Consider the following 57671-nt stretch of genomic DNA (forward strand, 5'->3'; position numbering starts at 1 on the left):
TTCGAAGCGGTGAATTCCGGCAAGGCCGATTATACGTACGGGCAATCCTACACCACGCCCTACTACCTCAACATCGACAACCTCAACAACCTGCTGTACCTGCCCATGTCCACGAAAACGGTGGACATCTGCTTCGGCATCGTGCAACCGATCGATCCCGACCTGCTGGTGATCTTCAACAAATCGCTGCGCGATCTGAGCGCCACCGATCTCGACTCCATCATCTACGACAACTCGCTGATCGACCAGAGCGAGCAGATCAGCTCGTTCATCAGCGATCACCTGCTCGAGTTCGCGCTGGGCTGCATATCGCTGCTGCTTATCATCATCGTGCTGCTCATGCTGTACCTGCGCTCCCGCATGGCTGCCGCGCGCGCCGTGCGCGAGGAGAACCTGCGCTTCCAAGAGCTGTACCGCCTGGCCAACGAGCAGTTCTTCGAGTACTCCATCAAGACGGACACCCTGCGCATATCGAAGTCGAAGAAGCTTATCGACGGGCTGCCCGAGGGAGACGCAACCGATCGGAACGACAACTCCTCGTACCTCGCGCTCGACAACGCCCGCGAGCGCATCAAGACCGGCGGCAGCGCCGAGCTGCTCGACGCCTTCACGGCTCCGTCGCATGCCGTGACGGAAGTGCTGTGCAACACGGGCGAAGACTCCAAAAACGCACGTCAATGGATACGCGTCACCTCGCACTTCGTCGAGGACGACGACGGCAAGCCCATCTCGGTCATCGGGAAGATCGCCAACATCGACGAGGAGATGCGCGAGAAGATGGACCTGTCCGAGCGCGCTCATCACGACGGCCTGACCGGGCTGCTGAATTGGAAGACGTTCCAGGAAAAGGCGGGCGCGTTGCTGGTCACCGGGAAAGCCGGCGCGCTACTGGTGGTGGACACCGACGACTTCAAGAGCGTGAACGACACCTTCGGCCACCTCGCGGGCGACCGCGCGCTGCAGCAGACGGCCACGGCGCTGGCGAAGGCGTTCCGCCCGCAGGACCTGGTCGGGCGCTTGGGCGGCGACGAGTTCGCCATCTGCATCGACGGGGAGATCGACTACGACCGCCTCGCGCAGGCCTGCGCCTCAATCGTGGGCGACGGCGTGTCGTTCCCCGACCAGCAGGGCGATCCGCACGCCGTGACGCTCAGCATCGGCGGCGTGGAGCTGCACGGCAAGGCCGACTCGTACCAGAGCGCGTACCGCCAAGCCGACAAGGCACTCTACCGCGCCAAGGCCGACGGCAAGAACCGCTACGTCATCGAGCACTACCGACCCGAATAGGCTCCTCGCAACCGCGCCCCTCGCTCCTCGCTGCCGTGCTCCTCGCTGCCGTGCTACTTGGCGGCCTTCTCCACGAGGCCGCTGGTGTTCGTGGCGCCGTTCGTCGTCTCGAGATACGTCACGCTGAGCGTCGCGTTCACGCTGCTGACGCTACCGTCGGCCAGCAGCTCGCCGGTCATCGTGAAGTCGGTGATCTGGCAGCGATACGTGCCGTTCTCCAGCTGGCGCACCACCTCGAGCGCCGACGCGTAGCTGGGAGTCGTGAACGACACCGTCACCGTGCGGCGCACAAGCTGACCCTCCACCGTCGGCTGGCCGAACGACAGGTTGTACGTGGTCGCGCTGCCCAGCAGCGTGTTCAGCTCGTTCAGCTCGTTGCGTATGTTGTCGTAGACGGCCACCTCCGGCAGCGTTTCGTCGTCGCCCAGCTCGTCGAGTTCGGCTTTCATGCGCGCGCGGTCGGCGGCCAGCGACTCCTGCGCGCCGATGTTCATCTCGATGCCCGCAAGCTGCTCGTTGTTCGCCGCCACCGTATCGGACACGTTCTTCACCACGAGGAAGTAATAGCACGCCACGACGAGCAGCAGCACCAGAACCAGAATGAGCACCGTCTCGCGCGTGGAAAACGAGCGGTTCAAAATGCTACGCCGCGCCATTGTCGGCCCCCTCTCCCTCGTCCGAGGCTTCCGCTTCGATATCCAGCGGACCCTTGAACACGATCTGGATCGTGGCCGACGTGCCGCTGTCGTTTTCGCCCTGCGCCGTCGACACCGTCACGTGCGACACGCGCTCGTCGCTCTCCAGGCTTTCCACCAGCGCAGACACTCGGCTCAAGTCGACGCCCAAACAGGTGGCCGTCACCGTGTTCGACGCAACGCGCAGGGAGTCCAGGTAACCCACGTTCATGACCTTCTGCTGCAGCAGGTCGAGCACCGTGTCGCGGTCGACGAGGTTCTGCTCCTGGTCGCTGAGCCCCGGAACCACGTAACGGTCGTACTGCGCGTTCAGCTCTTCGTAATCGGCGTTCTCGGCAACGAGCGCATCGAGGCGCGCCTGGGCGGCGGACACCTCGTTGCTGCTGGCCATGCTGGCCGACAGCGGATCGACGACCGCGAACTTCGCGAAGATGCCGATCAGCACGAGCGCGATGGCGAACAGCGCGAGCTGCACCGCCAGATTGCCGCGCGCCTGCTCGGTATCGACCAGGTTGATGGACGTTTTGGTCGGGTACGTCGGCGCCTTGCTGCGCTTCAGCGAGCCGAGCGACACTTCCTGCTTCAGATCCATGGCTATCGCCCCGCCTTCATGGTGGCGCCGATGGCGGCCGGGCAGCGGAGCGCCTCTTCGACGGGCACGCGCGCAGGCGGCAGCACGTCGGCGATGGAGGCGACGCGGATGTCGGCGTGCTCGGCAACCGCTTCGACCAGCGGGTTGAGCAGCGACCCGCCGCCGCAGCAGTACGCCACCTCGATGGAGGTGTTCGGGTTGTTGAAGCCGTAGAAGTTCAGTGCACGGCCGATTTCCACCGCGATGGATTGGTACACGCCGCGCGCCCCTTCCGAGCTTTGCGCGTGCTCGTAATCGGCGCGCTTGTACTGGTTGGCCACGTGCTCGTCCACGCCGAACTCGCGCGCGATGGCGCGGTCGATGTCGATGCCGCCGATCTCGATGACGCGGGCCACGTCGTAGGCCCCCTCGAGGAAGAAGTGCAGCTTCGTGACATGGTGCGAGAAGTCGATCACGCAGCAGTTCGCCAGCGCGCGGGAGTTGCCGCCAACGAGGTTCTGGTACGCCGCCTGCTCGGGCAGCGCCATTTTCAGCTTGAGGCCGGCGCGGCGGAACATCTCGGTGTAGTCGGCAATCGCCTGTTTCGGCGCGGCGACCGCGAGCAGTTCCATGCCCTCGGGCGTGCCGTCGGGACCGTTTTGCATGCCGAGCATCGCGTAATCGTAGAGGTAGCGGTCCTTGCCCTGCGAGATGTAGTCGCGGAACTCGTAGGGCAGGTTCAGCTGCAGCTCTTTCTCGGTCATGGCGGGCAGCGACAGGCGGCGGAACAGGCTGTCGGCCGCCGGCACGACGAACGCCACGTCCTTCGGCACGCCGCCCGTGTTTTTCACCACGCTCTTGATGAAGTCGGCCATTGCATCATGGCTGACCACGCGGCTGTCGACCACCAGGCCGTCGGGCAGCGTTTCTATTGCGACTTTGGTCACCGTCTCGCCGTCGCAGACCGCCAGCTTGACGCTGCTGTCTCCGATATCGACGCCCGTGTACGTTTTGCCCATGCGGCGCGTTTCCTTTCAGCCCGCTGCATACCCTGTCAGAACAACCCCGCATACCACGTGAGGATGGTCGGCCCCGCCAGCAACGTGAACACCGTCGCCGCCGCGATGGCCGGCCCGAAGGGGATCGCCCTTGTTCGGATGCTTTCGTCCTCGTCTTGCGAGGACGGAGCGGAAAGCCCCCGAACAACCGCGAACGCCAATCCCACCACGCACGCAACCAGCAGGTTGAGCATCGACCCTGCCAGCCCCAAGAACAAGCCCACCATGAACAGCAGCTTCACATCGCCGCCGCCCAGCGACGAGCGCTTCGTCACCATGTCGAACACGAGCGACAGCAGCAGCACCCCGCCGGCCACGCCCACGGCGCCCACGATGCCGTCGAGCGCCACCGAGCCGCCCGGATGCACCCAGCCGGCGAACAGGCTGCCCACCGAGAACGCGTCGGCGCGCGGCGCGGGCATGAACCAGATGGTGACGAGCCAGAGCACGCAACCGGCCAGCACGAATCCGTTCGGGATGGTGAAGGTGTCCAGGTCGACAAGCGCCACCGCCATGAGGATGCAGACGAGCACGAGATACGCCGCCGTCTGCACCGACACCCCGTAGCGCACGACCACCGCCGCGAACAGCACGGCCATGAGCGCTTCGACGATCACGTAGCGCGGGCTCACCCGCTGCCCGCAGTGTCGGCAGCGGCCACGCAGGGCGAGCCACGAGACGACGGGGATCAGGTCGAGCACGCCCAGCACGTGACCGCACGAGGTGCAATGGCTGCGGCCGGCCAACACGCTTTCGCCGTTGGCCTGCCGCCACGCCAAGCAGTTCACGAAGCTCCCCAAGCAAGCACCGAGTACGGCGGCGATCCCCAAAAGGATCGCCGCCTGCACCGGAGAGAAAATTGCTAAAGGGATGGTCACTTACTCGGTAGGAGTGTCGCCACCGCTGGAAGCAGACACATCAGACTGCACGACGGCGATCACAGGATTGTCGCCATCTACACCCGTCACGGAAACCGTATACTTGTACTTCGCGTCACTCGGCGCCGTCGTCGTCGGACCCGTAACGTCGCCCTTTTCATTAGCCCAATAGATCGACCCATTTACTGCATTACGTTCAGCATCGGTCGTTGCAGTAATGTACTGCGTAGTCGCTTCTGCTTTAACCGATCGCTCGTTAGCGTCCTTTACGGCATCGTCTGCTTTTCCAAGTGCGCCAGAAAACACGGGCACCGCAATCGCCACGAGCACGGCTACGATCGCCACGACGATCAGCAGCTCGGCTAGGGTGAAGCCGCTGCGATCCTCGCGCACCTTCTTTATCATTTCTTTCACTACGATTCCTTTCTCCGTGTTCGTGTCATCCAGGCATCGAACAAATCCCACTTTTCTCCTGTACAATGTGACATTTTCGATACCCCGGGGTGTCGAAAGAGTTACATCGCAGCATACAACGAAAACATAGGCAAATACAGCGCGATAACGATGAAACCTGCAAACAGCGCCATCAGCACCAGCAAGGCCGGCTCCATGAGCGCGAGCGCTTTGTCGGTCACGCGCTGCGTCTCGTCGTCGTAGAACACGCCCATGGTTTCCAGCGTGCCCTCAAGCTCGCCGGTCTGCTCGCCCACGATGGTCATCTCGATGAGCGTGCGTGGCAGATAGGTGCTCGCCTCCAGCCCCTCTCCCAGCGTGCGGCCCTCCTCCAGGCCGGCTTCCATGCGCCCCACCTCGCGCGATAGCACATGATTGCTCATCACGCGCGACGTGATGGCAACCGCGCGCGTGATGGGCAGCCCCGCCGCAACCAACATCGACATCGTGTTCGCGAACTGGGCAGCGCCAGAATACACGCCCACGACGCCCAGCACGGGCAGCTTCAGCTTCAAAACGGCGAACGTCGTTTTGCCTTGCTCCGTGTTGCTGAACAGCTTCACGCCCACGATAACGAGCGCGATGACCACGATAATGACCAGAATGTTGTTCGTGACGAAGTCCGATGCATCAATTAAAAATTGAGTCATGGCGGGCGTGTCCGCGCCCAGCGATGAGATCATCCCCGTCATCGAGGGGATCACCATCACCATCATGACCGCGATCACCACCACGGCTATGATCGCCACGAAGATGGGGTACGTCATCGCGCCCTGCACCTTCGCCTGCACCTTCGCGCGCTTGTCGTAGTAATCGTGCAGGCGCTCGAAGCTTTCGGGCAGATGGCCGCTTTCCTCGCCGGCGCGCACCGTCTCGATGAACACGCGCGGAAGGTTCTCGCCCTTGTTCTGAAAGCTTTCGGCCAGGCCATGACCTGCCGACACGTCTTCGGCCACCTCGGACAGCACGCGCTTCAGGTACTTGTCGTTGGTCTGCTCGGCCACCAACGACGTCGCCCGCGAAATGGCGAGGCCCGCATTCAGGATGGTGGCGAATTGCGCGCACATGATGGCGAGGTTCTTCTGCTTGGCCTTCGGCTTCGTGATGTCCATGGTCAGCAGGTTCTTGCCTTCGCGCACGGGCTTGACGCTCTGCACGATGCGGCACTGCTCGCGCGCGCGTTCCATGGCCTCGATCTCGTCGAATGCTTCGACGACGCCGTCCACGCGCTCGCCGGCGGCCGTCATTCCGGTGTAGGTAAAGGTGGGCATCAGCGGAGGTTCTTTCTCACGTAGTCGACGTCGTGGGCGGCGGCGACGGCGGTATCGGACGCGATCTCGCGGTTGCGGGCCAGCGCGATCAGCGCGTTGTCCATGGTCACGCTGCCGGCCGCGGCCGACGTTCCCAGCGCGCTCGCGATCTGCGGCGTCTTGCCCTCGCGGATGAGGTTGCGGATGGCGGGCGTCACCATCATGAGCTCGCATGCCAGCGAGCGCCCCACGCCGTCGCGACGCGGCAGCAGCTGCTGCGACAGAACCGCCACGAGCGTCGTGGACAGCTGCATGCGCACCTGGCGCTGCAGACCTTCGGGAAACACGTCCACCATGCGGTCGATGGAGTCGGCGGCCGACTTGGTGTGCAGCGTCGCCAGCACGAAGTGGCCCGTCTCGGCCGCGGTCAGCGCTGTCTGGATGGTGTCGAGGTCGCGCATCTCGCCGATGAGGATGATGTCGGGATCCTCGCGCAGCACGGCGCGCAGGGCGTTGTGATAGCTTTCGGTGTCCTGGCCCACCTCGCGCTGCGAGATGATGGATTGATCGGGCGTGTAGATGTACTCGATGGGGTCTTCCATCGTGATGATGTTCTCGGCGCGCGTGTGGTTGATGCTGTCGATGAGCGCGGCGAGCGTCGTCGATTTGCCGCTGCCGGTTTCGCCCGTGACCACCACGATGCCGCGTTGGATGCCGGGGAAGTCCATGACCGCCGGCGGCAAGCCGAGTGTTTCGAGCGCCGGGATGCGGTCGGACAGCAGGCGCAGGGCCGCGCTCACGTGGCCTTGCTGGCGGAACAGGTTGATGCGCACGCGCACGCCCGCAAGCGTCTCGGCACGGTCGAGCTCGCCGATGCGCTTGATGCGGTCGAAATCGTCGCCGGCCAGCTCGCGCGCAAGCTGCTCGCAGTCTTCGTGCGACAGCGGCGCATCGCCGTCGACGCCCGCATCCATGAGGCGACCGCCCACGCGAAACTTCACGGGCAAGCCGCACACGATGTGCACGTCGGATGCGTTCACTTGATGCGCGAGGTCGATGATCTGTTCAACGTTCATGAAGGGGTCCTTCGCTCGGAGGTGAGGGTCGCTATTCCAGCGCCGTGATGGTCTTGCGGGCTTCTTCGACGGTGGTGACGCCGGACAGCACCAACTCGCGGCAGCTGTCTTCCATCGTCTTGAACGAACCCGTGCGGTCGATGGCGTCCTTCAGCTCTTCGCGTGTGGCGCCACCTGTGATATGGCTGCGCAGCGCGCGGTCGATGACGAGGATCTCGAACACTCCCGTGCGTCCGCGGTACCCCGTGCCGAAGCACATAGGGCAACCGGTTCCGCGGAAGAACTTGACGGAGGGGTCGTGCGGCAGGCCGAGCGCGTCGAATTCTTCGGCGTCGGGGCGGTACTCCTCGCGGCAATGCGGGCACACCTTGCGAACGAGGCGCTGCGAGATGACGCCGCGCACGCCGCTGGCGATGAGGTACGGCTCCACGCCGATGTCGATAAGGCGGTCGATGGTGGACGCGGCGTCGTAGGTGTGCACAGTCGACAGCACGAGGTGGCCGGTGATGGCGGCGCGCATGGCGATCTCGGCCGTCTCGCCGTCGCGGATTTCGCCCACCGCCACGATGTCGGGGTCCTGGCGCAGGATGGCGCGCAGACCGCTGGCGAACGTCATGCCCGTCTTCTCGTTGATCTGCACCTGGTTGACGGCGTCGATGTTGTACTCGACGGGGTCTTCCAACGTGACGAGGTTCACCGAGTCGGTGTTCAACTGGCGGATCATCGTGTACATGGTGGAGCTCTTGCCCGAGCCCGTGGGGCCGACGATCAGCACCATGCCGTTGTTCGCGCCGATGAGGCGTTGGTATTTGTCGAGGTTGTCGCCCTCGAGGCCGATGCCTGCCGGGTCGAACAGCGCCTCGCTCTTGTCGAGCAGGCGGATGACCACCGTCTCGCCGTGGATGGTGGGCAGCGTGTTGATGCGCAGGTCGATGTCCTGCTTTTTGAGGCGGATGTTGGCGCGGCCGTCCTGGGGGACGCGGCGCTCCGAGGTGTTCATGCCGCCCATGATCTTGAGGCGCGAGATAACCGACGCTTGCAGCTCTTTCGGCACGGTGAGGATCGTGCGCAGCACGCCGTCGATGCGCATCCGCACGTGCAGGTCGGCTTCGCGCGGCTCGAGGTGGATGTCGCTGGCGCGCTCGGTTGCAGCGCGCTCGATAATGCTGTTCACGAGGCGCACCGTGGGTGCGGATTGCGCGTCGGCGTCGTCGCCCAGCGTGGAAGTCTGGAACGAGCCGGCCGCCGCGTCGTCGGAACCCGTGGCGCGCGCGTCGCGCTTCATCTCCTCGATGGCGCGGGCGGCACCCTCGTTGCCGTACAGCGTCATGATGGCGCGCATGAGCGAGTCTTGCGTGGCCACCATGGGAACGACGCGTTTGCGCGTGGCGTTCTTCACCGCCTCGATGGCCATGAAGTTCAGCGGGTCGCTCATGGCGAGGTACACTTCTTCCGGCGTGGTGCGCACGGGCACCACGTTGTACTGGCGCGCGACGTTCTTCGAGATCACGCGGCTCATATCGGGATCGAGGTCGATCGCCGACAGGTCGATGAACTCCACGCCCAGCTGCATCTGCAGCGCCTCGATGAGGCCCGCTTCCGTGATGACGTCCTCAGCGATGAGCTCGTCGCCCAGACGCCGCTTCGTCTCCTTCTGCTGCTTCAGGGCATGCCCCAGCTGGTCCTCGGTGATGAGGCCCGCATCGATCAGCACGTCTCCCAAACGTTTATAGGCCATCTACGATCCTATCCTCTTCACGGTCATGGTAGTGTCGGCAAGCGTGGAGCCGCCCGATTGTATGGTTATGCGGAACGACCAGGTGCCGGCATAGGCATCGTACGAAAGATCGCTGAGCGTAGGACTGAGCCCGTTTTCAGTCGGCGCGAGGTTGTATTGCGTCCCGTCGGCTTCAAGCCAGATGCCTTGCTCGCCGGATCGCAGCGTCGCGCTCTCGTGGCGCGTCGCGCTCACGAACGTGACGTTGTCGGCCTCGACGCTGAGCGCGTACACCAGCTCGTCGCTCACCACCTCGACCGCCTGCGACAACATCGAATCGGCCTGCGTCTGCGTGGTGATGCGGCCATACGAGTTCATCGCCGCCTGCAACCCCGCGGTCACCGCAATGCACAACAACCCGATGAAGATGATGCTGATCAGCTGCTCAGCAATCATAAACCCGCGCGTGTCGCGCAGGCGGGCAAGAAGACTTGTCTTGTGGAAATGGAAGATCATTTTGATTGACCTTCGCGATAGTAGTTGTATCCACCTGAGCTGTACAACATCACTTTGATGCTTTGAGAAGTCGTTGTTCCATCTTCTCCATCGGGCATCACAACCGTAACGCTACCGATGTTGGGAGATGACGACAGCAGAGAAGACTCCGCTGCATAGGATGCGTGCAAAACGCGCTCGCTTCTGGATGTCACGCTTACGGACGCCATCACCATAGTTGCAAGCATAGTGGCGCCTAGCACAGCAATCAAGATGGCCGCCAACGCTTCGACCATCGAATCGCCCCGCTGATCGGCCAGCTTGCTATAAACTTTATCGAGCAAGCGCATCATGGCTGGCCTCCTTGCGTTTTCACTATTGACGTGTTGTCGCCATACGTGAACTCGACCAGTTGGCCTGACGCGTTAAACGTTGGGGTACATTGTATAAGCACGGTCATGTTGTACTTCGAATCCGCAGAAAGAGATGGATCCAACGACAGATCGACTTTCATGTTGAGATCGGCATCTATTGTAATTTTTCCATATACAGTTTTGAAGTTCCACTCGTCGCTAGGTTTTATTTGAAGCCGGTTCGTATCGGAACCTCCAACGACATACGTTTCTTTGTTAGCACGCTTTTCGAGTATCGTGTTTGCTTGTTTTTGCGTCCAAAAGCTTTGGCCTAATACCGACGTCACACCATCGACGTTAGCTGTTACCTTCGTACCCGCGGTGACGACCTTTACCGTGACCGACCTTTGATTCCAAGTTAAATCATCGCCGCCTAGCTGTTGAGCGACCAGTTCCGCCGCCGATTGCATCGTGTATTCGTCCTGTTGCAGGTCAATATGCGTCTGCGCCGCCTTTGCCTGCACCGATGCCGCCGTGACCACCACCGACCCAATGATCCCGCAGATCAGGAAGAACACCAACGCGATAACGATAGAAGCTCCGGAGGTGTCGCTGAGCAGAGGCATTCTCGTACGCGCGCGGGTCATTGCTGCGCACCAACTTCTTGCGTGATAGATTCGCGATCTTCGCCATCACCAATGTATAAGAACGCTTGATTTTGCCATGTATTAAGGTCAAATAGACTCCCCGAAGAAAATCCTGCAACTCCACCGATTCGCATATTGTCGCGACTCTGTGAAATTACCACACGTAAACGAGCATCCTCTACCATGCAGCTAGACTCATTACAGCCTTCAAACTGCCCCGCTATGCCACCATACGACAGCGTCGCCTTTGCATTATCTTGTACAGGCTGCATAAGCTCTAACTCTGTTTTGCTCGTATTACATGCGCTTATGTTGCATTGAAGAGCTTTACCCATAAGCGAACCGAGAGCAATCGAACCCCTCCAAGAGTCATCGGTTGTGTTAACGGAAAGATGAATACCCGATGCGCTTAACTGCGTCATGAAAACTTCGCTTGCTCTACCGGCCAAAACACCAACGGAGTTTCCTATGTCAACACCGTTTGAACCGGTTTTCTCGATCAAAAAATATGCGTCTCCATTGTCCTTGACAGTAACGGAGCAATTTTCGATATTCGATCCTGTACCCGATATATTACCAACTAACAAACCAAAGGCCATCTTGCTATTATGGGTCGATATTACGGTATACGGTTTATCTGCAGTATTGGAATCGACTTCAATCTTCACGTTCTTGATCGTTGAGCTAACCGCATTTACAAACAGGCCGCTATTGCCTGAATCCTCCCCTGTTATCCCGTCGATTCCTAACCTATATTGGATTCCACGCACCGTAAAATTATTACCATCATAGGTTGATTGGGAGAATACTTTTGTAAACTTCGTTATCGCGGTTACAGCAGCGTCCGCCATGTCTATATCGTGCATTTGTTTGAAAGAATTATTCGTTGCATAGGTTTGCTGGATGTTGGGATTGCCGTTTGCAGGCAAAGCTCCGATGAACTGCGTAGCATGACGAACAATCCAAGGGCTATCACTTTGTCCCCAGTTAGCACCCTTTTCAACCTTGGCAACCGCACCGGCAAAATTGAAGTTTACCTCATAGGTTCCAGAATATGTTTCTCCGGAAGAAGGATCAGAATACGAATACGTCAATTTGTGCCGAGGATCGCGTTTTGCCGTCTCCAACTTGTATTGCCAATTCCCCACGATTTCGTAGGCAAAGTATTCTTTTCCATCAGATTCGAATTTGACCGATTGAGCAGACCCAACAACAAGGGCGCCTTCGCCTAACGTCAACTTAATATCGACAGGTGTGACAACGTAGTACCCCCATGAGACTATTTCGTTGTTCGTCTCTTCGGTTATGTTTTGAATAGGCTCTGCCTGGTCTTCGCTTAAATAGCCGTAGTAACCGGAAACCTGATTGTTGCTATCAAATTCCAAGTACATCATCCCAACGCCTACGGTAACGTAATTGGCGTACAAGCGAGTTTTAATTGGTTTGTCTCCGGAAAGAGAAGCGAAGGCTCCTTCGCAATCCACAACACGACTGCCGGAATAGATCTTCGTGCCCTGACCATTAGGCTCGGTAGTCCAGTAAGTAAATGCTTTCTTTTCGGAGGGGATATCTTCCCCGCGAGGGATCACGTAGCTCCACGCTTCCGAAGCATCCGTCGCTTTGTCTCCCTCAGCGTCAGAATACGGTACGTACATTTTTCCGGGGCTATCGAGCAGATCGGCACCATCTTCAGAGAAAAACACGATGCAGCGATAAAAAAGGTAATCTTGCACGTGAGATATTTCAAAATCAACCGTGGATCCAGAGCCACTATCTAAGTTGCGCACCATACTTTGAGTTTGGCCGGACACCGTTTCCGCAGGCTCCCAAAGCATCGCCACAGGAGTGGTTGTGTCGAAATTTGAACCCGTTTTTTGAAAATACCAGAGACCGGTATTGGTCAAATTGAATCTTGCATCTTGCGACACGGTAGCCCAGTCGTCCGCGGCCCCTAAAGAGGAAAAGCCGTACGCGGGAGTAATGTCATAATAGATGCGAAGATCAACGGAGTTACCAGGGAACTCCCAATTGTTGACAGACACCCCTGACCACCTCGTACGAGCGACGGCCCATGATGCGACCGACGAGGCAGCTCCAAATTCGTTTTCAAACGTTTTACGAATCTCGGTAGCCAGATTTCCCCCACGAGAACCTGTACCCACCTCGCCATTAAAGTTGTTCATCGAATCAGGATTGGACCTCAGGTACTTATCCACATCGTCGAATCTCGGTGCTGTACGGATATAGATTGTGCAGTTGACACCATCGGGGTTCGATTCCGAATAATTCGCATCTAAATAGGCTTTTACGTTGTTGGCGTCAATCTGAAGGCTTTCTGTATTCGCGCCAATCGCAGGATTGGTGAAGAACGCGCTGAACGCACTGTTACCATTAGCGTCGATATCAGCCCATTTCCACTGATTGTTTTGCAAATAACCCAATTTAATGCGCTGGGAAACACTCTTGTCGGTACTTTCAAACCAACCCCATATCTCGTAGATCTGGTACTGATGAACAGTACCTCCAGCGTTGGCGTATGATCCAACTGAAGCGTTTACAAGCAACGAATTGGATGCTGCTACATCGAGATTGAGCGAACCACCCGTGTAGCTCTGATGAACTGCTTCCTCGTTTTGTGTAGCTATACCTTTATCCGCAGCGTCGTAATAATTGTTTTGCAAACTGGAAGCATTAAATCTTAGCGAATAGTCTTCGGTGACGTCACTGGTTTTCCAGCCATTATTCCCCAACACCGAAGGGTCGCCATCTGTAGCAACCACCGGCGAAGCGTACGCTCCCTTTATATGGTCGGCTTGGTCGACATTCTCGGTCCGCGGATTCGTCACCAACACGGATAAGTTCACCGGTGTGAGAGGCCATTGAATATTTGCTTGCGCCGTCGCCGAGATGCTGGGTCCTGTGACATCGACCGTCGCGGTCACCTCAACAGAATCGAGAACATCGAACGCGGCGATGGCGTTTTTAATATCCCCATCGATTTCCGATTGATCAATCGAGAGCTGGAGCTTGTTCAAATCGATCACGTAGGTATTCCCAGAAACGGAATCGAACGAATACACCCCTTTGTTCGCAATGCCTTCGGTTTTCTTATCGGAAGCTTGTACCGAGAATAATGATCCATCCTTGCTTAATCCCGATAGACTGAACGAAATCGCAGTGCCATCGGCATCCTTCTTCTCAAACTTTATATCCACAGCTGTCTCTCGTACGGGACTACCCGTCAGATTTTCATCGCGGACACAAAGTTTACCTAAAGTTTTACCATTATCGCTCACCCAGATCACGGGGTTTCTGAGGGCTACTTCGGGGGTGGCGCCGGACGGGGTGCCTTCGTAGTAGCCGATCATGGGGTCGTTCGCCATGCGGGCTGTCTGGTCGGAACTTCCGCTGCCATCCGCATAGTAGGTCTGCGCGGCATTCGTGGTGGCGGGGGCTTGGCCGAAGAAGCCGGTTTTGCCGTCGGTGTAGAAAACCGCCGTCACCGAGGCGGTGTCCTGGTCGAACACGATGACGTAATCGCCGTCGTATACGGTGGAGTCGACCGAAAGCGATGTGAGTATATTGGACGCGCGCGCCTCGTCGCGGAGGAGATACGTTCCCGATCCTTCGGCGCGGTCATCGAGAAACGCCATCCACGTGCCCGACACCTTCATGGCGGTCATTTGGGTTTGAGCGGCGTTTGCTATGGACTGGGCGGCGTTGTTGAGCTCGACCATGCGCATGTTGCTCTGCGCGTTGAAAATGGAAGGGATGGCGATGGCCGCAAGGATGAGAATGATGGCGATGCTCATCATCAGCTCAGCGAGCGTGAAACCCGCCGTATGCTTTACCCGATCGGTCATAGCTGTGCCGCTTCCTTCTCCTATCAGGCAATAGAGCATAAAAAAGCCTTAGCCATGCATCATAACACTTACAGCACGGGGGGATATCGAAACGGTAGCCCATACACCAGAAACGCCCGCGCCGAGGCGCGGGCGTTTCAACTTTTAATTGAGGATAGCGAACGGTTATTTGCCGTCGCCGAAGATCAGCTCGCGCTCCTCGCCCACGAGGGCGGCGCGCGCCTGGTCGCGCAGGTTGTTCACGCCGATGAAGAACTGGCGCATCATCACCACCATGAGGTAGCGGCCCTTCGGCGTGAGCGTCAGCTCGTCGGCGTTGTCGCGATCGAACGCGCCCGACGCTTTCATGAACGTCATCTCCACCGGCAGACCGCGCTCCACGGACACGCCGAAATCCTTCTCGAACTGGCGCTTGTCCAGGCGCAAGCCGAACAGCTGCATCATGAAACGGTAGCGCATCTGGTCGTGCTTCGAGAACGTGGCCTTGCCCATGAGCGACATGCGGTCGTGCTCGATGGCATCGTTGTAGTCGTTCACCGAGAACGTGTTCACGTACAGGTTGTTGCCCAGGTAGGTGATGCCGCCGCTGCCGATGGCCGGGTACTCCTCGTAATCGACCACGTACTCGTCGATCATCGCGTCCTCGCCCGCCGCGCCCGTGCCGCGCTTGTTGAACGTCCAGGCGCTGCCGTGCTCGAACAGCGGGTTCTCGCCGCCGGCCAGCACCTCGGAGATGATCTCGTAGAAGCGCTGCTCGCGCGCATAATCCACCTTGCCCACGGTGCGCGCCAGCGAGCGCGACACGCTGGGGCTGGCCATCAGCGGGTAGAACGTCGTCTGGCTCGTGCCGCTTTCCACCACGCGCTCGATGTCGGAGAACAGCACTTCCTCGGTCTGCGCCGGGAAGTTGAAGATCATGTCCACGTTGAGCGACGTGAAGTAGGGGCTCGCCTCGCCGATGCGCTCGAGGATCTCCTCGCCGCTGCCGTACTTGTCGAAACGATCCATCTGCTTGAGCAGGTCGTTGTCGAAGCTCTGCACGCCCACGCTCAGGCGCTGGACGCGACCCTGCAGCTTGTCCAGGTAGCTGGGGATCAGGTGGTTCGGGTTCGTCTCGCTCGACACCTCGCCGATGGAGAACGTCTCGCGCGCCAGGTCGATGGTGTCGCACAGCTCGTCGATCATGATGGTGGGCGTGCCGCCGCCCACGTACAGGCTGTCGAAATCGTAACCCAGCTCCTTCAACATGAGCATTTCCTTGCGCATGTTGGCGAAGTAGGGCACGGCGCGGTCTTCCGCGAACGGGAAGCGGTTGAACGAGCAGTAAGGGCACAGCCGCTCGCAGAACGGCACGTGCATGTACAGCATGTACTTCTGACCGGGAACCGGGCCGGGCACACGCCGTTCCTGCGTCGGCTCGAGGCGCAGGTAGTTCTTCGTGCATTGACGCACGACGGAGGTGAGCAAACGTTCTGAAAGCATTAGTTCTCCCACGCGGCACGCCCGGCGGCGGCGCGTTTTCCGATATCGCTGCGGTATTGTTTGCCCTCGAAGTTGATGAGGTCGCACGCTTCGTACGCCTTCTCGCGAGCATCGTCGAACGAATCGCCCAGCGCCACCACGTTCAGCACGCGACCGCCGGCGGTGACCAGTTCGTCGTCGAAATTCTTGGCGGTGCCGGCATGGAACACCGTCACGCCCTCGATCTCCTCGGCGTCGTCGATGCCGAGGATGACCTTGCCCTTCTCGTACGCGCCCGGATAGCCCTCGCTCGCCAGCACCACGCACACGGCCCACTGCTCGGACCAGCGCAGGTCGATGTCGTCGGGACGGCCCTCGGCAACGGCCAGCATGATGTCCACAAGGTCGGACTCGAGACGCGGAAGGACCACCTGCGTCTCGGGATCGCCGAAGCGCGCGTTGAACTCGAGTACCTTCGGGCCCTGGGGCGTCAGCATGAAGCCGCCGTACAGCACGCCGCGGTAATCGTTCGCGAACGGGTCGCGCGCCGTGGCGGCGGCGGAACGTTCCATGATCTCGCGCATGGCCACGAGCTCGTCGGGCTCCACGATGGGCACCGGCGAGTACACGCCCATGCCGCCCGTGTTGGGGCCGCGGTCGCCATCGAACGCGCGCTTGTGATCCTGCGCCGTCACCATGCAGTGCGCCTTGCCGCCCGTGACGAACGCGAGCAGCGAGCACTCGGGGCCGGTGAGGAACTCCTCGACCAGCACCACGTTGCCGGCGTCGCCGAACGCACCGTCGAAGCAGGAGCGCACGGCGTCTTCCGCGTCCTCCAGCTCCTCGGCCACGATGACGCCCTTGCCCGCAGCCAGGCCGTCGGCCTTCACCACGATGGGAGCGCCCAGCTCGCGCACGTAGGCCAGCGCCGGCTCGAGCTCGGTGAAGCTCGCATAGCGCGCCGTGGGGATGCCGTTGGCGTCCATGAATTCCTTGCTGTACGTCTTGCTGCCCTCGAGCTGCGCGCCCTGCGCGTCGGGGCCGAACACGGCGACGCCCTCGGCGCGCAGCACGTCGGCCACGCCCGCCACGAGCGGCGCTTCCGGACCGATGACCACGAGGTCGATGGCATGCTCGCGCACGAACGCGAGCACGTCCTGACCATCTTCGGCGTTCAGGCCCGCAACGTTCTGGGCGATGCCGTCCGTGCCGCCGTTGCCCGGCGCCACGTACAGGTTGTCGGTACGCGGGGACTTCGCCAGCGCCCACGCGATGGCATGTTCGCGACCGCCGCCACCCAATACCAAGATGTTCATGTCAGGTCCTTTCAAACCCAAAAGCATTTCGATGGTCCGATGTTTCACGTGAAACATTTGTTCCCTTATCGCACGCTTTTGCGACGATTTGTTTCACGTGAAACATCGCGATGTCCTACAGGTCGTCGCAGTGTTACCGATCCCAGCCGCGCATGATGGTTTGGTCGCGATCGGGACCGACGGCGATGATGCTGACCGGCACGCCGGTGATCTTCTCCAGGTACTCGACGTAGCGCTGGGCGTTCTCGGGAAGCTCCTCGAACGTGCGGCACTCGGTGATGTCGATGCCCTTCCAACCCGGAAGCTCCTCGTACACGGGCTTCGCGTGGAACAGCACGCTCTGCTGCATCGGGAAGTAATCGTACACCTTGCCGTCGCACTCGTAGGCCGTGCACACCTTGATGGTGTCGAAGGCCGACAGCACGTCGAGCTTCGTCAGCGCCACGTCGGTGAGGCCGTTGACCTCGGCCGCGTAGCGCGCGATGACCGCGTCGAACCAGCCGCAACGGCGCTTGCGCCCCGTGGTCACGCCGAACTCGTGGCCCACCTTGCACAGCAGTTCGCCGACCTCGGCCTCCTCGCCCGTGCCGCCGTCCTCGGGGAAGCGCTGCTCCGTGGGGAAGGGGCCCTCGCCCACGCGCGTGATGTAGGCTTTCTGGATGCCCAGCACGCGGTCGATGACCGTGGGGCCCACGCCCGTGCCCGTGGCGGCGCCGCCGGCGCAGCACGACGAGGACGTGACGTAAGGGTACGTGCCGTGATCGATGTCGAGCAGCGTGCCCTGCGCGCCCTCGAACAGGATGGACTTGCCGTTGCGCACGGCCTCGTTCAGCAGCTGGGCCGTTTCGGCCATGTACGGCTTGAGGATGCGCGCATAGGGGAGGTACTCGTCGCAGATCTCTTCGACCGTGTAGGTGTGCAGGCCGTAGATCTTCTCGAGGATGGGGTTCTTCTGCGAAAGCACCGCTTCAAGCTTGAGGCGGAATATCTTCTCGTCCAGCAGGTCCTGGATGCGGATGCCCTTGCGGGCCACCTTGTCCTGGTAGCAGGGGCCGATTCCGCGCTTCGTGGTACCGATCTTGTTGTCGCCCAGGCGCTTCTCGTCGGCGCCGTCGAAATCCTTGTGGTACGGCATGATCACATGCGCGTCGCACGAGATCTTGAGGTTCTTGCAGGAGATGCCCTCGGCTTCCAACATGGCCATCTCTTTGATGAGCACGCCCGGATCGACCACCACGCCGTTGCCGATGACCGGAACCGCATGCTCGTACATGACGCCGGAGGGCATGAGGTGCAGCGCGAGTTTCTTATCACCGTGGATGACCGTGTGGCCCGCGTTGTTTCCGCCCTGGTAGCGCACCACGTAATCGTATTCGCGCGCGATCAGGTCGGTGACTTTGCCCTTGCCTTCGTCGCCCCACTGGGCGCCAATCAGAACCGTGCTCGGCATGTCTGTTTGTCCTTTCGGTGTTTGAATCGCAGACTCACAGTATATTACAGTTCGACTTCATTCAGGGTCGGATCGGCTTCCCTCATCGTCTCGACGATTTCTTCATGGCAGGTGAACAGGATCACCTGGCGCATGCGGGCGAGCTCGGCCAGCGCGCGAGCGGCGCCGACGCGCCGGGACGAGTCGAAGTTCACGAGGATGTCGTCGGCCAGGATGGGCACGGCGCGACCCACGTTGTCGGCGGTCATGAGCAGCGCGATGCGCAGTGCGAGGTACAGCTGCTGGCACGTGCCCAGCGACAGATGGCCGGGGTCGCGCGTCGTCTTCACCGCATCCGTCACCTGCAGGCGACCCTCCGCGGTGAGGCTCACCTTCGTCCAACGACCGTCGGTCATAAGCGACAGCAGACGGCTGGCCTGGCGATACACTTCCGGCTGGCTCTTGCTCTCCCAGGTGGCGATGGCCGATTCCAGCATGCGGCGCGCCAGCAGCAGGCGCGCGTAATCCTGCGCGCTCTCGTCCTGGCGCGTGCGAATCTGCTGGTAGAGCAGCTTGTACTCGTCGAAGTCGCGCAGGTGCTCGGCATGGGAAAGCTCCTGCTTCAGCTCGCCGTAGCGACGGTTGAGCCCTTCGCTCGTCTCCAGGAGGCCCATGCGCTGCTGCGACTTCTGCGCGATGGCGTCGTCGATGGCGTCGATGGTGCGCTCGGCGCGCAGGTCGATGCGCTCGTACAGCCGCCGGCGCTGGCGTTTCGCGGATGCGAGGTTTTCCTCGAGCGCGCTGCGGCGCGACACGAGCGCCTGCAACCGCTGCTGGAACAGGTTGTTCTCGACGCGCAGATCCTTCGCCTCGTCAAGCAGGGTGCGCGAGCGGCGCAACGACCCCTGCGCCTCGCCCAAGCCGGCGGCGTCGAGCTGGACGCGGGCGCGATCCCTGAAGGCGGCTTGGCTCTCGAGGCACGCTTCCAGCTTCTTCTTATCCTGCAGCATGACCCACTGGGCATCCTGCTTGCGCGCCTCCTTCGCCTCCTCTTCCTTGTTGGGGCGGAACAGCATCACCATCGCGGCGAGGGCCAGCATGATGGCGAACACCACGAGGCCGATGCCGAGGGCCGTGAACGACAGGCTGGTGATCTCGCGACCGTGGACGAACAGCGGCAGACCCGTGCATACGAACATGAGGGGGAGCACGATGGACAACCCCACCTGCACGCTGCGCTGACGGCGCGCGCGGTCGCGCTGGGCGCGTTCATCGGCGGTTTCCAGCAGCGCTTCGTACGCCGCCTTCGACGTGGCGAAGTTGTCCTGCGCCAGATCGACGGCGTGCTCGCATTTCGCCTCGTCGACGGCGAGCGAGTCGATTTGGTCGCGCAGGGCGCGCTCCTCCGACGTGCCCAGGTTCGCCAGCTCGGATGCGCCGCGAGCCTGCGCACGATGAGTCGCGACGAGCGCGTCCTCCTCGTCGTGCAGCGATGCCACCTGATCGGTCAGCGAGTCTATCTCGCGATCGAGCTTCTCGATGTTCGCGCGCTGGGCGGCCAGCGTCTCGATGGCGGTGTTCAGCGCGTCGAGGCGCGAAAGCAGCTCGTTGCGCTGCGGCTCCAGCTCGCGGAACTCCTTGTCCTGCCGCTTGAAGCGCTCGGCTTCGTCGGCGGCGGCCGTCATCTTGGCGCGCAGCTCGTTCTGCTGCGTCGTGAGATTGGCGATGGAATGCTCGATGCCGGCGGCGCGCGAGGTGTATTCCGCGAGCTTGTCCTGCACGGTCGCCAGCGCGTGGGCGGGCGAGGCGCCCGTGCCCGAGCCGGCGGTGAGCAGCTTCGCCGTGACGTCGGTGGTGTTGCGCAGCGTCCGCAGCTCGTCGCTGGTCAGGGAGAACATCGTCTGGAAGGTTTCCTTGTCGATGTCGGCCACCAGCGATGCGTCGCCCTGGAGCCCCTCGCTGTTGCGGACGCGAGAAAGCTCGAGCTCGTCGGAGGACGGGCCGTCGGCCTCGGCGAAGAACAGCGACCCGGCGCGATCGGCGTTCGACGGCTTATAGGTGTTGCGGCTACCGCGCGCCTCTTCCCACCCGAACAGCACGCCACCCACGAACGACGCGAGCGTGGTCTTGCCCGCCTCGTTCGGCCCGTACACCACGTTGAGGTGCGGGGCGAACGGGCCCACCACCTTGTTGGAGAACGCCCCGAAGCTGACGATCTTGATGCGCTCGAGATAGGACGGCCTCATTGGTCATCATCCTGAGCGAGCAGGTCGAGCACGAGATTCTCGGCGGCCTCGGCGAACTTGTCGATGTTGCGCGTGTAGGCGCTGGGCAGCTGGATGTTCTTCCTGATGAACTCGTCCTGCAAGAAGGCGATGGCCTCGTCGGGATTGCGGCGCTGCGCGTCGGCCACCTGCAGGAACACGGCGGGGAACAGCCCTTCGCGCCGCAGCGCCTCCTTGTCGCGCGGCGGCACGGTAAGGTTTTCCAGCGCGTCGCAGAAGAACGCGGGGTACGCGTCGTTCACGTGCTTGCGCAGGCCGGCCAGCACGTCCGCGCGGTCGAGCATGGCGTGGAGCGGCGTATCGCCCTCGAGGGCGATACGCACCACCATCTCCTCGCAATGAGCCTTGCCGTTCTCGCGGAACAGCTCGCGCATGATCTTGTCGGTGATGGCCGGCAGGTTCGCGCAATCGGCCACGTCGATGCGCATGCGCTGCCACACGACGCTGGCCGTGGGGATGAACTCGATCTCGTTCGCCGCGCCTTCCCTGAGCGTGACCTGGTACACGCCGCGCTCGCCCGTCTCCTTGATGTCGCGGCCCTGGATGCAGCCCGAGAACACGAGCCGCGGGTCATCGAAGGACGGGTAGGCGTACTTCATGTGGATGTGCCCGAGTGCCCAGTAGTCCATGCCGGCGCGCATGAGGACGGCGGGATCGACCGGGGCTTTCACCGGGTCGAGGTTGAGACCGGTGTGCAGCAGGCCCACGGCGAACGGCGCTTCGGCCGCGCGCGGATGCTCGGCGGCCAGGGCGCGTTCGGCGGCTTCGCGCGTGACGCCCTCGGCGATGCATTCGTCCATCGGCCACGTCTGGTTGTAGTAGCCGCGCCCGCCGATCAGGCACAGCGGATCCCCGTCGCGCTCCACCAGCGCGAAGCCGGGACGGTCGCCCGGCAACATGACGGCGCCTGCGGGCAGCGAGAAGAAATCGTGCTGCCACGAGGTGTAGGGATCGTGGTTGCCCGTGACGAGGTACACCGGGATGCCCGCCTCGTCGAGCCGTTCCAACCCGCCGAAGAAGTGCAGGTAGTCGCCGTACGACGGGCGCGCGGAATCGAAGATGTCGCCCGAAACGACGACGAAGTCCACGTCGCGCGCGATGGCCGCGTCGACCACGCGGTCGTACGCCTCCGGAATGGCGGTGAGCAGGCGGTTCGCCCACTTGGACGAAAGCGCGCGCAACCCACGGAACGGTGCCCCCAGATGGAGGTCCGCTGCATGGATGAATGTGACGCGTTTCGGCATGTGCCCAGTGTACCGCGAAACGGTTCAACGGGGGCTTTACATATAGCCGCCCGCGCGCGAATCGTCGATGAAATCCATGAAGCGCGTGTACTCCGCGTTGAAGGCCAGGGGGATGTCGCGCGTGGGACCGTTACGGTGCTTCGCGACGATCAGCTCGGCCGAGCCCATGTCGGGACGGTCTTCGCTCTCGGCCTCGACCTCGTCCATGCTTCGGTCGATGAACATGACGATGTCGGCGTCCTGCTCGATGGAGCCCGATTCTCGAAGGTCAGACAGCATCGGGCGCTTCTTGCCGCGCATCTCCACCGCGCGGGACAGCTGCGACAGGGCGATGACGGGCATATCCATTTCCTTCGCGAGCACCTTGAGGCCTCGCGAGATCTCGCCGACCTCGACGGCGCGGTTGCCGTCCTTGCGCGACTGCGGCGGCGACATGAGCTGCAGGTAGTCGACGATGATGATGCCTTTTTCCGCAGAGCGCAGCTCGCGACGGGCCTTGGCGCGCAGCTCGAGGATGGACAGCGACGGCGTGTCGTCGATGTACATGTCCAGCTTCGACAGCGTGTTGGACGCATCGGCGATAGCGCCCCAGTCCGACTCCTGCACCTGGCCGGCGCGCAGGCGCGACAGGTTCACGCGGGCTTCGGCGCACAAGATACGCTGCACCAGCTGCGCCGCGCTCATCTCGAGCGAGAGGAAGGTGACGGTGGCGCCCGATTTGGCGGCGTTCGTGGCCAGGTTCAGCGCGAACGACGTTTTGCCGACGCCGGGGCGAGCCGCGAGGATGACGAGGTCGCCGCCGCGGAAGCCGTGGAACAGGTCGTCCACGTCTTTGAACCCGCTGGGGATGCCGGCCATGGCGTCCTTCTGCTCGGCCAGCTTCGTCAGCTCCTCGAACGCCTCGGTGAGCAGCACGTCCATGCGCTTGAACGCGGACGAAACGCGCTTCTCGGTGACGTGGAACAGCGTCTTCTCGGCTTCTTCGACCACGACGCCCAGATCGTCGGGGGCATCGTAGGCCAAGGCCTCGATCTCGCCCGAAGCGCGGATGAGGTCGCGCAAGATGGACGTGCGCTTGACGATTTCCAGGTGGTTCTGCCAGTTGGTGAGCGCGAAGGTGTTGTCCGCAAGCTCGATGAGGTACGCTTTGCCGCCCACGGCTTCCAGCTGGCCCATGGCCTTCAGGTTGTCGGCGAGCGAGATGTGGTCGATGGGGATATGACGCACGTACAGGTCCATCATGGACTCGTAGATATGCTGATGCGCGAAGCGGTAGAAGTTCTCCTTCACCAGCTTCGGCGCCACCTCTTCGATGGCCTCCTGGTTCAGCATGCAAGCGGCGAGGACGGACCTTTCCGCTTCGATGTTCTGGGGATCGATCTTGCGACGGTCGGATGCGGCGCCATCGTCAGGTGCGAAGTCGGCGCTGTACGGCGCGGGTGAAGACATGCTCAAACTCCCTCTCGAATTGCGTGAATCCCTATGATACTGCAACGATTATCGCAGGTCATTAGTTATTTTTGTGCAGCGTTTTCCCTCGCGGGCGTTATCCACCGACATAGGAAAACCCCCTCCGAGCACCATCAGGGCGAAGGGGGTTTTCCACTGTTTCCACAACCGTCGGTTGTGGATAAGTATTTTTCCGAGCGGACGCTCCGGCTGCTATTCAGCGGCCTCGGCGGTCTCCTCTGCGGGAGCCTCGACGGCTTCTTCAACCGTCTCGGCGACCTCGGCCTCAACCTCGGCCTCGGCCGGGACGGCCTCGTCGTCGGCACCGCCGACGAACAGCTTCACCGTCGTCTTGATGTCGCGGTACAGCGAGATCGTAACCTCATGCTGACCGGACGTCTTGATGGCGTGGCCCAGCTCGATGCGACGGCGGTCGACGTCGACGTCCGTCGCGGCCTTGATGGCGTCGGCGATCATCTGAGCGGTTACGGAACCGAACAGCTGACCCTCTTCGCCCACCTTGGCTTCGACCTTGACGAGCACGCCGTCCAGCGTCTCCTTGATCTTGGCGGCATCGCCCACGCGGTTCTCTTCGCGCTTGGCGATGTTGTGCTTGCGCTGCTCGAGCTGCTTCAGGTTGCCCTTCGTAGCGAGGATGGCGGCCTTCTGCGGGAGCAGGTAGTTGTTGGCAAAACCGGGAGCCACGTCGACGACGTCGCCCTCACCGCCCTTGCCCTTCAATTCTTGGAGCAGGATGACTTTCATGGTTCCTCCTTGCGCCTAGCGACTGCGGCGGTCGCCGCGGCCGCTGATGGCGGGAACCGCGTAGGGCATCAAAGCCATCTCGCGAGCGCGCTTCACGGCGTTCGCGATGTCACGCTGGTGCTGGGTGCAGGCACCCGTCACGCGGCGCGGCTTGATCTTCCCGCGGTCGGTAACATACTTGCGCAGCATCTGGGTATCTTTGTAGTCGATGTACTGCGTGTCCTCTTTGCAGAACTGGCAGAACTTGCGACGCGGCTGCTTCGCGTAATCGGACATTGTCTAACCTCTTTCGTATCGCTTAAAACGGGATATCTTCGTCATAGACCGAAGAAGAGGCATCAACCACCGGTGCGGCAACCACGGGAGCGGCTGCGGGAGCGGAATAACCGCCGCCCATGCCGCCGCCGTACGACGACGAATCGTTGCGGCTCGACATGAACTCGAGCTCGTCGACGATCACTTCGATCTTGCTGCGCTTCTGGCCCTCACGCTCCCACTGGCTCCAGCGGAGCTTGCCCTCGATGGACACCTTGGTGCCCTTGTTGAGGTAGCGCGAAAGGCTTTCGGCGCGCGCGCCGAACATCGTGCAGTCGATGAAGTTCGGATAATCCTCCCACTCGCCCGTCTGCTGGTTCTTGCGGCGGTCGTTGACCGCCACGCCGAAGCCGAGCACGGGAAGCCCGCTCGCGGTGGAGCGAAGCTCGGGGTCGCGGGTAAGGTTTCCGCTGATGATAACTCGGTTGATGCTCATGTGTGTCTACCTCTTCTCATGCCGGACGCTGGGTTGTCGCCCAGGCCCTCTACGTCGTCTCCTAGTCGCGGTCCGTGCGCTTGACGATCATGTGGCGTTCCACAGCGTCGGTAATACGCAGAACGCGATCGAGTTCGGCAACGTCAGCGGGATCGGCGTGGAAATCGATGAGAGTGTAGTCACCATCGGTCAATCCGTTGATCTCGTAAGCGAGTTTACGCTTGCCCCAGTTGTCGACGTTGTCCACCGTGCCCTTGGCATCAGCGATCGTGGTGTCGATACGCTTAATAACAGCGGCGCGGGTTTCCTCGTCGATAGACGGAGCGACAAAAAACAGCAATTCATAAGCCTTCATCAGCTCACCTCCTTTGGTCTTTACGGCCCCGGTGCTGAGAAGGCAAGATTGCCGGGGCAGGATTAGCCCGACTATTCTAGCAAACGGGAACGGAAACGACCAACACAATCTTTCCGCTCATCGTTTTCGCACCGTTTCGCCACACTTGCCTTGTCCCAACATCGTGCCGAACTTACATGATTCCATGATAGCAACCCCGTCTTACGCGGCGATGGCGCGTTTCTAGCACGCATCTTTCTCAATCTTGCGCGTTTCCAACGTCCATCGAACGCGGATTGCACGTGGCGCGCCCGTCGTTCTCACGCGCATCCAGCGCTGCGCCCGCCACACGCCCCGTTCGCGCGCCGTATCCCGGCATAAAAAAGCCGCGGCCCAGGTGGGAGCCGCGGCATGCGTTTCGTCACGCGCTGTGGAAAACGAGCGGGGCGCTGCTTATTCCTCGTCCTCGAGGTCGTCTTCCTCGAGGTACTTCTCGTCGATATCCTCTTCGGCATACGAGTCGGCATCGCTCAGCGCGATCATGAAGTTCGGCGCCTCGCCCACATACGCGGGCTCCTCCTCGAACGTCACCTTGCCCTCGTCGTCCATCTCGTAGAGGTAGCTCACCGCGTAGCCCGCATCCTCGCCCGGCACGCCGCCCTCGGCGATGATCGCGTCCTTCACGCCTTCGTCAACTTCGATGTAGCCGTCGTAGCACAGCGCGTACGCCGCGGCGCCGCGGGCGTGCTCCACCGTATGACGAGCCAGGTTGAAGCACTCTTCGGCCGTGTCGGCGGGATGGTTCTCGATGAACAGGTTCTCCTTCACCACGAGCGCCGTGAACGGCACCACTTCGGCGCCCTGGGTCATCTTCTCTTTGGCTTCGTCCAGCGAGAACAGGAGCACCTTCTCCAGAATCTCGGGGATCTCGGGAACTTCGACGTCAGAGCTCTCTACTTCACGATCGGCCATAGCCTTGTCCTTTCAAATGGATACTTCGTTGGCAACCAGTGTAGGGCTTGCGGGCGCGAGTGCGCACCTCCCCCTCCGCTTATTCGGCGTATCTGCAGAACTGAGAATGTTTCACGTGAAACATTCGTTCGGACAGGAAAACGCCCCGGCTCAGCAGGAGCCGGGGCGTTGGGAGGTTGAGCAACCTGCGGATTCGACCTAGTGGCAGCAGCACTCGTGAGCTTTGCGGCCCTTCTTCTTGCCGTTGATGCCCTTGTCCTTCATCGAGAGGATGAGCTTCTCGGTGATGGCGTTCAGCTGGGCGATCTCCTCTTCGGACAGGCAGTCGATGATGTCGTCGGCCGTCTTGTCGTTCGCGACGATGCGCTTCTCGGCAACCTTGCGACCGTCGTCGGTGAGCTTCACGGCGTAGGTGCGCTCGCCTTCGGCGTCTTCGATGGTGACGTAGCCGTTGCGCTCGGCCTTCTTCACGATGTCCTTGAGCTCGCTGCGGCTGAGGCCGAGGATCTTCACGAGCTCGCGCTGCGTGGTTCCGTCGTTGTCGATGAGCGCGTTCAACAGCGCGCCCTGGCCGCGCTTGTAGCTCTTCGGGCCGTTCTTGTGGAAGGCGAGGCGGGTGAGCTTGCTGGCCTTCTTGAGCTGCGCGAGGGTCTGGGATGCCTGGTTCATGGAGGGTCCTTCTTTCTTCATTTCTGTCTCTCTATGAGGCAACTATAGAACGCCTCGCGCAGGATCGATCTATTATCCACAAATATTCACTGAATAATTATTTTTCGAGGTGAACATGCTTACTTGTATTATTCATGAATAAGTATTAATGCAGGCAGTTCGCCGCTTCTTTGTCGAGGGATACGGCGAATGGCCGGACATCGACCTCCGTTGTGCCGGCATTCGACACGGAAATCAACAGGTTTCCGCGCACGAACCGCTGGGCCGCTTGGTTGCCGTAAGAGACATCGCCGAGGTGCGGCACGGCCGAAGGCGGCACGATGGAAGAGCAGTTCCGAAAGCCGGCCAGCAGCTCCTCCTTCGCGCCGTCGAACGAATGGGCGGGAATGACGTCCACCATCAAGCGGCGATCGTCGGCGTCGTGAACGTAGACGCTGCGGTACGCGTGCCGAGGGCCGGGCAGCGCATCGCGCCACACGAGACGGAACCGTTCCCGCTCGAACAGATCGGCCGGTATGACGAACCGCTCGCAGCGCCCGTCGAGCTGGGCGCGGCGCGGCCAGCGGTCGGACCCGTACCTCTGGGAAAGAACATTGTCGTCCATAGCTCATCCTTTCCTACGGCATGGCCGAGCGGCGTTGCTCGCTCGCCCAACGGTAGATGCAAAGTCCGACGCCCTCGGCGTCGTTCGTGGCGAAATGCTCGCGATAGGAGGATCGCGCGACAATCGTACGCGGAATGGGCTCGGTGTCGTCGTAGTCGGAGAAGCTCATCCCGTTCGACAGCACAGGGTCGCGCCCGCTCGTCGACGCGGGCGTGGCCGACCCGTTGAGCGTGCAGCAGGCGTCGTATACTACACGGTTTTGATTGCCCGTCGCCGCCACTCTTTTGGATACGGCCACCTCATGATAGGTGAACTTGCCATCTTTCCAGACCTTCTTGCCGATCGATTTCACCTCCACGAACGCGAACGGCTTCATAGATGCGGGATCTTCCATGCGCGCCTCATACAAGTCGCATCCCAGCGCGTTGGCGAACGTGGTCACGATCGTCGCGCAGTCCGTGCAGTTGACCAGGTGCGAGTAGAGGGTCAGGAAGCCGCTCAGGTAGAACAGGCCATTCGTTCCGCAATAGTACGACTGGCCCCAACCCGACGTGTCGTACTCGAGGCCCAGCCCCTCGTTCACCTTCAGCTCAATCGCGCCAGCCACTTCCGCGGGCGTTTTCTTCCCCGCCGCCCAGGTGCAGGCCTTGTCCAACAGCGACACCCAGGGATACTGGGTTGGCCCGTTACGGCTGAGCCACGGCTCGTTCGGGTATGCCAGCAGCGTGTACATCACATGCTTCGTGACGGTCATCTTCTTCCATTCGCCCTGGTAGTAGCATTGCCACTCCAGCTGCAGCGCATGCTTTCCCACGCCTTTCCCCGCCAGCGCGTGGTGGGGAAACGCCAGCATTATGCCCGAGGCCTTCCCGTACCTGAACGTCGCCGTGGCCTCGTCGGAGTTGCCGAGCAGCGTCGAGCGGCTCTTGTCGATGGCGCGCACGTTCACGGAAGCCAGCGATGGATCGGAACACGTCAGGTTCACCTTGACCGTGATCTTCTTGTCCTTGACCGCCTCGATGCAGTATGCGCACGGATCGCTCTTGCCGCTATCCCACTCGGGTTTCGACACGAGTTGCGTCCCGTTCCAGGCCAACGCGATGGCATCGGCCTCGCCTGCGGGCAACGAGGTGGTGCTGGTCACGGCATGGTGGTCGAAGAACAGCGCGCTCACGCCGCACGGCAACAGCGTGCCCGAGGCAGGCATGTCGGCCAGATGGATGATCAGGCTGACGACGAGGTCCGCCAACGCCGCAGCATAATAGAGCAGGCCGAGGCCCGTGCAGATGGCCACGGCCATCGTCGCCATCACGGCAATCGACCAGAGCACCTTGAACCAGCGCAAACCGCTCATGGCGGCCTTCAAAAGCGGCGTCAGCAACCCGTTCGTCTTCAAAAGGTAGAAGAACGTGATGATGGTCTTGAAGGACACCGATCCTGAGAACAGCGAGCGAAACGCCGGGTTCGGCATGATCTTCGTCACGATGAAGTTGGTGATCTTGTCGCCGCCGGTAACCCTGACGCCGGCGAGCACGGTGAGCGCGCCGCCCACCAGCAGCAACACGAGCTCGATGTACCACAGCGTCCACTCGTCGAAACCCACCTCGGCCTCGGCGATGGTCTGCGAGCCGTCGCGGTAATGGCCGACAAAGTACACGCGGCCGTCCTTTTCCAAGCGGCTCACGCGCAGAGGGGCAGGGTCGTTCCCCTTGAGGCACGTGGCCCGGCAGTGTTGCAGCTCCTCATCGCTCAACGGGTCGAGCACGGGCGAGCATGCGGCCACCATCGGCGTGGCGCCCGCTTCCTGCGCGACCTCGTCAATCACCACGCCGTTGCGCAATCCGATGGGATCGGCGGATACGACGTTGTTGATGTCGGCGAAGCTCAAGTCGTAGGATGCTTGCAGCCCTTCCGCATCGAACGAAGGCTCTTCGGCGGCGTAGCTCTTCACCTCCGCGGCCGCGAGCGCGCGATTCCATATGTCCACGCGCGAAATAGCTCCCGAGAAGCAATCCTTTCCGTTGTCGCTTCCGTTCGAGAGGTCGGCGCCGATGCGCAGCTTCGGCTCCTCGAGCACGTCGGAAATCGGCAGGCACGTGGAAATCTGGCTGTCGAGCACGCCGTCCACATACAGCGATTGGGTTTGGAGGCCGTCGTACGTCACGCACACGTTCGTCCAAAGCTCCGGCGACACGGTGCCCTTCGACACCATGGGCGCCTCGTTGCCGCGCAGCGCGCCAAGACGCCAGCTCGTTCCGTCGCGCGCCACGTACAGCGACATGCCCGTCTCTTCCAACAGGTCGCCGTTCGCGAACACGGTGTACGCGTCCTGGTCGTCGAACGGCTCGAGCCTGATCCAAGCCTGGATGGAATAGGCGTCGTTGCGCCGACCCGCCGGGTTGATACCCGGCTCGTTGGAGATGGCCAGATACGCGTTGCCGCGCAGTTGGACGGAGGGGAACAGGGCACGCATCTTCGCATTGCCCTGCAGCGTGATAGGCGAACCCGACACGTGCTCGACAGGCGTTTTGCATCCGAAGTCATAGAAAGCCTTCAGCGCGCCCGCGTAGGAAGACGCCTGGATATCGGCGTAATCCATCAGCAGCAGGTCTTGCACTTCCATCCCGCCGAGCGCGCGGTCGAACAGCCGCAGCTGACGTACGCCGCCCTTGACGCCCGCGCCGATGGCGAACGGCTTGGTGCACGCGCTCCCCTTGCACGGCTTTTGCATGACCCGATCGAGCGCGCCGTTGACGAACAGGCGCACCGTTCCCGGTTCGTAGGCGATGCACAGATGGTTCCATTCGCCCTGCTGGAACGCTTCTCCATCGCTTGAAGTGGAACAGGTGCCGAATCCCTCGCGCCAGAAGGAAAATCCCTTCGCTGTCAGCCTGATATCGAGCGCCCCCTCCTGGCGCAGCACCGATGCGTCGGTCTCCACCGGGACGCCCCGCACCATCGCGTCGAGCGTGAAGGGCACGGTCCCATCCAGCGCGATACCCGGCGCCGGGGCAGAAGCGCTGCCCGCGCCGCCAAGGCAGAGCGCGATGTATTGCTCTGCGTATTCCATGCGTCCCCCTCTACGCCGTCTTGAAGACCGTGCCGCAGGCCCCGACCATCACCAGGCGAAACGCCGCGTTGAACAGGCTTGCATCCGACGCGCACAGCACGTCGTGTGGATGGATGCCCCACTGGTGGCTCTGCATCGACGGCGCCATCTCCACGCCGTAGTCCAAATCGAGGCGCGCATCGTCCGGCCACGAGGGCTCCGACAGAGGCAGCGTGGCCCACACGCGCACGAACCCGTCGAAGTACGGGGGCACGGCAGGCACCGCGGCCGAGAGTATCTCGGGGTCGGTCGAGGTCACCATGCTGGCATTGAGCTTCGCCGGTTCGCACTGCATGCCGATCGTCGTTCCGATGGGCACGTTGGTGGCGGTGAGGTAGAACGCGGCGTGGCGCGGCGTCCCTTCCGGATTCTTCAGGCCGTCGAGCTGTTCAAAGCTGGTTTTCGCCGTGCTGATGACATTGAGGTTGCGAACGCACACGCCCGGATTCTGGTGCACCCACACGACGAAGTCGTCGTAGGTGCGGAAATCCTCAGGAACGGTTTCCGTACTGTCGGTGTTGGCAATCCCGACCAGGCAGAATCGGTCGCTCGCCGTGGCGTCGAGCAAGAAGGGAGTGACGCCGACGGCGATGTCGTCCTTGTGGGGCGCGCTCACCTTGACGAACGAATCGCCGGCCGGGGTCTTCATGGCGTTGCCGCGCCAGACGCTCGGCGTCATGAACAGGTTGACGTTCGCTCGATAGAGGCGAAGGTAACCCTCCTGCGGCGACGAGTCGAGGCTCTTCACGCGCGTGTACACGAAATTGGTCTTGCTCCCGCTGGATACCCGTTGGTTCACGTCATGCGTGTACGAGCTGGAAAGCTCGGTTTGGGGATCGGCAATCTGTTCATGGGAGATGATGTCGGGCGACGAATACGTGCCGCCGTGCGAGGGAGTGGTGCCGTCGTCGGTCGTATCGTCACGAAAGAGGAGCTTGTTTTGATAGGCCATGATCTTCGCCTTCCTGAAAGGGGTGTAGTTGGCAAAGGTGCGCGAATGCGCAGGACGTCAAGTGAGGAACGACATGAGAAGCCTCCTCTCGCCTATATATGATTCATTCAATTATAGTTTAAACCGATCCGCGTGAGCCTCGCGAGGAGCACATCGTCCGCCAACGACCTCGCCGCTGCGCAAACGGTTCGAACCAAGCCGCCCGACGGAGCAAGAACCGCATGCGTATCAGGGGTGCGGCGCCGCGCCCACGGCGGTGTGTCGGGAGTGCGAGGATGGGGGGGGGAGCGGGAATTGGGCGCAAAAAAGCGCCCGAGGGCGCTTGTTTGGTGAAACTGGCGGAGGAGGAGGGATTCGAACCCTCGTCACCGGGGTTGCCGGTGAAACGGTTTTCGAGACCGCCGCATTCAACCACTCTGCCACCCCTCCGCACGGGGTGTCGGGGCCGGGCCCCGTATGAAACGCGCCACAGCGGGCGCGGGTGTAAACTGGCGGAGAGATAGGGATTCGAACCCTAGGTACTCTTTTGGAGCACACACGATTTCCAATCGTGCACCTTCGGCCTCTCGGTCATCTCTCCGCATCGCTGACAAGCATGCTCGCGCGTGGCGCGGTCATGCAGCAGCTACGTAGTATACAACAGCTACTAGGCGCTCACAAGCGAGAAATATTCCTCTTCACGAGCACCATCGAATTTCCCTCCCGCGCGGGCGGCGGAGGACGGGGCGACCGTGCGCTGCACGTGCAGCGGCACCTCGAAGAGCCCGCTCATAACCTGATCGTTCATCAGGGATTCCTTCGTTCCATCGGCGTGCAGGCGGCCGTTTTTGAGCAGCACCACGCGCTCGATTTCGGGGATGATATCCTCGGGGTAATGGGTGACCAGCACGATGCTCTTGCCCGCTTGCGCAAGCGTACGCATGCTGGAGCGGACGTAGTACATGCCCTCGGGGTCGAGACCCGTGCAGGGTTCGTCGAAGATGAGCGCGTCCGGATCGTGCACGAGCGCGCGGGCGATGAGCACGCGACGCGCCTGACCGATGGACAGCGTCATGATGTCGCGGGCGGCCAGGTCGTCCACGCCGAGGAGCTCCATCGCCGCATGCGCCCGCACGCGCGCATCGTCGACGGCGGCGGCGTCGGTACGCGCGGGGATGCCGAGCGATCCGAACAAACCGCCAGCAACCACGTCCACAGCCGGCACGTGCACGGCGATCTGATCCTGCATCGACGACGACACAATGCCCAGGCTCCGCTTCACTTCCGCGAGCGTCGCACGGTCTCGGCCGCGGAACAGCACCGGCGGATCGTCGCGATGCAGCGGCAGCACCTCGCGCGTGATCAGCTTCACGAACGTCGACTTGCCCGAGCCGTTCGGCCCCAGCAATGCCAGATGCTCCCCTTCGTCAAGCCGGAACGCGTCGATCGACAGGATGGGCGAGCCGGCGCGCTGCACCACCGCATCGCGCAACTCGAGGAAAGGAGGGGTTCGGGAATCCATATCGCTCCTGATCGTCGGTACGTGTTTCACGTGAAACACGCGGGAGGCGTACATAAAAAACGGCGGGGCCCCGAAGGACGCCCGCCGTATCAGACTTGCGTTGCGCGTGCGCGCGGTTAGGCAGCTTCCGCAGGCTGGCCGGAGGCGTCGTCGCCCTCGGTCGAACCGGCGTCGGCATCGGCGTCAGCGTTGGCATCGGCGTTACCGTCGGCCGCGGCATCGCTCTCGCCCTCGCTCGCGGCAGCGTCGTCCGTGCCGCCGTCGGTCGAACCGTCAGCGGTGCCGTCGGTCGTGCCGTCCGTGCCCTCATCGGTGGTCGCGGCAGAATACTTCGACATATCCACGTCGTAGGGCAGACCCTGCGGCATGTCGTTGATCTTGATGTCGGCAGCCTCGGTGGCCTCTTCGAGCCACTGCTGATAGGCCTCTTGCTGCTTCGTCGACTTCAGCGACGAGGCGATGTTGGAGATCCACTCTTCCGGGATCTGATCGAGGCTCGTCACCTCTTCGGGAGCGGTGTACACGTCGGTGCACTTGATGATATGGATGCCGTAGTCGGACGTGACCAGGCCGCTCACTTGATCCTTCTCAAGCGACGCGAGGCCGTCGGTGTACTCCGTCACGAGGTTGCTCGTCTTGTCCCAACCCACATCGCCATCCTTCTCGACGGTGCCGGTGTCCTGGGAGTACTCCTTCACCGCTTCGACGAAATCGAGCTCGCCGGAGTTGATCTTGTTCAGCACCTCCTGGGCGGTAGCCTCGTCGTCGGAATTGAACAGGATATGGGAGGAGCGCTTGGCGCCGTCGTACGCGGTCGCGTACATCTGCGCGTACTGCAGCATGTCGGCATCGCTCGGGTCCTCGTCGGAGGCGAACGAAGCGTACAGCTTGTTCTCCTTGAGCTTCTGCTCGATTTCGGCGCGATAGCTTTCCTCGGTCATGCCGGCCTGATCGAGCGCAGACTGCCACTTCTCGTCGGTGTCGAAGTTCTGCTTCACCTTCGCGATCTGCTCGTCAACCTCGGAGCTCTCGACGGTGATGCCCTTTTCCTCGACGCCCTCCTTTATCAGCTCGCGCTGAGCATAGGAGTTGAACACCTCGTCGCGCACCGATGCGGGCGTGTACTCGTTCTGCGAAAGCCACGTGCCCCACGACTCTTCGTCGGCGGCGCCCAGCTGCTCGCGCACGCCCTGGATGTAGTTCGTGACCGTGTCTTCGGCGATTTCCACGCCGTTGACCGTGCCCGCCACGCCGCCGGTGCCTGCCGAGGCGTTGCCGTCAGTCGAGCAGCCGGCTAAGGCCCATGCGCACGCCGCCGTCAGGCTCACCGCGCATACGGTCTTCATGATGTACGTTTTCTTCATATGACCCTTCCCTCGAACATGAGCTTCTTCGTCACACCGCTGACCGAAGCGCCCATGAGATAAGTACTGCGCTGTATTCTCGCACACGTGAGAAAACGGGTTCTTGCGTTGCACAATATACCCATCATCGATTCACAGTCCCCACGCCAGGTTCAGGGATAAACCCGCCGCTGGGATACGGAGCGCACCGCATCCCAGCGCGCGGCTTGCGCCGCAGGCGGCTACTTCTTGGAGGCCTTCTTGCGGTCGGTGGCCGACAGCATGCGCTTGCGCAGGCGGATGCTCTTCGGCGTGACCTCCACCAGCTCGTCGTCCTCGATGTACTCGAGCGCTTCCTCGAGCGTGAACGTGATGGGCGGCGTGAGCGAGATGGCCTTGTCGGCGCCCGACGAACGCTGGTTGCCCAGCTGCTTCGACTTGGCGATGTTCACCACCATGTCGCCTTCCTTCGACGACTCGCCCACGATCATGCCCTCGTAGCAGTCCTCGCCGGGGCCGACGAACAGGCGGCCGCGCTCCTGCAGCGCGTCGAGCGCGTACGCCACGCTCTTCTCGGTGGACATGGAGATCATCGAGCCGTTCTTGCGTCCCGACATATCGCCGCGGAAGGGGCCGTATTCGGAGAAGTGGTGGAACATCGTGGCTTCGCCGCGCGTGACGTTCAGCAGGCGCGTGCGCAGGCCCATCGTGCCGCGGGACGGGATCTTGAACACGAGGTGCGTCTGATCGCCGCGCTGGTACATGTCGGACATCTCGCCGCCGGCGCTGCCGAACACCTCGATGGCCTTGCCCGCATACTCGCTGGGCACGTCCACCGTGGCTTCCTCGATGGGCTCCAGCTTGCGCCCGGCCTCGTCCTTCTTGATGAGCACGCGGGGTCGGCCCACCTGGAACTCGAAGCCCTCGCGGCGCATCGTCTCCATGAGCACGGACAGGTGCAGCACGCCGCGGCCGGCAACCTCCACGCCGGTCTTGTCCTCAAGCTCCTCGATGCGCATGGAGATGTTGCTCTCCTTCTCGCGCATGAGGCGCTCCTTGAGCTGGCGCGCGCCGACGATGTCGCCCTCGCGGCCCACGAGCGGGCTCGACGAAGCCTCGAACACGATGGCCATCGTGGGCTCTTCCACCTGGATGGGGTCGAAACGCACGGGATTCTCGCGGCTCGTCACCATGTCGCCGATGTCGGCGTCCTCAACGCCCACCACGGCCACGATGTCGCCGGCGTGCACTTCCTGCTGCTCTTTCTTGCCCAGCGCCTCGAACGTGAACACCTGCTTGATGTTCGTGTTGTAGCGCGTGCCGTCGTTCTTGATGACGAGCGCGGGCTCGCCCTTGTGGATGGTGCCGGAGAACAGGCGACCCACGCCAATGCGACCGACGAAGCTGGAGTGGTCCACCGTGCAGATCTGCAGCGCGACCGGGCCGTTCGGCTCGCAATCGGGCGCCGGGACCTCTTTGAGGATGGTCTCGATCAGCGGAACCATGTCCATGTTGTCGTCTTCGGGCGCATAGCGGGCGTAGCCGTTCATGGCGCTGGCGTAGATGACGGGGAAGTCGAGCTGCGCGTCGGAAGCCTCGAGCTCAACCATGAGGTCGAACACCTCGTCCACCACTTCGTGGGGGCGCGCGCCCGGGCGGTCGATCTTGTTCACCACGACGATGATGCGCAGGCCCTGTCCGAGCGCGTGCTTCAGCACGAAGCGCGTCTGGGGCATGGGGCCCTCGAACGCGTCGACGATGAGCAGGGCGCCGTCGGCCATGTTCAGCACGCGCTCCACCTCGCCGCCGAAGTCGGCGTGGCCGGGCGTGTCGATGACGTTGATCTTCACGTCGTTGTACGTGACGGAGATGTTCTTGGACAGGATGGTGATGCCGCGCTCGCGCTCCTGGTCGTTGCTGTCGAGCACGCGCTCGTCAACCTGCTGGTTCTCGCGGAACACGCCGCTGGCGTACAGCAGGCGGTCGACGATGGTGGTCTTGCCGTGGTCAACGTGCGCGATGATGGCGACGTTGCGGATGTTCTCTTGCTTCATGCCTTCCTTCTTCTTTCTAGTCAAGCCGCGCCGATGCGGTGCGACGATGATCCCGTAGGCACCGCGATTCGCGGGCGGGCGGCGGAGGCGCTACTCGTCGTCGAGCTCTTCGGCGAGGCGGCGCTCTTCCTTGTTGAGCTCGGCTATGTGCTCGTTGAGCGTGGTGATGGTGCGCTGCGACGACACGATTTGGACGATGCCCCATACGGCCGCCGCACTCGCAACGGCCGCGACGACGCCGAACAGGCCGAACGGCTTGCGCCCCGTCAACAGCGCCACGAGGCCTCCGATGACGGTCATGGCGATGCCGTTGCGGCGCTCGTCGAGCACCACGTCGCGCTGCTTGACCAGCTGCGTGCGCGCGGCGGCGATGCCGGCCATGCGAGCCTCGACCTGGTTGGACGAGGTGTAGCTGCGGGCGCGCTCGGCAGCGGCGCGCGGGTTGCGCGCTGTGGTGCGCGAACCTTTTCCGCTGGTCAGATAGTCGTATGCTTCTTGGAGGTTTTTGAACTGCTCGGTCGCGCGGTCCTGGAGCTTCTTGTTGTTGGCGAACCGGTCCGGGTGCAGGATCTGCACCGTTTCCTTGTATGCGGTTTTAACATCCTCGGGCGTGGCGTCGTCGTCGAGGCCGAGGATGCGCAGTGCTTCCGTACGATTCATAACTCCCCAGGTAACGGTTTCGCGATGGGTATCCGATCTGGGATTCTACCACGCCGCCTGCTCACGTGCGACGCGCCCGCCCTGCGCTCACAGAATGCACGTGGGACGAAGGCCACGCGCACGGCGTCCCGAAACGCTTGCCTGCCTGCCCTGCGCTGAATGTTTCACGTGAAACATTCGCCTCTCGGACGAAACTACCCATCCAGTGTGGGCGCGGGGCGCAGAACTACCGAACGGGTGTGAAGGGGCGGCTTCGGCCCTCGCTACCATCGAATCAGATACTCGACCGAGGGGGTATCGAAGCATTCGCATCGCATAAAAGGAGGAAACATGTCCAAGAAAAGCAGCACGGGCACGGGGTTGTCGAGGCGCTCGTTCGTGACGGGCGCAGGGATGCTGGCGCTGGCGGCCGGAGGCGCAGGGTTGGTGGGCTGCGCTCCCACGTCGAAGGGGACGGCTTCGGCGGCGCAAGATTCCGCAGCGGGCGACACGCTCACGGCCGACGTGCTCGATAGAACATGGTCGTTCGAAGTGCCGCCCGAGCCCGTGAGCGATGACGAGATAGTCGAAACCATCACGGCCGACGTCGTGGTGATCGGATCGGGGATGTCGGGTTTGTGCACCGCCGCGTCCGCGCTCGAATCGGGCGCCGACGTCATCGTCGTGACGGCAGGATCCATCCCCGTCGCGCGCGGCGGATCGAATTACGGCATCGGTTCGAAGTATCAGAAGGAGCTCGGCCTGGACGTCACGCCGGAAACGTCCAACCACATCATCAGGATGACCCAGTACGTCGGATCGTTGCGCGTCGATCAGAAGAAGTGGGCGCGCTGGATCAACAACTCGGCGGAATCGATGGATTGGATGATCGACCTCATGGCCGGCGAAGGCCTGAACGTCGGTCTTGAACGGGGATACGACGATCCTGCCGGCTTCCTCACCTCCTTGCCAAGCTCGCACTTCTTCTGGAACGACGAGAACCCCAACGGCACCGTGAACGGAGCTGAGCAGCAAGTGAACGCGTACGCGTCGTTCTTCGAGAAGAACGGTGGAACGATCCATTGGAACACGCCGGCGAAGTACCTGATTCGGGAAAACGACAACACCGGGCGCGTGAGCGCCGTGATCGCCCAACGCAGCGAGTCGGGCGACTACGTGAAATTCGAGGCGAAGAAAGCCGTGGTGCTGGCGACGGGGGACTTCACCCGCGACAAGGAGATGATGGCGAAGTACAGTCCCGCCGTGTACCGGAAGTACCACGATTCCATCCCGTGGGGCGAGGTCGATTACGACGCGCTCAGCGTGCCTTTCGGCCAGTTTGCGGGAGACGGGCACAAGATGGCGCTCTGGGTTGGTGCTGCCTGGCAGAAAGTCTACCCCTGCGCTCCCATGGAAACCTGCGTCTCCATCCCGTTCCCCAGCACCGGCGAAGTCACCAACTTCCTCGGGATCAACCTCGCCTCCGACGGCAAGCGCTTCATGAACGAATGCACGAGCGTGGCCCTGTCGGCAGACAGCATCGCGAACGTCGCCGGCGACAAGGTGTTCTACGTCTGGGATTCCAACTACGCGAGCATTCACGACGAGTGGCACGCCATCGGCGCGGCCGTCGGCGGCGCAACGCTCACTCCCGAAGAGGAAGTTGCCACATGGGACGCGAAGGTCGAGGAGGGCACGTGGTTCCGCGCCGACACGATCGACGAGCTGCTCGCGCAACTCTCGGGTTTGGACGCCGAGGCGGCGAAAGCGTCGATCGAATCCTGGAACGCTTATTGCGAGCAGGGCTACGACGAGGAATTCCAAGTCGATCCTTCCATCCTCAAACCTATCCTCACGCCCCCGTTCTACGGATCGTTCCTCGAGAAGGACACGTCCTTCATGCTGCTCACCACCTGCGGCGGGCTGCGATGCAACGAGAAGATGCAGGTGTGCGACGACGGCGACGCTCCCATCGACGGGCTGTACTGCACCGGAATCATGACGGGCGATTTCTACTCGAACACCTACTCGTTCTCCATTTTCGGACAGAACCTCGGCGGCGTTTGCTGCACGCTGTCGTACCTGCTGGGTCGGGATTTGGCCCAGCTGTAATCGGCAGGCGGTTTTGAGAAGCGGGCCGAACCCGAGATCGCAGGGTTCGGCCCGATTTCACGCGACCCCCTTTCTGATCTCCTGCATAGCACGCGCGAACGGGTAGAATAGGCCTGTGCGTATGCTGGGTAGCCTTCAAGGCGGGGGAGGGAAATCGCCGAGCCATGAGAATATCGAACCTGAAACTGTTCATTCCTTTCTGCCTCGGATTCACCTTGTTCCTTTCGTTTTTCATGGTGTTCATCAGCGGAGGAAACCTCGATCTGTACGGATCGGGCAGCGATTATTGGGACATCCAATACTTCACCGCGTTGCTCACGGTGTCCCAAATTCTCACGTTCTTGCTGCTTTCCTTCATAGCGTTGAAACGTCCTATCCGAAACCACGCGCTCCTTCCGCTGGGAGCCGCGGGCGTGCTCGCTATTGGGTTCTCCCTGTTCTCCATCAACGCGATGCTGCCCGAGAAGAGCTCGGTCGTGCTGGTCGCCGCCGCCATCCTGCTGGGTTCCGCCATCGCCGGCTCGATGCTCTCGTGGCTCGATCTGCTCTCCCGCACGTTCGACATCGAGAACATCGCCGCCATCGCGGCGATCGGCACTTCGTTCGTCGGGGTGGTCAATCTCGCGCTCATCTCCTTCAACGACGTTTCCACGACCCTGCTGTCCCTCGGCATCATCGCCGCCGCGCATTTCTTCATCCTCGCCGGGATCGGGTGGAACAGCTCGAAGCGCACCGTCTCGGCCCCTCAAGCCTCGAAGCCGTCCGACCCGATGTCGTACGCGAAGCACGTGCGCAAGCTGCTCGGGATGTCGTGGCGTTCGATAACCTGGGTGGCGGTCATCGGATTCTCCGGAGGCGTGGCGCGGGCGATGCTGTACGACAGCTCGACGATCAACCAACCGATATTGCAAATCATGTTCACGATGAGCTTCTTCGTCGGCGCCATCGTCCTCGCGGTGTTCTGCAAGGTCTCATCGTTGGCCGATGGCTTCGAAAAGCTCTACCTCGTGCTGTTCCTGCTTGCGGCGACGTTCTTTTTCATCGTGCCGTTCGCCGGCACGGAATACCTCAGCATGCTCGCCGGCATCGAGAACGTGTTCGTCTGCATCGCCTCGATCTGCATGCTCGTCACCTGCGTGCAGATCGCGCAACGGAACAAGGTGCCCGTGCTGTTCGCGTCGGGCGTCTTGCTGAGCATCGTGTTCGGTTCGGCGGGGTTCGGTCTGCTGTTCGGCTCGATCGTCGGTTACAACCTGGGCACCGTGATCGCCGCGATGATCGCCGTCTACGTGATACTCCTCATCGGCATGGTCACGGCGGCGGTAAAGGCGAAAACGAAGCAGACGAAAGAGCGCGTCGCCCTGCTTCTCACCGGAGACAATGCCGAAGAGAGCATCAGGAACAATCCCGTATACCGCGACGTCTACCATCTATCCGATCGCGAGATGGACGTCATGATCCTCGCCATCGGCGGGCGCAACGCCAGTTCCATTTCGAAGGTGCTCTTCATATCCGAGAACACCGTGCGGTTCCATCTGAAGAACCTGTACAAGAAGCTCGACGTTCACACGAAGCAGGAACTGCTTTCGCTCGTCGAAGGGTTCGAACTGCAGTAGACATGAAAACAGCCGGTCATCGACCGGCCGTCCTGTAAAACCAAACCCTCGCAGGCCGGCTCGTATGTAATGGTGGAGCATAGGGGGATCGAACCCCTGACCTCAGGCTTGCAAAGCCCGCGCTCTCCCAGCTGAGCTAATGCCCCAAAGTGCGCTTTTTCTGGTCTAGATATTAATAAACGCTCCACCGGCTAACTCGGCTCACGGTGGAGCGTTTATCGCTAAAAAGTGGTGGGCCCGAATGGATTTGAACCAGCGACCTCACGCTTATCAGGCGTGCGCTCTAACCAACTGAGCTACGGGCCCAAAAAAAGTGCCTGATCACTATACGTCGAATCGCTAAGATCGGTCAAGCACTTTTTGAATATTTCTTACCACTTTTTGAATATTCGGGAACAAGCACGATTTTTCAAGCGCCCGCTACGCTCCGTGCATTACATGGTACGCTTAACCCAACCGTGCCGCATCGCTCCGGAGGGAGGCAGACTTTTTTTGAATATCAAGCAGATCAACTACTTCATCGCCGTCGCCAACCACGGCAGCCTTTCATCCGCCGCTCGCGAGTTCGACATCTCCGTCCAAGCGATGTCGAAGGCGATGACCGACCTGGAAAACGAGTTCGGCGAAAACCTGTTCGAGCGGACTCACCAGGGCATCACCCTCACGCCGCTCGGTGAAACGTTCTGCAAGAAGGCAGAACCGGTCAGCGCATCCTTCCAGACGCTCGAGCAGATGGGGGAGGCCCACGCCAAAGAACTTTCCAAGCTGCGCTTGTTCCTGTGCGCTCCTTCGTTTTGCCGCAACGCCAAAGCGCGCGCCGACATGGCCGCGTTCTTCGACAAGTACCTGAAAGCCGAAACGGAAGTATCCATCGGGACGGGCGAGACGGGGCTCGGCGTCATCCGCGAGGGCGGATGCGACGCGCTCATCACCATCGGCCCGTTCGACCACCCCGATTTCGACTGCTTCGCCGTGGGCACCGTGCCCGCCGGCATCTGCATGGCGTCGAACCATCCGCTGGCCCGCCAGGAAACCGTCACGCTCAAGCAGCTCGAGCCGTACCGCGTCATCTCGTCGAAATCGTTCGACCACTTCAACGAATCGATCCTCGTCACCTATCAGAAGGACGGCTTGAAGTCGCCGGTCGTGGAACCTCCCGCGTTCGATATGCCGCGCCAGTTCTACGTCAAGCATGCGGTGTGCTTCATGGTGAACATCGCGTCGCTTGGCGAGATGCTTCCCCGCAGTACGATGATCCCCTTTGCACGCGAGGACATGAAGGCGATTCCCATCTGCCTCATCACGTTGAAAGGCGCCAAGCCGCCCGCGTACCAGCGCATGGAGAAGCTGCTGAAAGGGCGTGGCTGAGGCGCGGCGCGTCCGCATCTTGACACCAAAACGCCACGGCAATGCGATCGCCGCCCGCGTCAAAGCGCTATAATCGGTAAGCACGCTGCACCGGCGCATTGCGCAGAACGCCCGAGGAGGAGCATCGATGATTCCCGTCACCATTCAAACGCTGATCGTGTCAACGGCTCCGTCGCCCTCCATCGTCGTGCTCCAGCCCATCGAGGAGGTCGTCCAGGAAGGGAAGTCGCGCATCGTCCCCATCTGGGTGGGCGTGAACGAGGCGACGCAGATGGGCATCGCGCTGGAAAAAGCGCGCTTCTCGCGGCCGATGACGCACGACCTGTTCCTCGACGCGCTCACGAACCTCGATGCGCAGGTGGATCACGTAGTGATCAACGACGTGCAGGGCTCGACGTTCTTCGCGCGGCTCACCCTGCGCCAGCACGACCGGCTCATCGACCTCGACGCGCGGCCGAGCGACGCCATGGCCCTGGCCGTGCGGCAGAAAGCTCCCATCTACATCGAGGAGGACGTGCTGGAACGCGCGTCGTTCCCCTACGTGCTGAGACGGGAAGAGCCCGCCGCCGCGACCGAGGCCGAGTTGTCCGAGTTCAAGAAGTTCCTGGAAGAGCTGGCCCCGGAGGATTTCGAGGGCTGATCTACCAGAGCGCCGTCAAAGCATCGGTGATGGCCTGCACGATGCCGTGCGACAGCCCGCCGTTGTCCGCCAGCAGCAACCCCATGATCGCCGTCAGGCTGATGGCGCCCGGCTCCTTGGGGCGGCCCGGCGCGCCCGGTTTCTTCAGCACGAACATCGATGGCTTCGCATACGACACCGCGGGTGCTTCCAGGGGCGCATCCGAAGACGGCTCCCGCGCATCTGCCGTCTTCTCGGGCGGTTTCTGGCGCTCGATCGCACGGCGCCGCCAGCCGCCGCGGGCGAACGTCACCACGAGGAAGCCGCCGCGCAGCCACTCGTCCACGCACATGGCTATCCACATGCCCACGATGCCCCAGCCCAATCCTATGCCCAGCAGATACCCGCCGCCCACGGCGAATATCCACGACGAGATCACGTTCACCGTCACCGGGGTCTTCACGTCGCCCACGGCGATGAGCGCCTTCACCATGACGATGTTGAGCGCGCGGCCGATGCCGAGGAATATCTCGACGAGCAGCACCTGCCGTCCCAACTCGTGCACGGTGGGGTCGGCGGTGAACAACCCGAACACCGCATCGGCGTTCACCCAGATGAGCGTCGACACGCAGGTGGTGAGCGCGACCGCGATGAGGTCGGCAACCCACACGCGCCGCGCGACGGCGTCGAACTTCCCCGCGCCGAACAGGTACCCCAGCACGATCTGCGTCGCCTGCGACAGCGCGATGGAGTACAGGTACGCGATGCCGGCGATCATCGAGCAGTACACCTTCACCGTGACCACCGTCGTGCCCAGCACGTTGATGAACGACAGGATGACGATCTGCGCGAGGTCGTAGTTCATCTGCTCGCCCGACGAGGGGATGCCCACGCCCAGCATGCGCCGCAACGTTTTCCACGGGAACGGGCGCAGGTACCGCAGGCGCATGCGCACGTCGGTGTGGCGCAGCACGAGGCGGCAGGCCACCACGAGGCCCACGGCGCGCGCCACCACGTTCGCGAGGGCCGCGCCCTCCACGCCGAGCGCCGGGACGAAGCCGATGCCGCCGATGAGCGCGGCGCTGGCCGCGATGTTGACCGCGTTCATGATGAGGCTCGCCCGCATGACGTCGACGCCGCGCGCGTAGCTGCGCAGCAGCGCCGTGAAGGCGAAGAACGCCCCTTGAACGACGGTCGTCGAACCGACGATCAGCAGGAACGACGAAGCCATCCCCGTGATGGAGCCGTCGATGTGCAGCCAGGAGAAGAACTGGGGCCAGAAGAGGAACAGCACCGCCGTCATGACGGCGGCCAGCCCGATGTTCACCACGAGCGCGACGGTCGCGATCTCCGACACCGTGCTCGTCGCCGACGATTTCCCCAGTACGCGCGTCACGAGCACGGTGGAAGCCGTGCCCATGGCCGACAGCGCGATGGTCACGATGTTGAGGATCTGCAGCGCGTTGCCCACCGCCGCGGCCGGCTCGGTGCCGAGGGGCGCGAGCATGAATTGGTTGATGTTCCCGATCATAATCTGCATGAACAGTTCCACGAACAGCGGAACGGACAACACGAACACGTCGCTCGCGGTGGTCTTGTCCGCAGGCGCTCGCTGGGCGCGTTTTCGGAGCGCAGCGCGCGCTGCGGTTACTGGATGCATGGGTTTCCGTCCCCCTTTCGCTTCGGCAACAGTCACAAGGCGTGCAGTATACGGCACGTCAACAACCTGCCAGGGGGCTTGTTATCCCTTCATGGGATTTGCATTCATGAGCGTTTGGGGAGAGAAATGTTTCACGTGAAACATGCGCGCGCGGTTCGGCGCGGGAAAGAAGAAGGCCCCGCGTTGCGGGGCCTTCGATGCTACGTGCTACTCGTCGGTCTCGTCAACCTCGACTTCGACCTCCACTTCGACTTCGGCCTCCGTGCCTTCGACGCCGTCGTCAAGATCGTCGATCGCGTTCTCGTCGAGCTCCTCGCCCTCGACTTGCGCGCCGCCGGTTTTCTTCTTCTTGCCGCGGCTCGAGATGGCCACCGCGGTCACGCGATCCTTGTCGGCCGTCTTCATGACGCACACGCCCTGCGTGGAGCGTCCGAGTTCGGAGATGCCTGACACCGGGGTGCGCACGCACACGCCCTCTTCGGACATGATCATGATCTCGTCGTCTTCGCCGACGATCTTCATGACGGCCAGCAGGCCCTTCTTCTCGGTCATCGTGATGGTGAACACGCCCTGGCCGCCGCGATGGTGCTCGGGGTACTCGGCGATGGGAGTGCGCTTGCCGTAGCCCTTCTCGGTGATGACGAACAGGTCGGTGTCGGGCTGCGCGATCTCCATGCCCAGCACCTTGGCGATCGGCGGCACGTTCATGCCGCGCACGCCCATCGTGTCGCGACCCATCGCGCGCACTTCGCCTTCGTCCCACATGATGGCCTTGCCGGCGGACGACACCATGAGCACCTTCTCGCCCTGGGCCACGCGCTTCACCGAGATGAGGCGGTCGTTGTCCTTGAGGCTGATGGCGATGAGGCCATCGCGACGGGTGCGGTCGTACAGGTCCATCGACGTCTTCTTCACCATGCCGTGCTCGGTAGCGAACATGAGGTACTCGTCGGACGGGAAGTCCTTCGTCGCGATGACGGCCGAGATCGTCTCGCCCTTCTCAAGCGGCAGCAGGTTCACGATGGCCGTGCCGCGCGCGTGGCGCGACGCCTCGGGCAGCTCGTACACCTTCAGGCGGTATACCTTGCCCTTCGTGGAGAAGAACAGCATGTAGGAGTGCGTGGACGCCACGAACAGGTGCTCCACGTAGTCGTTGTCCTTGAGGTTCACCCCCTGCATGCCCTTGCCGCCACGCTTCTGCTGGCGGTAGGTGGCCACGGGCAGGCGCTTCACGTAGCCGGCCTTCGTCATCGTGACGACCATGCTCTCCTCGGCGATGAGATCCTCGACGTCGAGGTCCTTCGCCGCTTCGGACAGCAGCGTGCGGCGCGGGCTGCCGAACTTCTTCTTCACCTCGAGCAGCTCTTCCTTGATGATCTCGTGCACGAGCTTGTCGTCGGAGAGAACGCGCTTGTAGTAGGCGATCTTCTCGAGCAGTTCCTTCAACTCGTCTTCGATCTTCTGATGCTCCAAGCCGGTGAGGCGGCGCAGGCGCATCTCGAGGATGGCGGCGGTCTGCTTGTCCGTCAGGCCGAAGCGCTCGGTCATCCGCTCGGCCGCTTCCTTGTCGGTCTGCGACGAACGGATGATGTGGATGATCTCGTCGATGTTGTCGAGCGCGATGATCAAGCCTTCGAGGATGTGCGCGCGCTCCTCGGCCTTCGCCAGCTCGTAGCGCGTACGGCGGACGATGACCTCTTCCTGGTGCGCGATGTAGTAGTGCAGCATCTCCTTGAGCGACAGCACGCGCGGCGCGCCGTCCACCAGCGACAGCATGATCACGCCGAAGCCCACCTGCAGCTGCGTGTGCTTGTACAGCTTGTTGAGCACCACCTGGGGGATGGCGTCCTTCTTGAGGTCGATGATGATGTCGATGCCGTGGCGGTCGGCGCCGTCGTGGATGTTGCTGATCTCGGGCAGCTTCTTCTCGCGCACGAGCTCGCCCAGCTTCTCCAGCAGGCGCTGGCGGTTCACCTGGTAGGGGATCTCGGTGACCACGATGGAGCTGCGGCCGTTCTTGCCCTCTTCCACCTTGCACTTCGCGCGCACGGTCAGCGAGCCGCGGCCCGTCTCGTACGCGTCCAGGATGCCCTTCTTGCCCATGATGATGCCGCCGGTGGGGAAGTCGGGGCCGGGCATGGCCTTCATGAGCTCCTCGGTGCTGACGTCCGGGTTGTCCAGCATGAGGCACGTGGCGTCGATCGTCTCGCCCAGGTTGTGGGGCGGGATGTTCGTGGCCATGCCGACGGCGATTCCCTGCGAGCCGTTCACCAGCAGGTTCGGGAAGCGCGCGGGGAGAACCGTGGGTTCTTCGAGGCTCTCGTCGTAGTTCGGCTGGAAGTCGACCGTCTCCTTGTCGAGGTCGCGCAGCAGTTCCATGGCCACCTTGTCGAGACGCGACTCGGTGTAACGCATGGCCGCCGCGCCGTCGCCGTCGATGGAGCCGAAGTTGCCGTGGCCGTCGACCAGCGGGACGCGCATCGAGAACGGCTGGGCCAAGCGCACCATCGTGTCGTACACGGCGGAGTCGCCGTGCGGGTGGTACTTGCCGATGACGTCGCCGACCGTACGGGCCGACTTCATGTGCGGACGGTTCGGCGTGTAACCCGACTCGTTCATGGCGTAGAGGATGCGGCGGTGAACCGGCTTGAGGCCGTCGCGCACGTCCGGCAGGGCGCGCGAGACGATGACGCTCATGGCGTATTCCAGGAACGACGTCTGCATCTCCTTGCCGAGGTAGGCGGAGCGCACGATGGTGCCCTCGCCGCCGTTGGCGCCCTCGACGATGGAACCGTGCGGGTTCGCCATCTTCGACAGGTCGATCATCGAGCGCGCCTTGTTCTCTTCGGACACGAACGCGCCAGGGCGCGCTTCGTCCTCGTCGTCCTCCACGTCATCGAGGATGTCGTCTTCGTCGGCCTCCTCAGCCGACTCGATATCGCCCGCGTCGTAGTCTTCTTCGGCGCGATTCAAAAACTCGTCGAAAGAATCGTTGTTGTCTGCCATATCTCTCCTACTTTACAGGTTGGCGTAGTAAGTCAGCGAGGGCTTTCGGAAGCCCGCAGCGTCGAGCGGTTCCGGCGGTCTGCCGACCGCCGGAACGCTAGATGTCCAGGAATCGGACGTCGCGCGCGTGCTTCTGGATGAACTCCTTGCGCGGCTCCACCTGGTCGCCCATGAGGTCGCTCACCACGCGCTCGGCTTCGGCGGCGTCATCGATGCTCACCTGCAACAACGTGCGGGTGGCCGGCTCCATCGTGGTCTCCCACAGCTGGTCTGGGTCCATCTCGCCGAGGCCCTTGTAGCGCTGCACGTCGAACTTGTTCGGATCGTCGTACTCGGCGAGCGTGGCCGACAGGGCGCTTTCGTCGTAGATGTAGCGTTCGATCTTCGGCGAGCGCGAGTTCTTCTTCTTGAGGCCGAAGATGGGCGGCTGCGCGATGTAGATGTAGCCGCGGTTGATGAGCTCCGGCATGTAGCGGTAGAAGAACGTCAACAGCAGGATGCGGATGTGCGCGCCGTCGACGTCGGCGTCGGTCATGATGATGATGCGGTGGTAGCGCGACTGGTCGGCGTCGAAGTCGTCGCCGATGTTCGTGCCGATGGCCGTGATCAGCGAGCTGATGGTGTCCGACGACAGCGAGCGGTGCAAACCGGCGCGCTCCACGTTGAGGATCTTGCCGCGCAAGGGCAGGATGGCCTGCGTCTTGCGGTCGCGGGCCTGCTTGGCCGAGCCGCCTGCGGAATCGCCCTCTACGATGAAGATTTCGGAGTTCTCCGGGGTCTTGGACGAGCAGTCCGCCAGCTTGCCGGGCAACGCGAACGAGTCGAGCACGCCCTTGCGGCGCGTCATCTCGCGCGCCTTGCGCGCGGCTTCGCGGGCCTTGAGGGCCTGGGTCGCCTTGCCGATGATGCGCTTGGCCGGGGTCGGGTTCTCCTCGAGGTACTCGGCGAGTCCCTGGGTCACGGCGTTCTGCACGAGTGGGCGGATCTCGGTGTTGCCGAGCTTCGTCTTCGTCTGACCCTCGAACTGCGGGTCGTGCAGCTTCACGGACACGATGGCCGCGCAACCCTCGCGCGTGTCGTCGCCGGAGAGGTTGGAATCCTTCTCCTTGAGGATGCCCTTGGCGCGGGCGTACTCGTTGATGGTGCGCGTGACGGCCTGCTTGAAGCCGTCGAGGTGCGTGCCGCCCTCGTGCGTGTTGATGTTGTTCGCGAACGCCATGACGGAGTTCGTGGAGTACGAGGTGGACCACTGCATGGCCACCTCGACCGTGCCATCGTCGTTCTCGGCCTCGAAGTAGATGGGCTTATTGAGCGTTTCCTTGCCCTCGTTCAGGAACTTCACGAAGTCGACGATGCCGCCGGCGTACTGGAACACCTCGGTGCGCGGGTTGCCGTCGGCGTCGGTGACGCGCTCGTCGTACAGCACGATCTTGAGCCCCTTGTTGAGGAACGCCATCTCGCGGAAACGGTTCGCCAGCGTGTCGTAGTCGAAGACGGTCGTCTCGGTGAAGATATCAGGGTCGGGCCAGAAGGACACCGTCGTGCCGTTGCCCCGCTTCGTGGGACCCAGCTCGCGCAGCTTCTCGGAGGTCTTGCCGCGATCGAAGGCGATGAAGTACTCCTTGCCTTCCTTGCGCACCTTCACCTCGACGTGCGAGGACAGCGCGTTCACGACGGAAACGCCCACGCCGTGCAGACCGCCGGACACCTTGTAGCCCTCGCCGCCGAACTTGCCGCCGGCGTGGAGGATGGTGAGCACCACCTCGACGGTGGGGATCTTCTCTTTCGGGTGTTTGTCGATGGGGATGCCGCGCCCGTTGTCGTCGACCGTGATCGAGTTGTCCGCGTGAATCCACACCTTGATCTCGTCGCAGAAACCGGCGAGGGCCTCGTCGACGCCGTTGTCGACGACCTCGTACACCAGGTGGTGCAAACCGCGCGGGCCCGTCGAGCCGATGTACATGCCCGGACGCTTGCGGACCGCTTCCAGGCCCTCGAGGACCTGAATGTCAGAACCGTCGTAATGGTCAGGTTTGTTTGCCACTGACATGCTCCTTTTGTAGTGCGATGTGTGAGTGCAGCGCCGATTCGCGCCAACCTGCAAATTTTACCATATATGCTTCGTGATACCAACAAAATCCATCACTTGTGAAGGGTTCCAGAAGCCGTACGAGCCACGATCACCGGTTCGTCCGAATTTTTTCGTATCAGACTGCTACATACGATTTTTATCGGCACATATCGCCCTCTCGAGGGCTCGTCGCACCGTCGGGCTCTCAATCGCGTCCACGCTGGCTTCGAGCGCCGCCTGCTCCTCGGGCGTCAAGGGGACGCGCGGGGCCTCGTCGCGCACGGGACGCGCCGAGCGCGCGCCGCCGCCGTCCGCTTCCGCGCGCCGGAAGGGGTGACGGGATTTCATGTCGAAGCGCGACGGCAGGATCTTGAACGTCTCCACGTGTTCTCCCTGCTCCTTCAACTTCATCTTGAGGAATTCCTGGCGCGCGTCGAGGTCCGACCGAATGAGGCTGTCGTCGGAATACACCACGAGCTGGGCGCCGGTCCCCGTGTGCGAGGCCTTCGTCGGCGCGCCCTTCACCACCTCGTCGGCTGCCATGATGTACACGGCGTTCACGTGGTCGAGCACCATCTCGGCGGCGTCCTTGTACACGGCTTCCACGGCGTTGCGCCATGCCACGTTCACCGCGGCCGCGCGCTGCGCCTTGCGCGACGCATCGTCGCCGGCGGCCAGCACGGTCATCAGCTCGTTGATGCTCTCGCCCAGCTTCCTCACGCCCGATCCCTCCCCAGCTCCACGATGCGGGCGGCGTCCAGCAGGTCGTCGTCGAAGTAGGCGAGGTTCGTCGTGGTGATGAACGTCTGGATGTCCCCCGAGATGAACGCGACCAGCGCGCGGCGGCGCGCGGCGTCCAGCTCGCTCATCACGTCGTCCAGCAGCAGCACGGGCTTCTGGTGCAGGATGTCCTGAATGAGCGTGGCCTCGGCCAGCTTGAACGCCAGCACCACCGAGCGCTGCTGGCCCTGGCTGCCGAACAGGGCGGCGTTCTTGCCGTCGATGAAGAACTCGATGCGGTCGGCGTGCGGCCCCACGAGCGCGCGATGCCGCACGCGCTCCTCGCCGCCGCGCCGTGCGAGCGCGTCGGTCAGCGAAGCGCGCGCCTCGTCGCGGCCGAACGTGTGCGTGGCGAACGCGAAGGGATCGTGCTCCTCCCATGACGGCGTGAACCCCGCCTCAAGGTGCTCGGTGCCGTCGGTGATCTCGGCGTAGTACGACGCCATCGATGCCGCAAGCTTCTCGAACAGCGCCGCCCGGTAACACGAAAGCTGCGCGCCGCACGTGATGAGGGTCTCGTTCATCGCCTCTACGAGTGCAGCCGGAGCTTCGTCCTTGAGCAGGCGGTTCTTATGGCGCAGCACCTTCTCGTAGTCGCGCCGGATGAGGTAGTGGTTCGCCGAGAGCTGCGAGCCCAGCGCGTCGAGCGCACCGCGGCGCACCGTCATGGACCCCTTCGCCAGCTCGAGGTCGTCCGGCGTGAACGTGACGGACGGCACGAGGCCCTTCAGGTCGGCCGTGCGCTTCGCCTTGCCGTTCAGCAGGTGTTTCTTCTTGCCTTCGGCCAGCTGCACCGTCAGCTCCAGCTGGCGGCTGCCGTCGGTGACGTCGGCCGCCAAGCGCGCGAAGTCGGAGCCCGCCCGAACGAGCTGGTCGACGGGCGCGTGGCGAAACGACGACTGGGCCGTGAGCAGACCGATGCCCTCGATGACGTTCGTCTTGCCCACCGCGTTCGGGCCCACGAGCACCGTGAGCGGCCCGACGCCGTCCAAGTCGAAGCCTTCGTAGCTGCGGAAGTTCCGGAACGAGATATGGGTGATGGACAGATCCACGACGGGCCGTGCGCGTCCTTACGCGATGCGCACGGGCATGACGAGGTAGAGGAAGTTCTCGCCCTCGTCGGCCTTGAAGATGCCGGGCTTCATGGACGACTGCACCTCGAGGAACACGTTGTCGGTGTTCACGGAGGACAGGCCGTCCAGCACGTAGGCATAGTTGAACGCGATCTCCACGTCCTCGCCCTCGCCGGAGCACGACAGCGTCTCCTGAGCCGAGCCTACGTCCTGCGCGACGGCGGACAGCTGCACGGTCTGCGATGCCATGTTGATGTCGAAGCGCACCGGCGAGCTGGTCTGCCCCAGCAGCGACGTGCGCTTCACACCGGCCACGAGATGCCCCACGTCCATGCTCACGCGCGTGGCGTAGGAATCGGGCAGCAGCTGGCGGTAGTTCGGGAAGTTTCCCTCGAGGCGACGGTTGATGAACACGGTATCGTGGTACGTCACCACGATCTGGTTCTCGGCCAGCGCCAGCTTGAGGTCGTCCTCGGAACGCGGCAGCGATGATATCTCCTGCAAGAATGAACCCGAGATGACCGCCTGGAACTCCTCGGCGGCTGCATCGGGAAGCTCGGCCTCGGTGATGGCGAGGCGGTACGAGTCGGTGGCCACCATCTTGAGCGTGGTGTCCTCCAACGTGATGAGCACGCCCGTGAGGATGGCGCGGCTCTCGTCCTTCGACACGACGCGCGCGACGCGCTTCACCATCGACGAGAACTGCGAGAACGGAATGGACACTTCCTGCTGCACGTCCACGTGCGGGAATCCGGGGAAATCCTCGGCGTCGAGCGTCTTGATGGAGAACGACGCCGTATCGCACGTGATGACCGCGGAGTCGTCTTCGGCTTCCACGTGCACGGCGGCGTCGGGCAGGTTCTTCACGATCTCGGAGAACAGCTTGCCGGGAACCACGGCCTTGCCCGTCTCCTCGATGAGCGCCGAGACTGAGTACTGGATGGACAGCTCGAGGTCGGTCGCCTGGAGCGTGAGGGTGTCATCGTGCGCGTCGAGGTAGATGCCCGACAGAATGGGAAGCGTCGATCGGGTGGCGATGCCCTTGAGCACCACCGACAACGCGTTCTGCAATTCCGATTGGTTGATGCTGAATTTCAAGACGTTCCCTTTCTCTAGAAGCAGCGAGCGCTTCCGCCATTATAGAGGTTCGAATGTTTCACGTGAAACATTGCGTATGATCGGTATGACTTCGTCGACGGGTTTTCGGGTTGTGTTCTTTGTTTTTGATCTTCCCTCAATATATCTAAGGTTTTAATAGTTGTAATAATAAGGACGGTGGAAATGTGGATAACTGGCGTTCGTGCACGTCAACGTTCAGAATTCCTCCCGAATCGATCGTGTAGATCGGGTACCCTCCATCAACATCAATTATCGCCTTTATTATCTTTCCCTAGGGTTGTACCACTTTTCGGCAACTTGTCAGTCATGTTTCAGTCATCTTTCCGCCGAACGCTCGTACGCTACATCTCGTTGATGAGCCCGCGCAGCGCCTCCAGCTCCTCGCGCAGCTCGCGGTTCTCCTTCATCTTCTCTTCGACGTTCGTCACCGAGTACATCACGGTGGAGTGGTCGCGGTTGAACTTCTTGCCGATGTCGTTGAACGGCAGGTCGAGCATCTGACGACATAAATAGATAGCGATCTGTCGCGCGTAGATGATGTTGCGCGTGCGCTTCTTGCCCACCAGGTCGGCGTGGCTCACCTTGTAGAAGTTCTCCACTTCCTTTTGAATGTCGGCGATGGTGAGGCGCTTCGACGGCCCGCCCGTGAAATGGTTCTCCAGCAGCGTGCGCACGTCGTCCAGCTTGAGGTTGGGCTGGTTGAAGAACGTCATCTGGTAGATCACCTTCGTGACGGCGCTCTTCAGCTCGCGGATGTTGGAGCTCGAGCTTTCCGCGATGTACATCTGGATGTCCTCGGGGATGTTGAAGTCGGATGATCCTTCCGATTCGCGGTACTCGTCCACGAAGCTCTTCACGATGCCCAGCTTCGTCTCGATCTCGGGAGGCTGGATGTCGAACGTGCCGCCCGAGTTGAAGCGGCTGCGGTAGCGCTCGTCGATGTCGATGTTCTTCGGCGCGCGGTCGGCCGACAGCACCACCTGGCGGCCCTGGCTGGTCAGCTTGTTGAATATCTGGAACACGATGTCGAGCGTCTGCTTCTTGCCCTGCAGGTACTGGACGTCGTCGATGAGCAGGACGTCGGCCTCTTCGTAGCGCGTCTTGAAGTTCTTATAGCTGGACTTCTGTTTGTCGTGCGCGGCGCTGGCCTCCATGTAGTCGCTCAGCAGCTCGGCCGAGTCGACGTAGATGGTGGACAGCTGCGGCATCGTCTCGTTGATGTAGTTCTGGATGGCGCGCATGAGGTGCGTTTTCCCCAAGCCCGACTTGCCGTAGATGAACAGCGGGTTGAGGTGGGCCTTGCCCGGCATCTCGGCCACGGCTACGGCCATCGAGTACGCCATGCGGTTCGAGTCGCCGATGACGAAGTTCTCGAACGTGAGCGTGGACGCCGGGCTGTCGGGGCCGTCGAGCGCGATCTCGCGCGGCCGATCGTCCTCGTCGCGTTCCGATCCGGGGGCGCGAAGGATGCTCTCGGGTTCGCCCGCTTCGCCGCCCGCGTCGCGAACCGTCGCCGCGGGGGGAGCGATCGGCGCAGCGCTCGGCGCCGGTGCGGGGGCCGGCTGGGCCGAGGGGGCAGGGGCCGGGGCGGCCGCCTGCTCCGCCGCCGTGATGTCCACTTCGATGATCACCGTGAACGGCATGTGGTACAGGTCGTTCAACGCGCGCTTGATGAATTCGACGTAATGGCGCTCGATCCACGTCTTGATGAAGTCGTTGTCGGCCGTGACCATGAGGAAGCCGTCGCTCATGGCCTGCGGATGCAGACGCGAGAAGAACGCGTTGATCTGCGATGGATCGATATTGTTGTAGCTTTTCACCTGGTCGCATACTTCCGACCAAACCTGCTCGAGTTTTTCGCTGTTCATAGCTTGCTTCCTTGCTGGGGGCACCGCGAATGTTTCACGTGAAACATTCGCCGGCGTCGAGCGGGAGCCGCCCGCTGCCGCCTTGATTGTACTATAGGGAATTTGCCACGTGGTAACCAAGATCGGTCAGAATGCGCTTCTGGCCGACTGTTTTCTCGATGAGGCCCGACTCTTCGAGCTTGGACAGTGTCACGTAAGTGCTCGATTGCGGAACACCTGTAAGGCGCGACAGATCCGTGACGCCCAGCGCTCCCTCGTTGAGGAATATGGGCAGGAAGTCTCGTTCGCGCTGCGAAAGCGGCGGGATGAGCGGTGCCATGGAGTGCTGCGCGGCCATGCCCTGCGCACGGTACGACGGTGCGGCCGTCGGGGGGTAATACGGGTTCCCCCCTGCGTACGGGTCCTGCGCGTAACGCGGAGGGATGTACTGCGGTTCGGGCTCGTAGCCGTACGGCGGGCGCGCGGATGCCGGAACGGGCGCTTGCTCCTGGGGGTACGGCGGGTTCGCGTAGCCGTATTGCACCGGGTAGGCCGGCTGCTGCATCGGCGCCTGCGGTTGCGGTTGCGGCTGCGGCTGCGGGCCCAGGTCGCGCGGCGGGTACGCGGGCTCCAGGGGAGCCAGCCCGTCGCCCGGCGTCGCGGAGGGCTGGCCGGCGCGCAGGCTGATGGTGACCACGGCGCCCGTGCCCAGGTTGTCTTCGATGGTGATGGTGCCGTGCGAGAAGTCGAGGTACTCCTTCACGATGGGAAGGCCCGACCCCACGCCGCGAATGTAATGCTTCATCGGCTCGATGGCGGACGTGAACCCGGGGATCTGCGCTTGATCCTTATAAGGTATGCCCGGGCCTTGGTCGGCGAAGCGGATGGTGTTGCCGTCGTCGAGGATGGACACGGTCGCTTCGGCGAACCGCGCATGGATGAAGTTTTCCGACACCTCGCGGATGACGGTGTACGGAATGGTGCCGCCGGCGCTTTTCGCTTGTTCATAAATTTTCGAAGCGAGGCTTTCAATGAATTCAGCCGTCGGCGCCGGATGTATCTCGGTTACGCGCGGCGCGCTGCGAAGATCGTCGTACAACGCGATGCGCGCCACGGCGTGCACATGCGTGTAGTCGAACGACTCCACGCCGTCATCAGCGGATTCATCCTGATGATCTGCTTTTTCAATCTGGTTGTCCAATGGTGTTCCGTTTTCAGATTCGATATTCAGCATTTTTCAATGACATTCATTGGCATTGTAGCGTTTTTTCGATTCTGAATCCATCCACCTGGGGAATTCATAGCATTCAAACCGACACATTCATCCTTTCCTAAATTTCATAGGGCTTTCCACATGGGCTTTTCAACGTTTTCCACTTTCTATTCAGAAAATGTGGAAAACGTTGAAGAATGCTTTCTGGAAAACGTACGAACGTTGGTGAAAACCGTGCAAAAATGTTGATAGATTCCGGCTTGGGGCGCCATCCGACGGCGAAATCCTCTTTCAAATAAAACGTGACCGTTTGGCTTCATTCGTGTGAAGAATGCGTAACGTCTTGCCCGGTCGCATGAATAACGGTCGTGGTGGATACTGTAAAGTACCTGTTCAGAGCTTCGTTAATAGGTGCAGTCACCTTTCATGCCTGATGAGAGCCTTGTAAAATAATGAGAAATCATATCTTGACAAACCAATGACGTTGGAGATTTCCACAATGCGTCTCGAATGAAACGCGAGTTTTCAACATTTTCCACAATTGCACCGTGCAGAAAAGCGGAAAAACGCTTCGAACGTTAGGCACCCGGGGGCGGTTGAGGGCATTCAGAACATCCTTTCGAGGTTTTCCACGTCAAAAGGCTCATCGAGCCGGTCAGCTCTATTCGAGGCGACCTGGAAAAAATCATGAACCCTTCTTGTGAGTTTTCCTTGACTCCCCGGTAACGTGAGCTATACTTTCGAGGTTGCTCTAAAACCATGAAAGGGAATCAATATGAAGCGCACGTATCAACCTAACACTCGTAAGCGGGCTAAGTGCCACGGTTTCCGTGCTCGTATGTCGACGAAGGGCGGCCGCAAGGTGCTGGCTGCTCGTCGCGCCAAGGGGCGCAAGCGTCTCTGCGTGTAGAGAGAGCTTTGGGTTGGAGACCATTAAATCCCGCGGGGATATCTCCGATCTGTTCTCATGCGGCAAGCGTCTACATACGCCGTACCTTACGTTCATAGTGTTACCCACGAAGCAGCACGGCCCGCAAGGTCGTGTTGCTTTTATTGCGGGTAAAAAATCGGGGAACGCGGTGTGGCGCAACAGCGCCAAACGACGCATGCGAGCCATCTGCCATGAGCTGGGCGGTCCTTGGGCGGGCTATGATGTGATATTTCTCGCGAAGTCGGGCATCATGAGGAGTTCTTATAGTAAAGTGCATACAACATGTGCCGAGACGTTGAAACGAGCTGAATTACGTTAGGGACGAGAGGGATGAAAGCTTTTCTGAAGCAAGTGCCGTGCAAACTGGCGGTGTTTCTCATCACCTTTTACCGAGCTGCCATTTCTCCTCTGTTCCCTTCCTGCTGCCGTTTCACGCCGACGTGCTCCGAATACGGACTCATTGCGTTCCAGCGCTACGGGTTCTGCCGGGGCCTCAAGCTCACGGTAAAGCGTGTGCTGCGTTGTCGTCCGGGGGGTTCGCACGGCTACGATCCTGTTCCTTGAGGTGTCGTCGCACGAGCTTCTTTGGTATAGAGGAAGGAACAACTGAACATGTGGGACGTATTTAAGGATTGGATATTCGATATCATCCAATTCTTCTACAACTTCTGCGGCGACTGGGGCCTGGCAATTATCATCGTCACGGTCATCTTCCGTATCTTGATCTCACCCTTGATGCACAAGCAGACGAAGTCGTCATTCCAAATGCAGAAGGTGCAGCCGCTCATGCAGGAGCTGCAGCGCAAGTATGCCGACGATCAGCCGCGCTTGCAGGAGGAAATGCAGAAGCTGTACGCGGAGGTGAAGTTCAACCCGCTGGCCGGCTGCCTGCCCATGCTGCTGCAGATGCCTATCTTCATGGCGCTGTTCCAGGTGCTCAGCGAGATGGGTTCGCGCACGTCGGGCACCACCTACGAGTTCTACAACCTGGTGCCCAGCTTGGTTATGAAGCCACAGGAGGCAATGGCCGCAGGTT

Annotated in this window: 48 protein-coding genes and 4 tRNA genes (2 of these 52 running past the window's edge); 9 read left to right on the top strand and 43 right to left on the bottom strand. The window is 61.8% G+C overall.

The window, feature by feature from the left end; all coding sequences use genetic code 11:
• A protein-coding gene (locus tag H8S61_RS09985; RefSeq protein ID WP_186938886.1) for a transporter substrate-binding domain-containing diguanylate cyclase crosses the window boundary here: on the top strand, positions 1-1287 show its 3' portion. Its footprint begins 1221 nt before the window's first position; the window shows 1287 of its 2508 coding nt (coding positions 1222-2508); its start codon lies beyond the left edge, outside the window; it ends in the stop codon at positions 1285-1287.
• A 53-nt stretch (positions 1288-1340) separates the two neighbouring features.
• Here the strand turns inward: H8S61_RS09985 and H8S61_RS09990 are convergent, their stop codons facing one another.
• The 33 genes from H8S61_RS09990 to H8S61_RS10150 form a co-directional block, all read right to left on the bottom strand.
• On the bottom strand, positions 1341-1943 hold the full coding sequence (locus H8S61_RS09990; RefSeq protein ID WP_186938887.1) for a hypothetical protein: 603 nt from the start codon (positions 1941-1943) through the stop codon (positions 1341-1343).
• Complete coding sequence (locus H8S61_RS09995; RefSeq protein WP_186938888.1) at positions 1930-2574, bottom strand: hypothetical protein; 645 nt, start codon at positions 2572-2574, stop codon at positions 1930-1932. Before H8S61_RS09995 ends, H8S61_RS09990 begins: the two co-directional genes overlap by 14 nt.
• Positions 2575-2576: 2 nt before the next feature.
• A complete protein-coding gene (gene pilM, locus H8S61_RS10000) occupies positions 2577-3572 on the bottom strand; it encodes a pilus assembly protein PilM (protein ID WP_160940797.1) in 996 nt (331 codons plus the stop codon).
• Between the two features lie 35 nt (positions 3573-3607).
• Entirely contained in the window at positions 3608-4399 is a 792-nt protein-coding gene (locus tag H8S61_RS10005) for a prepilin peptidase (RefSeq protein WP_436231604.1), read from the bottom strand.
• Between the two features lie 90 nt (positions 4400-4489).
• Positions 4490-4894 carry a prepilin-type N-terminal cleavage/methylation domain-containing protein gene (locus H8S61_RS10010; protein ID WP_222617677.1) on the bottom strand — a complete coding sequence of 135 codons (405 nt, stop codon included), beginning with the start codon at positions 4892-4894 and terminating at the stop codon, positions 4490-4492.
• Positions 4895-5004: 110 nt separating this feature from the next.
• Complete coding sequence (locus tag H8S61_RS10015; RefSeq protein ID WP_160940800.1) at positions 5005-6213, bottom strand: type II secretion system F family protein; 1209 nt, start codon at positions 6211-6213, stop codon at positions 5005-5007.
• Positions 6213-7268, bottom strand: a complete 1056-nt coding sequence (locus H8S61_RS10020) for a type IV pilus twitching motility protein PilT (protein ID WP_186938891.1) — start codon at positions 7266-7268, stop codon at positions 6213-6215. The genes H8S61_RS10015 and H8S61_RS10020 overlap by 1 nt, the downstream gene beginning before the upstream one ends.
• Positions 7269-7299: 31 nt before the next feature.
• On the bottom strand, positions 7300-9006 hold the full coding sequence (locus H8S61_RS10025) for a GspE/PulE family protein (RefSeq protein ID WP_186938892.1): 1707 nt from the start codon (positions 9004-9006) through the stop codon (positions 7300-7302).
• Entirely contained in the window at positions 9007-9501 is a 495-nt protein-coding gene (locus tag H8S61_RS10030) for a hypothetical protein (protein WP_186938893.1), read from the bottom strand.
• Positions 9498-9833: a type IV pilus modification PilV family protein gene (locus tag H8S61_RS10035; protein ID WP_160940804.1), complete on the bottom strand. Its 336-nt coding sequence runs from the start codon at positions 9831-9833 to the stop codon at positions 9498-9500. Before H8S61_RS10035 ends, H8S61_RS10030 begins: the two co-directional genes overlap by 4 nt.
• Positions 9830-10480 (bottom strand): hypothetical protein, encoded by a 651-nt coding sequence (locus H8S61_RS10040; protein ID WP_186938894.1) that lies wholly within the window; start codon positions 10478-10480, stop codon positions 9830-9832. Before H8S61_RS10040 ends, H8S61_RS10035 begins: the two co-directional genes overlap by 4 nt.
• Positions 10477-14343 carry a prepilin-type N-terminal cleavage/methylation domain-containing protein gene (locus H8S61_RS10045; RefSeq protein ID WP_186938895.1) on the bottom strand — a complete coding sequence of 1289 codons (3867 nt, stop codon included), beginning with the start codon at positions 14341-14343 and terminating at the stop codon, positions 10477-10479. The genes H8S61_RS10040 and H8S61_RS10045 overlap by 4 nt, the downstream gene beginning before the upstream one ends.
• A gap of 165 nt (positions 14344-14508) precedes the next feature.
• The gene (locus tag H8S61_RS10050) at positions 14509-15825 is read right to left on the bottom strand and encodes a coproporphyrinogen III oxidase family protein (protein WP_154332641.1); all 1317 of its coding nucleotides are present in this window, start codon (positions 15823-15825) and stop codon (positions 14509-14511) included.
• A complete protein-coding gene (gene purD, locus H8S61_RS10055) occupies positions 15825-17120 on the bottom strand; it encodes a phosphoribosylamine--glycine ligase (RefSeq protein ID WP_186938896.1) in 1296 nt (431 codons plus the stop codon). The genes H8S61_RS10050 and purD overlap by 1 nt, the downstream gene beginning before the upstream one ends.
• Positions 17121-17253: 133 nt before the next feature.
• Positions 17254-18570, bottom strand: coding sequence for an adenylosuccinate synthase (locus H8S61_RS10060; RefSeq protein ID WP_186938897.1), 1317 nt, complete (start codon positions 18568-18570; stop codon positions 17254-17256).
• A gap of 44 nt (positions 18571-18614) precedes the next feature.
• Positions 18615-20795: an ATP-binding protein gene (locus tag H8S61_RS10065; RefSeq protein WP_186938898.1), complete on the bottom strand. Its 2181-nt coding sequence runs from the start codon at positions 20793-20795 to the stop codon at positions 18615-18617.
• A complete protein-coding gene (locus tag H8S61_RS10070; protein WP_160940809.1) occupies positions 20792-22078 on the bottom strand; it encodes a metallophosphoesterase family protein in 1287 nt (428 codons plus the stop codon). Before H8S61_RS10070 ends, H8S61_RS10065 begins: the two co-directional genes overlap by 4 nt.
• A 36-nt stretch (positions 22079-22114) precedes the next feature.
• Positions 22115-23527, bottom strand: coding sequence for a replicative DNA helicase (dnaB, locus tag H8S61_RS10075; RefSeq protein WP_186938899.1), 1413 nt, complete (start codon positions 23525-23527; stop codon positions 22115-22117).
• Positions 23528-23740: 213 nt separating this feature from the next.
• Positions 23741-24292 (bottom strand): 50S ribosomal protein L9, encoded by a 552-nt coding sequence (rplI, locus tag H8S61_RS10080; protein WP_186938900.1) that lies wholly within the window; start codon positions 24290-24292, stop codon positions 23741-23743.
• A 15-nt stretch (positions 24293-24307) separates the two neighbouring features.
• Positions 24308-24568, bottom strand: a complete 261-nt coding sequence (gene rpsR, locus H8S61_RS10085; RefSeq protein WP_009305603.1) for a 30S ribosomal protein S18 — start codon at positions 24566-24568, stop codon at positions 24308-24310.
• Positions 24569-24590: 22 nt separating this feature from the next.
• Entirely contained in the window at positions 24591-25043 is a 453-nt protein-coding gene (locus H8S61_RS10090) for a single-stranded DNA-binding protein (protein ID WP_101721121.1), read from the bottom strand.
• 61 nt (positions 25044-25104) lie between these two features.
• Complete coding sequence (rpsF, locus tag H8S61_RS10095) at positions 25105-25398, bottom strand: 30S ribosomal protein S6 (RefSeq protein ID WP_186938901.1); 294 nt, start codon at positions 25396-25398, stop codon at positions 25105-25107.
• A gap of 432 nt (positions 25399-25830) precedes the next feature.
• The gene (locus H8S61_RS10100) at positions 25831-26349 is read right to left on the bottom strand and encodes a hypothetical protein (protein WP_154332635.1); all 519 of its coding nucleotides are present in this window, start codon (positions 26347-26349) and stop codon (positions 25831-25833) included.
• A gap of 198 nt (positions 26350-26547) precedes the next feature.
• On the bottom strand, positions 26548-27018 hold the full coding sequence (locus H8S61_RS10105; RefSeq protein WP_186938902.1) for a MarR family winged helix-turn-helix transcriptional regulator: 471 nt from the start codon (positions 27016-27018) through the stop codon (positions 26548-26550).
• 145 nt (positions 27019-27163) lie between these two features.
• Positions 27164-27622, bottom strand: coding sequence for a hypothetical protein (locus H8S61_RS10110; protein ID WP_186938903.1), 459 nt, complete (start codon positions 27620-27622; stop codon positions 27164-27166).
• Between the two features lie 13 nt (positions 27623-27635).
• Positions 27636-30692: a LamG domain-containing protein gene (locus H8S61_RS10115; RefSeq protein ID WP_186938904.1), complete on the bottom strand. Its 3057-nt coding sequence runs from the start codon at positions 30690-30692 to the stop codon at positions 27636-27638.
• A gap of 10 nt (positions 30693-30702) precedes the next feature.
• Positions 30703-31683, bottom strand: a complete 981-nt coding sequence (locus H8S61_RS10120; RefSeq protein WP_186938905.1) for a hypothetical protein — start codon at positions 31681-31683, stop codon at positions 30703-30705.
• A 336-nt stretch (positions 31684-32019) separates the two neighbouring features.
• A tRNA-Ser gene (locus H8S61_RS10125) sits at positions 32020-32112 on the bottom strand.
• A gap of 60 nt (positions 32113-32172) precedes the next feature.
• A tRNA-Ser gene (locus tag H8S61_RS10130) sits at positions 32173-32263 on the bottom strand.
• A 66-nt stretch (positions 32264-32329) separates the two neighbouring features.
• A complete protein-coding gene (locus H8S61_RS10135) occupies positions 32330-33184 on the bottom strand; it encodes an ABC transporter ATP-binding protein (protein ID WP_186938906.1) in 855 nt (284 codons plus the stop codon).
• A 116-nt stretch (positions 33185-33300) separates the two neighbouring features.
• Positions 33301-34548, bottom strand: coding sequence for a peptidylprolyl isomerase (locus tag H8S61_RS10140; protein ID WP_186938907.1), 1248 nt, complete (start codon positions 34546-34548; stop codon positions 33301-33303).
• Positions 34549-34769: 221 nt separating this feature from the next.
• Positions 34770-36581: a translational GTPase TypA gene (gene typA, locus H8S61_RS10145; RefSeq protein WP_160940818.1), complete on the bottom strand. Its 1812-nt coding sequence runs from the start codon at positions 36579-36581 to the stop codon at positions 34770-34772.
• 90 nt (positions 36582-36671) lie between these two features.
• On the bottom strand, positions 36672-37241 hold the full coding sequence (locus tag H8S61_RS10150; protein WP_154332618.1) for a J domain-containing protein: 570 nt from the start codon (positions 37239-37241) through the stop codon (positions 36672-36674).
• 330 nt (positions 37242-37571) lie between these two features.
• On the opposite strand from H8S61_RS10150, the gene H8S61_RS10155 reads away from it, so the two are divergent.
• On the top strand, positions 37572-39332 hold the full coding sequence (locus H8S61_RS10155) for an FAD-dependent oxidoreductase (protein ID WP_186938908.1): 1761 nt from the start codon (positions 37572-37574) through the stop codon (positions 39330-39332).
• A gap of 164 nt (positions 39333-39496) precedes the next feature.
• Positions 39497-40948, top strand: coding sequence for a helix-turn-helix transcriptional regulator (locus H8S61_RS10160; RefSeq protein ID WP_186938909.1), 1452 nt, complete (start codon positions 39497-39499; stop codon positions 40946-40948).
• Between the two features lie 70 nt (positions 40949-41018).
• Here the strand turns inward: H8S61_RS10160 and H8S61_RS10165 are convergent.
• Together H8S61_RS10165 and H8S61_RS10170 are read right to left on the bottom strand one after the other, a co-directional pair.
• Positions 41019-41094, bottom strand: a tRNA-Ala gene (locus H8S61_RS10165).
• An 83-nt stretch (positions 41095-41177) separates the two neighbouring features.
• Positions 41178-41254: transfer RNA gene (locus tag H8S61_RS10170), tRNA-Ile, on the bottom strand.
• A gap of 186 nt (positions 41255-41440) precedes the next feature.
• Here H8S61_RS10170 and H8S61_RS10175 point away from each other — a divergent pair.
• The gene (locus tag H8S61_RS10175; RefSeq protein ID WP_186938910.1) at positions 41441-42316 is read left to right on the top strand and encodes a LysR family transcriptional regulator; all 876 of its coding nucleotides are present in this window, start codon (positions 41441-41443) and stop codon (positions 42314-42316) included.
• Positions 42317-42443: 127 nt separating this feature from the next.
• A complete protein-coding gene (locus H8S61_RS10180) occupies positions 42444-42956 on the top strand; it encodes a bifunctional nuclease family protein (protein WP_186938911.1) in 513 nt (170 codons plus the stop codon).
• 1 nt (position 42957) lies between these two features.
• Here the strand turns inward: H8S61_RS10180 and H8S61_RS10185 are convergent, their stop codons facing one another.
• The 8 genes from H8S61_RS10185 to H8S61_RS10220 all read right to left on the bottom strand — a co-directional run bounded on the left by H8S61_RS10185 (position 42958) and on the right by H8S61_RS10220 (position 55725).
• Positions 42958-44595: an MATE family efflux transporter gene (locus H8S61_RS10185; RefSeq protein ID WP_255466561.1), complete on the bottom strand. Its 1638-nt coding sequence runs from the start codon at positions 44593-44595 to the stop codon at positions 42958-42960.
• A 207-nt stretch (positions 44596-44802) separates the two neighbouring features.
• The gene (gene gyrA / locus H8S61_RS10190) at positions 44803-47601 is read right to left on the bottom strand and encodes a DNA gyrase subunit A (RefSeq protein ID WP_186938912.1); all 2799 of its coding nucleotides are present in this window, start codon (positions 47599-47601) and stop codon (positions 44803-44805) included.
• Positions 47602-47698: 97 nt separating this feature from the next.
• Positions 47699-49651, bottom strand: coding sequence for a DNA topoisomerase (ATP-hydrolyzing) subunit B (gyrB, locus tag H8S61_RS10195; RefSeq protein ID WP_154332606.1), 1953 nt, complete (start codon positions 49649-49651; stop codon positions 47699-47701).
• A gap of 165 nt (positions 49652-49816) precedes the next feature.
• Positions 49817-50392 carry a phosphoadenosine phosphosulfate sulfotransferase gene (locus H8S61_RS10200; RefSeq protein ID WP_186938914.1) on the bottom strand — a complete coding sequence of 192 codons (576 nt, stop codon included), beginning with the start codon at positions 50390-50392 and terminating at the stop codon, positions 49817-49819.
• Positions 50389-51504 carry a DNA replication/repair protein RecF gene (gene recF / locus H8S61_RS10205; RefSeq protein ID WP_186938915.1) on the bottom strand — a complete coding sequence of 372 codons (1116 nt, stop codon included), beginning with the start codon at positions 51502-51504 and terminating at the stop codon, positions 50389-50391. The genes H8S61_RS10200 and recF overlap by 4 nt, the downstream gene beginning before the upstream one ends.
• Before the next feature lie 18 nt (positions 51505-51522).
• Positions 51523-52623 (bottom strand): DNA polymerase III subunit beta, encoded by a 1101-nt coding sequence (gene dnaN / locus H8S61_RS10210; RefSeq protein WP_160940826.1) that lies wholly within the window; start codon positions 52621-52623, stop codon positions 51523-51525.
• A gap of 362 nt (positions 52624-52985) precedes the next feature.
• The gene (gene dnaA / locus H8S61_RS10215) at positions 52986-54512 is read right to left on the bottom strand and encodes a chromosomal replication initiator protein DnaA (RefSeq protein WP_186938916.1); all 1527 of its coding nucleotides are present in this window, start codon (positions 54510-54512) and stop codon (positions 52986-52988) included.
• Positions 54513-54603: 91 nt separating this feature from the next.
• On the bottom strand, positions 54604-55725 hold the full coding sequence (locus tag H8S61_RS10220; protein ID WP_186938917.1) for an ATP-binding protein: 1122 nt from the start codon (positions 55723-55725) through the stop codon (positions 54604-54606).
• 754 nt (positions 55726-56479) lie between these two features.
• On the opposite strand from H8S61_RS10220, the gene rpmH reads away from it, so the two are divergent.
• The 4 genes in view from rpmH to H8S61_RS10240 are tightly spaced (at most 48 nt apart) and all read left to right on the top strand, a layout consistent with a single transcriptional unit that may run on beyond the window.
• Complete coding sequence (gene rpmH, locus H8S61_RS10225; RefSeq protein ID WP_013981168.1) at positions 56480-56614, top strand: 50S ribosomal protein L34; 135 nt, start codon at positions 56480-56482, stop codon at positions 56612-56614.
• 13 nt (positions 56615-56627) lie between these two features.
• Positions 56628-56954 (top strand): ribonuclease P protein component, encoded by a 327-nt coding sequence (rnpA, locus tag H8S61_RS10230; protein ID WP_186938918.1) that lies wholly within the window; start codon positions 56628-56630, stop codon positions 56952-56954.
• Positions 56955-56965: 11 nt separating this feature from the next.
• Positions 56966-57199 carry a membrane protein insertion efficiency factor YidD gene (gene yidD / locus H8S61_RS10235; protein WP_154332601.1) on the top strand — a complete coding sequence of 78 codons (234 nt, stop codon included), beginning with the start codon at positions 56966-56968 and terminating at the stop codon, positions 57197-57199.
• Between the two features lie 48 nt (positions 57200-57247).
• Positions 57248-57671, top strand: partial view of a YidC/Oxa1 family membrane protein insertase gene (locus H8S61_RS10240; RefSeq protein WP_160940830.1) — the 5' portion only. It continues 362 nt past the right edge of the window; the window shows 424 of its 786 coding nt (coding positions 1-424); its start codon is at positions 57248-57250; the stop codon falls past the right edge of the window.

This window comes from Eggerthella hominis (genome assembly GCF_014287365.1).
GTDB classification, from domain to species: domain Bacteria; phylum Actinomycetota; class Coriobacteriia; order Coriobacteriales; family Eggerthellaceae; genus Eggerthella; species Eggerthella guodeyinii.

Coding starts and splice junctions, on each gene's coding strand:
- H8S61_RS10015 (WP_160940800.1), bottom strand. CDS start 6,213: ATGCCCACCTTTACCTACACCGGAATGACGGCCGCCGGCGAGCGCGTG.
- rpmH (WP_013981168.1), top strand. CDS start 56,480: ATGAAGCGCACGTATCAACCTAACACTCGTAAGCGGGCTAAGTGCCAC.
- pilM (WP_160940797.1), bottom strand. CDS start 3,572: ATGGGCAAAACGTACACGGGCGTCGATATCGGAGACAGCAGCGTCAAG.
- typA (WP_160940818.1), bottom strand. CDS start 36,581: ATGAAGCAAGAGAACATCCGCAACGTCGCCATCATCGCGCACGTTGAC.
- H8S61_RS10110 (WP_186938903.1), bottom strand. CDS start 27,622: ATGGACGACAATGTTCTTTCCCAGAGGTACGGGTCCGACCGCTGGCCG.
- rpsF (WP_186938901.1), bottom strand. CDS start 25,398: ATGAAGGCTTATGAATTGCTGTTTTTTGTCGCTCCGTCTATCGACGAG.
- purD (WP_186938896.1), bottom strand. CDS start 17,120: ATGAACATCTTGGTATTGGGTGGCGGCGGTCGCGAACATGCCATCGCG.
- H8S61_RS10010 (WP_222617677.1), bottom strand. CDS start 4,894: ATGATAAAGAAGGTGCGCGAGGATCGCAGCGGCTTCACCCTAGCCGAG.
- H8S61_RS10090 (WP_101721121.1), bottom strand. CDS start 25,043: ATGAGCATCAACCGAGTTATCATCAGCGGAAACCTTACCCGCGACCCC.
- H8S61_RS10020 (WP_186938891.1), bottom strand. CDS start 7,268: ATGAACGTTGAACAGATCATCGACCTCGCGCATCAAGTGAACGCATCC.
- H8S61_RS10035 (WP_160940804.1), bottom strand. CDS start 9,833: ATGATGCGCTTGCTCGATAAAGTTTATAGCAAGCTGGCCGATCAGCGG.
- H8S61_RS10180 (WP_186938911.1), top strand. CDS start 42,444: ATGATTCCCGTCACCATTCAAACGCTGATCGTGTCAACGGCTCCGTCG.
- H8S61_RS10025 (WP_186938892.1), bottom strand. CDS start 9,006: ATGGCCTATAAACGTTTGGGAGACGTGCTGATCGATGCGGGCCTCATC.
- dnaB (WP_186938899.1), bottom strand. CDS start 23,527: ATGTCTTCACCCGCGCCGTACAGCGCCGACTTCGCACCTGACGATGGC.
- H8S61_RS10070 (WP_160940809.1), bottom strand. CDS start 22,078: ATGCCGAAACGCGTCACATTCATCCATGCAGCGGACCTCCATCTGGGG.
- rpsR (WP_009305603.1), bottom strand. CDS start 24,568: ATGTCCGATTACGCGAAGCAGCCGCGTCGCAAGTTCTGCCAGTTCTGC.
- H8S61_RS10105 (WP_186938902.1), bottom strand. CDS start 27,018: ATGAACCAGGCATCCCAGACCCTCGCGCAGCTCAAGAAGGCCAGCAAG.
- H8S61_RS10220 (WP_186938917.1), bottom strand. CDS start 55,725: ATGCTGAATATCGAATCTGAAAACGGAACACCATTGGACAACCAGATT.
- yidD (WP_154332601.1), top strand. CDS start 56,966: ATGAAAGCTTTTCTGAAGCAAGTGCCGTGCAAACTGGCGGTGTTTCTC.
- H8S61_RS09995 (WP_186938888.1), bottom strand. CDS start 2,574: ATGGATCTGAAGCAGGAAGTGTCGCTCGGCTCGCTGAAGCGCAGCAAG.
- H8S61_RS10155 (WP_186938908.1), top strand. CDS start 37,572: ATGTCCAAGAAAAGCAGCACGGGCACGGGGTTGTCGAGGCGCTCGTTC.
- gyrB (WP_154332606.1), bottom strand. CDS start 49,651: ATGTCAGTGGCAAACAAACCTGACCATTACGACGGTTCTGACATTCAG.
- gyrA (WP_186938912.1), bottom strand. CDS start 47,601: ATGGCAGACAACAACGATTCTTTCGACGAGTTTTTGAATCGCGCCGAA.
- H8S61_RS10185 (WP_255466561.1), bottom strand. CDS start 44,595: ATGCATCCAGTAACCGCAGCGCGCGCTGCGCTCCGAAAACGCGCCCAG.
- H8S61_RS10100 (WP_154332635.1), bottom strand. CDS start 26,349: ATGGCCGATCGTGAAGTAGAGAGCTCTGACGTCGAAGTTCCCGAGATC.
- H8S61_RS10135 (WP_186938906.1), bottom strand. CDS start 33,184: ATGGATTCCCGAACCCCTCCTTTCCTCGAGTTGCGCGATGCGGTGGTG.
- H8S61_RS10115 (WP_186938904.1), bottom strand. CDS start 30,692: ATGGAATACGCAGAGCAATACATCGCGCTCTGCCTTGGCGGCGCGGGC.
- H8S61_RS09990 (WP_186938887.1), bottom strand. CDS start 1,943: ATGGCGCGGCGTAGCATTTTGAACCGCTCGTTTTCCACGCGCGAGACG.
- H8S61_RS10040 (WP_186938894.1), bottom strand. CDS start 10,480: ATGACCCGCGCGCGTACGAGAATGCCTCTGCTCAGCGACACCTCCGGA.
- H8S61_RS10060 (WP_186938897.1), bottom strand. CDS start 18,570: ATGCCGAGCACGGTTCTGATTGGCGCCCAGTGGGGCGACGAAGGCAAG.
- H8S61_RS10030 (WP_186938893.1), bottom strand. CDS start 9,501: ATGATCTTCCATTTCCACAAGACAAGTCTTCTTGCCCGCCTGCGCGAC.
- H8S61_RS10120 (WP_186938905.1), bottom strand. CDS start 31,683: ATGGCCTATCAAAACAAGCTCCTCTTTCGTGACGATACGACCGACGAC.
- dnaA (WP_186938916.1), bottom strand. CDS start 54,512: ATGAACAGCGAAAAACTCGAGCAGGTTTGGTCGGAAGTATGCGACCAG.
- H8S61_RS10140 (WP_186938907.1), bottom strand. CDS start 34,548: ATGAAGAAAACGTACATCATGAAGACCGTATGCGCGGTGAGCCTGACG.
- rplI (WP_186938900.1), bottom strand. CDS start 24,292: ATGAAAGTCATCCTGCTCCAAGAATTGAAGGGCAAGGGCGGTGAGGGC.
- H8S61_RS10045 (WP_186938895.1), bottom strand. CDS start 14,343: ATGACCGATCGGGTAAAGCATACGGCGGGTTTCACGCTCGCTGAGCTG.
- H8S61_RS10065 (WP_186938898.1), bottom strand. CDS start 20,795: ATGAGGCCGTCCTATCTCGAGCGCATCAAGATCGTCAGCTTCGGGGCG.
- H8S61_RS10150 (WP_154332618.1), bottom strand. CDS start 37,241: ATGAATCGTACGGAAGCACTGCGCATCCTCGGCCTCGACGACGACGCC.
- H8S61_RS10160 (WP_186938909.1), top strand. CDS start 39,497: ATGAGAATATCGAACCTGAAACTGTTCATTCCTTTCTGCCTCGGATTC.
- H8S61_RS10050 (WP_154332641.1), bottom strand. CDS start 15,825: ATGCTTTCAGAACGTTTGCTCACCTCCGTCGTGCGTCAATGCACGAAG.